Origin of the sequence: Sphaerisporangium melleum (assembly GCF_014646695.1) — a bacterium.
Lineage (GTDB): Bacteria > Actinomycetota > Actinomycetes > Streptosporangiales > Streptosporangiaceae > Sphaerisporangium > Sphaerisporangium melleum.
Genome location: NZ_BMNT01000038.1, coordinates 1 through 56,502, shown reverse-complemented (window position 1 = coordinate 56,502; position 56,502 = coordinate 1). Strand labels below are relative to the sequence as shown.

53 protein-coding genes (1 of these 53 only partly in view) are annotated in these 56,502 nt (G+C 72.9%); 21 read left to right on the top strand and 32 right to left on the bottom strand.

Annotated elements, in window-relative coordinates:
• Positions 1–411 carry the 5' portion of an ATP-dependent helicase gene (locus tag IEY93_RS28960; protein WP_189166310.1) on the bottom strand. Its footprint begins 2,769 nt before the window's first position, so 411 of the gene's 3,180 nt are visible here — the first part of the coding sequence; it begins with the start codon at positions 409–411; the stop codon falls past the left edge of the window.
• A gap of 259 nt (positions 412–670) precedes the next feature.
• Here IEY93_RS28960 and IEY93_RS28955 point away from each other — a divergent pair, with 259 nt between their 5' ends.
• Both IEY93_RS28955 and IEY93_RS28950 read left to right on the top strand, forming a co-directional pair.
• On the top strand, positions 671–1,648 hold the full coding sequence (locus IEY93_RS28955; protein ID WP_189166309.1) for a glutathione S-transferase family protein: 978 nt from the start codon (positions 671–673) through the stop codon (positions 1,646–1,648).
• A 470-nt stretch (positions 1,649–2,118) separates the two neighbouring features.
• Complete coding sequence (locus IEY93_RS28950) at positions 2,119–4,377, top strand: M4 family metallopeptidase (RefSeq protein ID WP_189166308.1); 2,259 nt, start codon at positions 2,119–2,121, stop codon at positions 4,375–4,377.
• A 179-nt stretch (positions 4,378–4,556) separates the two neighbouring features.
• Here the strand turns inward: IEY93_RS28950 and IEY93_RS28945 are convergent, their stop codons facing one another.
• The 8 genes from IEY93_RS28945 to IEY93_RS28910 form a co-directional block, all read right to left on the bottom strand.
• Entirely contained in the window at positions 4,557–7,373 is a 2,817-nt protein-coding gene (locus tag IEY93_RS28945) for an ATP-binding protein (RefSeq protein WP_189166307.1), read from the bottom strand.
• A 268-nt stretch (positions 7,374–7,641) separates the two neighbouring features.
• The gene (locus tag IEY93_RS28940) at positions 7,642–10,614 is read right to left on the bottom strand and encodes a CDP-glycerol glycerophosphotransferase family protein (RefSeq protein WP_189166306.1); all 2,973 of its coding nucleotides are present in this window, start codon (positions 10,612–10,614) and stop codon (positions 7,642–7,644) included.
• Positions 10,615–10,685: 71 nt separating this feature from the next.
• Positions 10,686–11,000 (bottom strand): MGMT family protein, encoded by a 315-nt coding sequence (locus tag IEY93_RS28935; RefSeq protein ID WP_189166305.1) that lies wholly within the window; start codon positions 10,998–11,000, stop codon positions 10,686–10,688.
• Positions 10,988–11,362: a hypothetical protein gene (locus tag IEY93_RS28930; protein WP_189166304.1), complete on the bottom strand. Its 375-nt coding sequence runs from the start codon at positions 11,360–11,362 to the stop codon at positions 10,988–10,990. The genes IEY93_RS28935 and IEY93_RS28930 overlap by 13 nt, the downstream gene beginning before the upstream one ends.
• A gap of 124 nt (positions 11,363–11,486) precedes the next feature.
• Positions 11,487–12,668 (bottom strand): S8 family serine peptidase, encoded by a 1,182-nt coding sequence (locus IEY93_RS28925; protein ID WP_189166303.1) that lies wholly within the window; start codon positions 12,666–12,668, stop codon positions 11,487–11,489.
• On the bottom strand, positions 12,662–13,351 hold the full coding sequence (locus IEY93_RS28920) for a hypothetical protein (protein ID WP_189166302.1): 690 nt from the start codon (positions 13,349–13,351) through the stop codon (positions 12,662–12,664). Before IEY93_RS28920 ends, IEY93_RS28925 begins: the two co-directional genes overlap by 7 nt.
• A 334-nt stretch (positions 13,352–13,685) precedes the next feature.
• Entirely contained in the window at positions 13,686–15,065 is a 1,380-nt protein-coding gene (locus tag IEY93_RS28915; RefSeq protein WP_229691564.1) for a S8 family serine peptidase, read from the bottom strand.
• Positions 15,059–15,778, bottom strand: coding sequence for a hypothetical protein (locus IEY93_RS28910; RefSeq protein WP_189166301.1), 720 nt, complete (start codon positions 15,776–15,778; stop codon positions 15,059–15,061). Before IEY93_RS28910 ends, IEY93_RS28915 begins: the two co-directional genes overlap by 7 nt.
• A gap of 124 nt (positions 15,779–15,902) precedes the next feature.
• On the opposite strand from IEY93_RS28910, the gene IEY93_RS28905 reads away from it, so the two are divergent.
• Positions 15,903–16,397 carry a hypothetical protein gene (locus IEY93_RS28905; RefSeq protein WP_189166300.1) on the top strand — a complete coding sequence of 165 codons (495 nt, stop codon included), beginning with the start codon at positions 15,903–15,905 and terminating at the stop codon, positions 16,395–16,397.
• A complete protein-coding gene (locus IEY93_RS28900) occupies positions 16,397–16,702 on the top strand; it encodes a winged helix-turn-helix domain-containing protein (protein WP_189166299.1) in 306 nt (101 codons plus the stop codon). Before IEY93_RS28905 ends, IEY93_RS28900 begins: the two co-directional genes overlap by 1 nt.
• Positions 16,703–16,781: 79 nt before the next feature.
• Here the strand turns inward: IEY93_RS28900 and moeZ are convergent, their stop codons facing one another.
• Both moeZ and IEY93_RS28890 read right to left on the bottom strand, forming a co-directional pair.
• On the bottom strand, positions 16,782–17,960 hold the full coding sequence (gene moeZ / locus IEY93_RS28895; RefSeq protein WP_189166298.1) for an adenylyltransferase/sulfurtransferase MoeZ: 1,179 nt from the start codon (positions 17,958–17,960) through the stop codon (positions 16,782–16,784).
• A 114-nt stretch (positions 17,961–18,074) separates the two neighbouring features.
• The gene (locus tag IEY93_RS28890; protein ID WP_189166297.1) at positions 18,075–19,037 is read right to left on the bottom strand and encodes an alpha/beta fold hydrolase; all 963 of its coding nucleotides are present in this window, start codon (positions 19,035–19,037) and stop codon (positions 18,075–18,077) included.
• 326 nt (positions 19,038–19,363) lie between these two features.
• Between IEY93_RS28890 and IEY93_RS28885 the strand changes: the two genes are divergently transcribed.
• Positions 19,364–19,897, top strand: coding sequence for a hypothetical protein (locus tag IEY93_RS28885; RefSeq protein ID WP_189166296.1), 534 nt, complete (start codon positions 19,364–19,366; stop codon positions 19,895–19,897).
• Positions 19,898–20,178: 281 nt separating this feature from the next.
• Here the strand turns inward: IEY93_RS28885 and ku are convergent, their stop codons facing one another.
• Complete coding sequence (gene ku / locus IEY93_RS28880; RefSeq protein WP_189166295.1) at positions 20,179–21,117, bottom strand: non-homologous end joining protein Ku; 939 nt, start codon at positions 21,115–21,117, stop codon at positions 20,179–20,181.
• Between the two features lie 171 nt (positions 21,118–21,288).
• On the opposite strand from ku, the gene ligD reads away from it, so the two are divergent.
• The 4 genes from ligD to IEY93_RS28860 all read left to right on the top strand — a co-directional run bounded on the left by ligD (position 21,289) and on the right by IEY93_RS28860 (position 23,622).
• Positions 21,289–22,203, top strand: a complete 915-nt coding sequence (ligD, locus tag IEY93_RS28875) for a non-homologous end-joining DNA ligase (protein ID WP_229691563.1) — start codon at positions 21,289–21,291, stop codon at positions 22,201–22,203.
• Between the two features lie 63 nt (positions 22,204–22,266).
• Entirely contained in the window at positions 22,267–22,500 is a 234-nt protein-coding gene (locus IEY93_RS28870; RefSeq protein WP_229691562.1) for an Rv3202a family protein, read from the top strand.
• 111 nt (positions 22,501–22,611) lie between these two features.
• Positions 22,612–23,232, top strand: a complete 621-nt coding sequence (locus tag IEY93_RS28865; protein ID WP_189166294.1) for a TetR/AcrR family transcriptional regulator — start codon at positions 22,612–22,614, stop codon at positions 23,230–23,232.
• Between the two features lie 159 nt (positions 23,233–23,391).
• Positions 23,392–23,622, top strand: a complete 231-nt coding sequence (locus IEY93_RS28860) for a DUF3107 domain-containing protein (RefSeq protein ID WP_189166293.1) — start codon at positions 23,392–23,394, stop codon at positions 23,620–23,622.
• Between the two features lie 549 nt (positions 23,623–24,171).
• Here the strand turns inward: IEY93_RS28860 and IEY93_RS28855 are convergent.
• A complete protein-coding gene (locus IEY93_RS28855) occupies positions 24,172–24,858 on the bottom strand; it encodes a ferritin-like fold-containing protein (protein ID WP_189166292.1) in 687 nt (228 codons plus the stop codon).
• A gap of 409 nt (positions 24,859–25,267) precedes the next feature.
• Here IEY93_RS28855 and IEY93_RS28850 point away from each other — a divergent pair, with 409 nt between their 5' ends.
• Positions 25,268–27,061 carry a DEAD/DEAH box helicase gene (locus IEY93_RS28850; protein WP_229691561.1) on the top strand — a complete coding sequence of 598 codons (1,794 nt, stop codon included), beginning with the start codon at positions 25,268–25,270 and terminating at the stop codon, positions 27,059–27,061.
• Positions 27,062–27,248: 187 nt separating this feature from the next.
• Positions 27,249–28,127 (top strand): alpha/beta fold hydrolase, encoded by an 879-nt coding sequence (locus IEY93_RS28845; RefSeq protein ID WP_189166290.1) that lies wholly within the window; start codon positions 27,249–27,251, stop codon positions 28,125–28,127.
• Between the two features lie 43 nt (positions 28,128–28,170).
• Here the strand turns inward: IEY93_RS28845 and IEY93_RS28840 are convergent, their stop codons facing one another.
• The 3 genes from IEY93_RS28840 to IEY93_RS28830 are packed head-to-tail and all read right to left on the bottom strand — an operon-like array spanning position 28,171 to position 30,615.
• Entirely contained in the window at positions 28,171–29,172 is a 1,002-nt protein-coding gene (locus IEY93_RS28840; protein WP_229691560.1) for a RecB family exonuclease, read from the bottom strand.
• A 1-nt stretch (position 29,173) separates the two neighbouring features.
• Positions 29,174–29,890, bottom strand: a complete 717-nt coding sequence (locus tag IEY93_RS28835; protein WP_189166289.1) for an MBL fold metallo-hydrolase — start codon at positions 29,888–29,890, stop codon at positions 29,174–29,176.
• 59 nt (positions 29,891–29,949) lie between these two features.
• On the bottom strand, positions 29,950–30,615 hold the full coding sequence (locus IEY93_RS28830; protein WP_189166288.1) for a DUF6758 family protein: 666 nt from the start codon (positions 30,613–30,615) through the stop codon (positions 29,950–29,952).
• A gap of 72 nt (positions 30,616–30,687) precedes the next feature.
• Between IEY93_RS28830 and IEY93_RS28825 the strand changes: the two genes are divergently transcribed.
• On the top strand, positions 30,688–31,086 hold the full coding sequence (locus tag IEY93_RS28825) for an NUDIX hydrolase (protein WP_189166287.1): 399 nt from the start codon (positions 30,688–30,690) through the stop codon (positions 31,084–31,086).
• 11 nt (positions 31,087–31,097) lie between these two features.
• Here the strand turns inward: IEY93_RS28825 and IEY93_RS28820 are convergent, their stop codons facing one another.
• Complete coding sequence (locus IEY93_RS28820) at positions 31,098–34,607, bottom strand: hypothetical protein (protein ID WP_189166286.1); 3,510 nt, start codon at positions 34,605–34,607, stop codon at positions 31,098–31,100.
• Between the two features lie 210 nt (positions 34,608–34,817).
• A complete protein-coding gene (locus IEY93_RS28815) occupies positions 34,818–35,789 on the bottom strand; it encodes a CPBP family intramembrane glutamic endopeptidase (RefSeq protein WP_189166285.1) in 972 nt (323 codons plus the stop codon).
• Between the two features lie 714 nt (positions 35,790–36,503).
• Here IEY93_RS28815 and IEY93_RS28810 point away from each other — a divergent pair.
• Both IEY93_RS28810 and IEY93_RS28805 read left to right on the top strand, forming a co-directional pair.
• Complete coding sequence (locus tag IEY93_RS28810; RefSeq protein ID WP_189166284.1) at positions 36,504–37,214, top strand: hypothetical protein; 711 nt, start codon at positions 36,504–36,506, stop codon at positions 37,212–37,214.
• A gap of 186 nt (positions 37,215–37,400) precedes the next feature.
• Complete coding sequence (locus IEY93_RS28805) at positions 37,401–37,985, top strand: DUF6529 family protein (protein ID WP_229691559.1); 585 nt, start codon at positions 37,401–37,403, stop codon at positions 37,983–37,985.
• A gap of 43 nt (positions 37,986–38,028) precedes the next feature.
• Here the strand turns inward: IEY93_RS28805 and IEY93_RS28800 are convergent, their stop codons facing one another.
• Positions 38,029–38,967 carry an HpcH/HpaI aldolase/citrate lyase family protein gene (locus tag IEY93_RS28800; protein WP_189166283.1) on the bottom strand — a complete coding sequence of 313 codons (939 nt, stop codon included), beginning with the start codon at positions 38,965–38,967 and terminating at the stop codon, positions 38,029–38,031.
• Positions 38,968–39,111: 144 nt separating this feature from the next.
• On the opposite strand from IEY93_RS28800, the gene IEY93_RS28795 reads away from it, so the two are divergent.
• Entirely contained in the window at positions 39,112–39,681 is a 570-nt protein-coding gene (locus tag IEY93_RS28795) for a biotin transporter BioY (RefSeq protein WP_189166282.1), read from the top strand.
• 356 nt (positions 39,682–40,037) lie between these two features.
• On the opposite strand, the gene IEY93_RS28790 is transcribed toward IEY93_RS28795, so the two are convergent.
• Positions 40,038–41,060 (bottom strand): EamA family transporter, encoded by a 1,023-nt coding sequence (locus tag IEY93_RS28790; protein WP_189166281.1) that lies wholly within the window; start codon positions 41,058–41,060, stop codon positions 40,038–40,040.
• Between the two features lie 140 nt (positions 41,061–41,200).
• On the opposite strand from IEY93_RS28790, the gene IEY93_RS28785 reads away from it, so the two are divergent.
• From IEY93_RS28785 to IEY93_RS28775, 3 genes are all read left to right on the top strand, one after another.
• Positions 41,201–42,466: a magnesium transporter MgtE N-terminal domain-containing protein gene (locus IEY93_RS28785; protein ID WP_229691558.1), complete on the top strand. Its 1,266-nt coding sequence runs from the start codon at positions 41,201–41,203 to the stop codon at positions 42,464–42,466.
• Positions 42,456–42,968 (top strand): DUF1003 domain-containing protein, encoded by a 513-nt coding sequence (locus IEY93_RS28780; RefSeq protein ID WP_189166279.1) that lies wholly within the window; start codon positions 42,456–42,458, stop codon positions 42,966–42,968. Before IEY93_RS28785 ends, IEY93_RS28780 begins: the two co-directional genes overlap by 11 nt.
• A gap of 180 nt (positions 42,969–43,148) precedes the next feature.
• Positions 43,149–44,288 (top strand): Mrp/NBP35 family ATP-binding protein, encoded by a 1,140-nt coding sequence (locus tag IEY93_RS28775; protein ID WP_189166278.1) that lies wholly within the window; start codon positions 43,149–43,151, stop codon positions 44,286–44,288.
• A gap of 106 nt (positions 44,289–44,394) precedes the next feature.
• Here the strand turns inward: IEY93_RS28775 and IEY93_RS28770 are convergent, their stop codons facing one another.
• The 4 genes from IEY93_RS28770 to sigE all read right to left on the bottom strand — a co-directional run bounded on the left by IEY93_RS28770 (position 44,395) and on the right by sigE (position 47,932).
• A complete protein-coding gene (locus tag IEY93_RS28770; RefSeq protein ID WP_189166277.1) occupies positions 44,395–44,781 on the bottom strand; it encodes a sec-independent translocase in 387 nt (128 codons plus the stop codon).
• A 113-nt stretch (positions 44,782–44,894) separates the two neighbouring features.
• Complete coding sequence (locus tag IEY93_RS28765) at positions 44,895–46,553, bottom strand: S1C family serine protease (protein WP_189166276.1); 1,659 nt, start codon at positions 46,551–46,553, stop codon at positions 44,895–44,897.
• 198 nt (positions 46,554–46,751) lie between these two features.
• Entirely contained in the window at positions 46,752–47,279 is a 528-nt protein-coding gene (locus IEY93_RS28760) for an anti-sigma factor family protein (protein WP_189166275.1), read from the bottom strand.
• Positions 47,276–47,932: an RNA polymerase sigma factor SigE gene (gene sigE, locus IEY93_RS28755; protein ID WP_189166274.1), complete on the bottom strand. Its 657-nt coding sequence runs from the start codon at positions 47,930–47,932 to the stop codon at positions 47,276–47,278. The genes IEY93_RS28760 and sigE overlap by 4 nt, the downstream gene beginning before the upstream one ends.
• A gap of 220 nt (positions 47,933–48,152) precedes the next feature.
• On the opposite strand from sigE, the gene IEY93_RS28750 reads away from it, so the two are divergent.
• On the top strand, positions 48,153–48,803 hold the full coding sequence (locus IEY93_RS28750; RefSeq protein ID WP_189166273.1) for an O-methyltransferase: 651 nt from the start codon (positions 48,153–48,155) through the stop codon (positions 48,801–48,803).
• A gap of 37 nt (positions 48,804–48,840) precedes the next feature.
• Here IEY93_RS28750 and IEY93_RS28745 read toward each other — a convergent pair whose 3' ends face one another.
• From IEY93_RS28745 to IEY93_RS28730, 4 genes are all read right to left on the bottom strand, one after another.
• Complete coding sequence (locus tag IEY93_RS28745) at positions 48,841–50,280, bottom strand: leucyl aminopeptidase (protein WP_189166272.1); 1,440 nt, start codon at positions 50,278–50,280, stop codon at positions 48,841–48,843.
• 105 nt (positions 50,281–50,385) lie between these two features.
• The gene (locus tag IEY93_RS28740) at positions 50,386–50,553 is read right to left on the bottom strand and encodes a DUF3117 domain-containing protein (RefSeq protein ID WP_114033903.1); all 168 of its coding nucleotides are present in this window, start codon (positions 50,551–50,553) and stop codon (positions 50,386–50,388) included.
• A 335-nt stretch (positions 50,554–50,888) separates the two neighbouring features.
• Positions 50,889–51,449 (bottom strand): DNA-3-methyladenine glycosylase I, encoded by a 561-nt coding sequence (locus tag IEY93_RS28735; protein ID WP_229691557.1) that lies wholly within the window; start codon positions 51,447–51,449, stop codon positions 50,889–50,891.
• 11 nt (positions 51,450–51,460) lie between these two features.
• Positions 51,461–52,039: a hypothetical protein gene (locus tag IEY93_RS28730; protein WP_189166271.1), complete on the bottom strand. Its 579-nt coding sequence runs from the start codon at positions 52,037–52,039 to the stop codon at positions 51,461–51,463.
• Between the two features lie 83 nt (positions 52,040–52,122).
• On the opposite strand from IEY93_RS28730, the gene IEY93_RS28725 reads away from it, so the two are divergent.
• Complete coding sequence (locus tag IEY93_RS28725) at positions 52,123–52,407, top strand: hypothetical protein (protein WP_189166270.1); 285 nt, start codon at positions 52,123–52,125, stop codon at positions 52,405–52,407.
• A 77-nt stretch (positions 52,408–52,484) separates the two neighbouring features.
• Here the strand turns inward: IEY93_RS28725 and IEY93_RS28720 are convergent, their stop codons facing one another.
• Genes IEY93_RS28720 through IEY93_RS28710 form a run of 3 tightly spaced genes read right to left on the bottom strand, consistent with a single transcriptional unit; the run spans position 52,485 to position 54,857 of the window.
• A complete protein-coding gene (locus IEY93_RS28720) occupies positions 52,485–53,072 on the bottom strand; it encodes an LOG family protein (RefSeq protein WP_189166334.1) in 588 nt (195 codons plus the stop codon).
• Between the two features lie 16 nt (positions 53,073–53,088).
• Positions 53,089–53,793, bottom strand: coding sequence for an NADPH-dependent F420 reductase (locus IEY93_RS28715; RefSeq protein ID WP_189166269.1), 705 nt, complete (start codon positions 53,791–53,793; stop codon positions 53,089–53,091).
• A 32-nt stretch (positions 53,794–53,825) separates the two neighbouring features.
• On the bottom strand, positions 53,826–54,857 hold the full coding sequence (locus IEY93_RS28710) for an LLM class flavin-dependent oxidoreductase (protein ID WP_189166268.1): 1,032 nt from the start codon (positions 54,855–54,857) through the stop codon (positions 53,826–53,828).
• A 109-nt stretch (positions 54,858–54,966) separates the two neighbouring features.
• Here IEY93_RS28710 and IEY93_RS28705 point away from each other — a divergent pair, with 109 nt between their 5' ends.
• A complete protein-coding gene (locus IEY93_RS28705) occupies positions 54,967–55,446 on the top strand; it encodes a MarR family winged helix-turn-helix transcriptional regulator (RefSeq protein WP_189166267.1) in 480 nt (159 codons plus the stop codon).
• Positions 55,447–55,512: 66 nt separating this feature from the next.
• Here the strand turns inward: IEY93_RS28705 and IEY93_RS28700 are convergent.
• A partial coding sequence (locus IEY93_RS28700) for an endo-1,4-beta-xylanase (RefSeq protein ID WP_189166266.1) occupies positions 55,513–56,502 on the bottom strand: 990 nt, incomplete at its 5' end.

Below are 56,502 nucleotides of genomic sequence, written 5' to 3'. Positions count from 1 at the left end.
TCGCATGCCGGACGGCCAGTGCGCGGCGCCGTCCTCCAGCTCGCCGTGCAGCAGCCGCCGGATCTCCAGGAGCTGCTCGGGGCCGGTCAGCAGGCGCGGCGGTGGTTCGCCGGCCAGCACGGCCTCGCGGCGCAGCAGGGCGTAGGCGTAGCTGTGGAAGGTGAGCGCGAGCGGAGTGCGCGTGGTGCGGCGCATGCGGGCGGTGATACGCTCGCGCAGCTCTTCGGCCGCCTTGCGGCTGAAGGTCAGCACGAGCACCCGCTCGGGGTCGGTGCCGCGGCGCTCGACGCGGTCGACGACGCTCTCGACGATCGTGGTGGTCTTGCCGGTGCCGGGGCCCGCGAGCACGAGCAGCGGGCCGCCCTCGTGGCGGACGACCGCCCGCTGGTGCTCGTCCAGAACAGGGGGCATCGCCTGCCCCGCGCTTCCCCGTCGCACCAGACGGTAGGCCTGACCACTCACAGCACGCTATTCCACCAGACCACAGGGATAGATCGTGCCGACTCGACCGGTACGGTGCCCCGGGACGTGCGGATCGCGGGCGACAAATCACGTTAGCGCTGCACTTGCCCGGCGGCGGAACACCACGCCGGAGCCGGAGCCACAGGTGGCGTGAGGATGGGGTAGTCCTGGCGGGACAAGGGATTTCCGGCCGGGAGGGATCACAACGTTGACCGGTACCGCCGCCGTCGCGAGCCCGGTGGACTTCGCCGTCCACGGGGACTACGGCATCAAGAACTCCAATGACACCAAGGGCGCGTTCACCCGTCCGCCGTACGGCTTCCGCGGCCGGATCACCGCGGACGGGAGCAGCGGCTACCCGGCCGAGCCGGGCCGCTACCACCTGTACGTCTCGCTGGCCTGCCCGTGGGCGCACCGTTCGGTCATCGTCCGGGCCCTGAAGGGACTGGAGGACGTCGTGTCGATGTCCGTGCTGGACCCGGTGCGCGACGGGCGCGGCTGGGCGTTCCGTGAGGGCCCGGGGCACACCGCCGACCCGGTGAACGGCTTCACGCTGCTGCGCGAGGCCTACGAGGCGAGTGAACCCGGGTACGACGGCCACGTGTCGGTGCCGGTGCTGTGGGACCGTCGCACCGGCGGCATCGTGAGCAACAACTTCCCCGACATCTCCATCGACCTCGGGACGCAGTTCGGACAGTGGGCGCGCGATGACATCGATCTCTACCCGGCCGGCCTGCGGCCCGAGATCGACGCGCTGAACGACCGGGTGTACGCCGCGGTCAACAACGGGGTGTACCGCTGCGGCTTCGCCACCGGCCAGCAGGCCTACGACGAGGCGGTGCGCGCGCTGTTCGCGATGCTGGACGAGCTGGAGGAGCGCCTCGGCGCCGGCCGCTACCTGTTCGGGGACCGGCCGACCGAAGCGGACGTACGGCTGTGGGTGACGCTGGTGCGCTTCGACGCGGTGTACGTCACGCACTTCAAGGCCAACCTGCGACGGCTGGCCGACCATCCCAACCTGTGGGCGTACGCCAGAGACCTCTACCAGCACCCGGCGTTCGGCGGGACGACCGACTTCGACCACATCAAGCGGCACTACTACACGACACACCCGCAGTTGAACCCGTCGCGCATCGTGCCGGCAGGGCCGCTGCTCGACTGGGACGCTCCGCACGGCCGCGGATGACCGGTCCCCGCTGAACCGGCCACTCTCGGGCGCCCCCGTCTCGGTATGCCGGGCGGGGGCGTTCACCTGCGGTTTCGACATCAGCCATCCCTAGATAAGCCGATTTTTCCGTACATCTACGGATGTCCTTACGGATGTTCAACTCCGCCACGCGCACCTAGCGTCTCGGCCAAGCAGGTTCGCACCCTGCCCGGGAACGCGAGAACAGGAGCGCCGCGACGTGACATCCCCCGCACTCCCGCCCTAGCCGCCCCTACCGCCGTGGGAGAAGTCTCCGGCGGATGAGGCGGCACACCCCCCGCTCGCATCACCTCATCCGCCGGGCCCGCTCCCATCACCCCCCATTTCTCTCATCACCCCCCGATCCCACCGCCGCCACGCCGCCGGGTGCCTCCCTGCCGCGTGCGTCCCGCGTACCCCGCTAACCTGCGGGCGCGGGCTGGTGGGAGGCAGAGAAAGGAACATCGCGCATGAGGCGCAGAGCTCTACTGGCCGCAACGGCCGGACTGGCCGTCGTCGCCATGATGGCGCCCTCCACCCCCGCGGGCGCCAAGCCTCCGCCCGGCGGCAAGGAACTGGTCGGTTCCGTCACCGCCTCCGAACGCGCCGCGGCCCTCTCCGACCCCGCGCAGCGCGCCGCCGGCGCCGCCGACCAGGCCATCGCCAGCGGCCTGGACGACCTGCGGGTGAGCGTCAACGAGGTGTACAAGCGGACGGCCGTGACCCCCGGCGCCGGAGGCCTGTACTCCGTCAGCTACGAGCGCAGCTACAAGGGCCTTCCGGTCGTCGGCGGCGACGCCGTCGTGATCGCCGACGGCAACGGCAAGGTGCGCGACACGGCCGCCGCCTCCGCCGCCCTGCCGTTCGGGCTGAAGACGACTCCGTCGGTCACCGCCGACACCGCCACCGCGACGGCCAAGACCGTGCTGGACCGGGTGGACGACTCCGCCGCCCCGCGCCTGGTGGTGCTGGCCTGGGGCCAGCAGCCCCGGCTGACCTGGGAGGCGCTGGTCTCCGGCATCGCCGCGGGCAAGCCCAGCAAGCAGCACGTCTTCGTCGACGCGGCGACCGGCAAGATCGCCGACGCCTACGACGAGGTGCGCGCGGGCACCGGCACCGGCTACTACTACGGCGCCGTCACCATCAACACCAGCGGCTCGGGCAGCTCGTACTCGATGACCGACTCCACCCGCAGCGGCCTGCGCTGTGGCGGGCAGAACGGCTCGGCGTACACCGGAACCGACGACGCCTGGGGCACCGGCTCGGGTACCAACCTGGAGACCGCCTGCGTGGACGCCCTCTACGGCGCGCAGAAGGAATGGGACATGCTGAGCGCCTGGCTCGGGCGCAACGGTGTCAACGGCAGCGGCGGCGGCTATCCGGTCCGGGTGGGCCTGAACGACGTCAACGCCTACTGGAACGGCAGCTACACCAACTTCGGCCACTCGCAGGACAACGCCCGCCAGGCCACCCCGATCGACGTCGTGGCGCACGAGTTCGGTCACGCGATCTTCCAGACCACGCCCGGCGGCGCCGGCTCCGGCAACGAGAACGGCGGCATCAACGAGAGCACCGGCGACATCTTCGGCGCGCTCACCGAGGCGTACGCCAACAACCCCAACGACCCGCCGGACTACCAGGTCGGCGAGGAGGTCGACCTGGTCGGCGACGGGCCGATCCGGTACATGTACCAGCCGTCGCTCGCCGGTGACCCCAACTGCTGGTCCTCCTCCATCTCGAGCACCGAGGTCCACGCCGCGGCCGGCCCGCTGAACCACTGGTTCTACCTGCTGGCCGAGGGCAGCGCACCGGGCGGCGGCAAGCCCAACAGCCCGATCTGCTCCGGCGGCCCCTCGTCGGTGACCGGCATCGGCATCCAGAAGGCCGGCAAGATCTACATGGGCGCGCTGCAGCGCAAGACCTCGTCCTGGCGGTACGCCAACATCCGGCTGGCCTCGCTGCAGGCGGCGGTCGAGCTGTACGGCGCGACCAGCCCCGAGTGCGCGACCACCAAGGCGGCGTGGAACGCGATCTCGGTCCCGGCGCAGTCCGGCGAGCCGACCTGTAGCCCCTCCTCCAGCAACGACTTCTCGATGGCGCTCAGCCCGACCTCCGGCTCGGTGGCCCCGGGCTCGGCGGCCACCACCACGCTGAGCACCGCGACCATCGCGGGCAGCGCGCAGACCGTCACCTTCAGCGCGTCCGGCCTGCCGTCGGGGGCGACCGCGAGCTTCAGCCCGGCGTCGGTCACCTCGGGTGGCTCCTCCACCCTGACCGTCTCCACCACCTCCTCGACCCCGGCCGGCACCTACAGCGTGACGATCACCGGCACCGGCAGCGGCGCCACGCACACGGTGACCTACTCGCTGACGGTCACCGGCACCGGCGGCCAGCGCACCTTCACCAACGGCACCGACGTCACCATCAACGACGGGTCCATCGTCACCAGCCCGATCACCTCGACCGCCAGCGGGAACGCCGTCTCGCCGGTCACGGTCAGCGTGACCATCTCCCACCCCTGCGCGTACGACCTGGGAATCCGGCTGCAGGGCCCGAACGGCACCTGGTACTCCCTGAAGACCGCGGGCAGCGGGAGCTGCGCCTCCTTCGGCACCCGCACCTACTCGGTCGCGGTGAGCCAGGCGGCCGCGGGCCAGTGGGTACTGGAGGTCAGGGACAACTACCTGCTCGACACCGGCTACCTCGACTCCTGGAGCATCACCGTCTAGGCGGCCACTCCGACGGCCCCCGGGATCGCACCTGGTCCCGGGGGCTTCCCCATGCCGGTCCGCGACCAGGCCAACGACGCCAACGGCCGGGGAGGACGGCGGAACCTCGCAAGGAGCGGCCCGTACAGAGGGCTGCCTCCGCCCGGGAGCGAGGGCAGGGGTCCCGTCGGGAAGCGGCGTCAGACGGGCGGGGTGACCTCGGTCCGGGAACGGACGCCGAGCTTGCGCAGCACGGTCGCCACGTGGCTCTCGACGGTCCGCCGGGACAGGAACAGCACGTCGGCGATCTCCCGGTTGGTGCGGCCCAGCGCGACCAGCCGGGCGACCTCGCGTTCGCGCTGCGACAGGGCGCTCGTGCCGTTCCTGCGCTGGCGGGGAAGCTGCACGCCCACGCCGATGTCACGCAGGACGCGCCGGCACCGGGCGGCGTCGTGCGTGGCGCCGAGCTCGGCGAACCGCTCAGCCAGCCGGGCGAAGACCTCGGCGGCGCCCGCGTCGCCCAGGGCGAGCCGGGCCCGCGCCTCTCCCTCGCCCGCGCGGGCCGCCGCGTAGGGCTGCGGCATGACGGCGTAGGCGTCCCGGGCCCGCCCGTAGTGCGCGGCCGCCTCGGCGTGCCGGCGCTCGGCGGCGGCGAGCGCGCCGCGGGCGGCGTCCAGCGCCGCGTGGGCGGTCGGCGCCACCCGGCCGGCGATGCCGTCGGCGTACTCGGCGACCAGGTCGGCCGCCGCGCCGATCCGGCCGCTCCACGCGAACGCGGTGACCGCGGAGGGCATCAGGTAGGCGCCCCACACCCACACGCCCTTGCGGCGCAGCAGGCCGGCGGCCCGTTCCGCCTCGGCCAGCGCGAGGGCCTGCTCGCCGCGCGCCAGGTGCAGCTCGATCATGCCGCCGGCGGCGGCCAGCGCGATCGGGATGTACCGGGACTCGGGCGCGTCCAGACCCGCGGCGAGGAAGTGCTTGGTGGCCTCCTCCCACTCGCCCGTCGCCAGGGCGAGCCAGCCGAGCACCAGCCACACGTCCACGACGATCAGCGGCGTCTCGGTGGCCAGCTCGCCGAGGGCCGCCGCCCGATCGCGCAGCCCCTCCCACCGGCCGGTCAGCCACTCCCGGCGGATGGTCGAGACGTCGAGCAGGTAGGCGGGGTACTGCGCGCCGGTCTCCGCCGCGAGCCTGCGCCCCTCCCGGGCGAACCGCTCGGCGGCGTCGTAGTGGCCGAGGCTGGTCGCCAGGTCGTGCAGGTTGGAGTACGCCCGGGCGACCTCGCGGCGTACCGCCGTCGACGGGTCGCCGGACGGCAGCGTCGCCGCGACCGCGAACGCGCCGGGAGAGCCGATGGCCATCTCCAGCGACGCCCGGTTGACCAGGACGGCGGCGGTCAGCTCGGGGTTGTCGGCGGTGGCGACCAGCGCCTCGGCGCGTTCCATCCACTCAAGGTGCCTGGCCAGCGGCTCGACACCCCACTCGGGCATGGCCAGGCTCGCCCAGCCGCGCGCGGCGAGCGTGGGCCGGTGGCTCAGCTCGGCGCAGGCGGCCATGATCTCCGGCCGGCCGGCGGCGGTGTCCCCGGCCTGGTTGGACAGCACGACGCCGAGGCTGAGCCGGGCCTCGGCGCGCTCGTCGCTGGACAGGAAGCCGTCGCGCAGCACGTGGCGCAGCAGGCGCACCACGCGCTGGTGGGACAGCCCGGTCGCCGCGAACCGGCCGAGCATCAGCGCGAGCGGGCCGCGCTCGGCGGCGGGCAGCCCGGGGTCGTCGAGCATGCCCTCGATGACCTCGACGGCCATCGCGGTGTCGCCGAGCGCCGCGGCCTGCTGGGCGGCGGCGGCGCCGTGCCGCAGCCACGCCTCGGTGTCGCCGGCCTGCCGCGCGTGGAAGGCGAGTTGCACCAGGGGCGGGGAGTCCATCGCCAGCAGGGCGGCCATCGCGCGTTCGTGCCCGGAGCGGCGGTCGGGGCCGGGGATCGCGTCGTACACCGCCTGCTGGGCGAGCGCGTGGCGGAAGCCGTACCGTCCGTCGGCGTGCTCGTGCAGGACGCCCGCCCGCAGCGCCTCGCCCAGCCCGGCGGCGGTGCCGCCGACCGCGGTGATGAGCTGCTCACCGGCGGGCAGCCGGAGCAGCGCCGCCGCGTGGACCGCGCCGACGGCCGCCGACGTCAGCCCGGCCATCCGCTCGGCCATGGCCTCGCGCAGCAGCAGCGGCACCCCGACACGGTCGAGCGCGTCGGGCTCCAGCGAGCCAGGCAGGGACCGGACGACCTCCTCGACGACGAACGGGATGCCCGCCGTCCGCTCGTGCAGCCGCTCGGCGAACGCGGGCGACAGGTCCGGCCGGTCGAGCAGCGCGCCGGCCAGGCTGGCGACGCCGGAGACGTCCAGCGGGGCGAGCGACACGACGACGCTGGTGGTGTCGGGGTGGTGCCGGTAGGCGCGGCCGAGCGGGAAGCGGGCCGCGCCCTGGTCCTCCCGCCGGTAGGTCGCCACCAGCGCCAGGCCGGTGGGCAGCTGGTCGGCCAGGAAGCGCAGCAGGTCACGCGTGCCGTCGTCGGCCCAGTGCAGGTCCTCGATGACCAGGACGGCCGGGGCGACGGCGGCCAGCAGGGCGCGGATGGCGCGGAACACGCGGTGCCGCTCGGCCCGCGGGTCGTCCAGCGGAGGCGGGGACGGCGGCAGCGCGGCCGACAGCTCGGGCAGGTAGTCGCGCAGGGCCCCGGTGACCGGGTTGAGCGCCTCGGGCGCGGGCAGCCGCCCGGCGATGTCGCGCAGCGCCTCGATCACCGGCCCATACGGGAACGGCTCGCGGATCTGGTGGCAGTAGCCGAGCAGGACGGCCCGGTCACCGGACGGCAGGCGGCCGAGCGCGGCGCGGACCAGGCGCGTCTTGCCGATGCCGGCCTCGCCCTCCACCAGCACCACCGCGGGCGGACGTACGATCGCCTCCGATAAGGCCCGCAGCTCAGAGGCGCGACCTATAAGTGCTGGCGCAGGCACGCCGCTCATCGACCGCTCCAAGGTACGGGTTACATGACCCCCCGCGTCAGTTATCCACGGACGGTCCGTCAAGGTCAACCCTTGGGCGTAACGGGCGTGTTGCGTATGCGGTCAAGTCCGCCGTTCGTGACGTAAGTGCATGTAGGGGACCAGACCGGGCTCCGCACAGCACCTCAAAGCCCGGCGAACCACCGTCCGGCGGCTGGAGCACGCTTCGGCTCCGGAGGCCGGGTGAACCGGCGCGCACGGACCCCGTGATGCCCGCGGAGGCGGGAACTCAGCGGCGGGCGTCGATGGCCCCGGTGAAGACGTGGTCGACGAGGCGGGGGGTGGCCTTGCCGTCGTCGCGGGGAGCGTAGGTGCGGACGAAGTCGTCGTAGCGGCCGGTGTAGTCGCCGGAGAGGGCGTCGATCAGGCGGACCGCCTCGATGACGTCGGCGCCATCGGTGAGCAGCGGGCCGGGGGCCTGGGTGCGCAGGTCGAAGTAGAGGCCGCGGGAGTTGCGGTAACGCTCCAGGTCGTAGCCGAAGAAGATCATCGGACGGCGGGTGGCGGCGAAGTCGAACATGGACGAGGAGTAGTCGGTGATCAGCACGTCGGCGATCAGCAGCAGGTCGGCCATGTCGGGATAGGCGGTCACGTCGATGGCGAAGGGGTACTCACGGGTCATCGGCCCCGGCCGCACCAGCGAGGTGGGGCCGGGGACCAGCAGGCCGGCGGCGACCGGCGGCGCCTGCATCATGTGGCCGCGCACCAGCAGCACGTGGTCGCGGCCGAGCACCCGCCTGGCCTCGGCGAGGTCGAGCCGCACCGAGGAGTTCCTGCGGTCGTGGTCGCGCCAGGTCGGCGCGTAGAGCACCACCCGCCTGCCGGCCGGGATGCCGAGGCCGCGCCGCACGGCGGCGGCGAGCTCGGCGCGGTCGGGCGAGGACAGCACGTCGTTGCGCGGCAGCCCCGACTCCAGGGTCTCCCCGCCGTACCCGAAGGCCCGGCGCAGCACCTCCGACGCCCACGGGCTCTGGGTGACCAGCAGGTCCCAGTTGGCCACCTCGGCGGCCTGGCGGTACCAGGCGGGCGGCCTGGGCTCGCGGGCCATGTGACGCTGGTCGCCGCCGACCCGCTTGACCGGGCTGCCGTGCCAGGTCTGCACGCAGATCTGGTCCTCACGGGCGTGGAACCACTGCGGGAGCAGGGTGTTGGTGATGATGTGCCGCGAGCGGGCCAGCGCGGTGTAGTGCTCGCGGCTGCCCTCGCGCACGATGGTCGGCGTGATGCCCGGGCCGAGGCCGAGCGCCGCCGAGTCGGGCGGGACGAACGAGCCGTCCTTGACCACCCAGATGTGCTCGCGGTCGTCCCCGCGGCGCAGCCGCTCCTCGTAGACGGCGCGGGCGTTGTCGGAGTAGGACCGCCCGTCGAAGGAGATGTACACGGTCGCCTCGCGCAGCTCGCGGCGCCGCTCGCCGGGGTAGTGGACCCTGCGCAGCGACCACAGCCCGCTCGCGCCCTTCTCGTCGTCCGGACGGCGCTCCGCGGCGATCAGGACGGGCGCGTCGAAGCGGGTGGCCACCAGGCGGTACTCGCGTCCGCCGATGATGTGCACTCCCTCGTCGAGGGTGTCGAGCAGGCGGTGGTCGACCCGCAGCGGCGCCGTGGTGCCCTTGCCGCCCGCGACCGACAGGCTCCAGGTGCCCGAGGCCAGCGCCACCGTGCCGGCGTACCTCGGCATGGCGTCCGGGGAGAGGCGGACGGTGAACCGCTCGCCCGAGCGGGTCAGCGGCACGCGGTAGATCGACCCGGCGCGCTGGCGCAGCACGAGGTCACGCTGCCCGGGCTCGGTGTCGTGGTAGGTGCCCGACAGGGTGAGCACGCCGTCGTCGCCCCACCCCGCGGAGGTGATGACCGGCCAGACGCGGTGCGCCGCGACCACGACGCGGTCGCGGCGGTCGCGCAGCACGGTGATCTCACGGCGGCCGACGCCGACGCGCGTCTCGGTGTCGTCGTCCATCATCACCGGGGCCGCCGGGTCGCCCTTGGGCTCGACCCAGAGCCTGCGCGCGTCCTGTTCCTTCACGAGCGCGGCGACCGACAGGCCGACGGTGAAGCGCGTGCCGCCCTCGGCCGGGGTGAACTCGGCGGCCATGCGGTGCCCGCCCAGTCGTGCCCGGCCCTTGTCGGCGTTGGTGCCGGGCAGGAAGCCGGTGAGCCGCACCTGGTCGCCGTCATGGGTGACGCCGGTGAGCTCGGCCCGGGTGGGCTGGAGCACGACCTGGAACGTCCGGTCGGAGGTCCAGGCCGGGCGCACCCACCATCGGGGGCCGACCCGCAGCCCGGCCGGCCGCTCGGTGCGCCCGATGACCGGGCCGCGCAGGGCGCCGGTGGCGCGGGCGCCGCGGCTCCAGATCACGATGTCGGCGCGCCAGGTGGTGGTGTCGGGGACCGGAGGCCGGCCGCGCAGCGTCCGCTGGGCGGCGTGCACGACGGCGCGGATGGCGGCGCGCCAGCGCAGCGACCACGGGCGGATCTCGGCGGCGAAGCCGGCCCAGTCGTAGTTGCAGCCGGGCTCGGCGGCGCCGTGGGTGGCCTCGGGCCGGTAGACGCGCCGGGTGCGGGCGGCGATGGGGGGCACCCAGCGGGGGCCGCGCAGCACGACGGTGGCGCGGTTGAAGCGCCTGCCGCGCACCGACAGCCCGACCAGGTAGGCGTGCCCGGTGACCCGCAGCCTCCCCTCGTGCCAGGAGACGTCGGCGACCTCGGTCAGCGGGACCAGGTCCGACCTGCGCAGCCGGAACAGCGATCGCGGCGCGCTGACGGGCAGGTCGGCGTACCAGGCAAGGCCTCGGCGGACACGCTTGGAGGGCTCGGCGGTGGCGGCGACCAGCCCGGCGAGCTCGTCCCCCTCGGCCAGCTCGCGCGGGTCGCGGTGCTCGATGAGGTGGCAGGCGAGGCGGCGGGCGACCGGCAGCCGGCGCTTGACCGAGGCGTCCACCCCGTCGAGGTAGTCGCGCAGCAGGTCGATGGCCTGCCGCAGGCGCGTGGCGTCGCGGCGGGCGGCGGTCTCCAGGCGCAGGCCGAGGGGGCCGTTGAGCGCCTCGTAGTGCAGCCTGCGGCGCTCGGCGCGGGTGAGGCCCTCGGCGTGGACCGCCGCGATCACGGCGTCGAGCGGATCTCCCCTGTCGTAGAGGTCCTGGGCGGCTCGCAACCGGTCGGCGACGATGTCACCGCTGGGTGCGGGCGGGGCACCGGTGGCCATCGGGGAGGCACCGCCTTTCCAGTCTCACCGCAAGGGGCGTTTCTGGAATGGTAATAGCAGTTACTGGGAAATCACTGATGATCTCCCTGCCACCGGGCGTGCCGCATATCGGCTCTTTCCCCGCGCATCGGGGTGCGCTCCTCGCGCCAGTGCGCCAGGCACGGACTCTCGTGGCCCTGCACCGGGCGGCCGTCGGCGCGCACCACCCGCCACCAGGGAACACCTCCGCCCCAGATGGCCATCACCCGGCCCACCTGCCGCGGCCCGCCCTCCCCGAGATACTCGGCGATGTCCCCGTAGGACATGACCATGCCGTGCGGTATGCGCTCGACCAGGTCGAGCACCCGCTCGGCGAAGGGCGTCGGATCACCGATCATGTGCTCCATTGTGCGGGGCCGAGGGAGAGGATCTCCTCCAGCTTGCCGAACTCGTAGGTCGTCTCTCCGCTCACCTGCTCGACGATGCCGTCCCGGATGACGTACGTCTCGCCGTCCTCGCCGGCCAGGCGCCCGCCGAGCATGGCGGCGAGCCGGGCGAGCTGGGCGACCTGCCAGTCGGAGGTCGGCTCGCCGTACAGGCGCCCCTGCCAGATGGCGATGGCGTGCTCGGACTCACCATGCCGGGCGAACACCTGCCCCGCCTCCGGCGTCCCGCGCAGTTCGAGGCCGGTGTCCACCGGCGCCGTCACGGCGCTGAGCTCGGCGTAGGCGAGCGGCGATTCGCGTTGTACCCGCAACTCGTATCCCACGAGAAGAAAACCCTAGCGAACCTTTACCGGTCACCGGTACGGAAAAGGGCGAGAACGGTCAGACCGCATCCGAAATGCCACCGAACGGCCGCCGAACAGCGCCCTGATCGCGCCCCGGACGTGATCATTGCCGTTCCGCCCGCCGGGTGAGCACGATGACCGCGGCGCCGAACGCGACGAGGCCGAACAGAACTCCCGCGCCGTAGACCCACAGCCGCAGGGGATCCGGGCCGGGCGGCGTGGGTGCGGGAGCCGTCGCGCCGTTTCCGAAATGCAGATCGCCGCGCACCGCCGTCGAGCCTTGATAAGCCACCAGTTCACCCGCGCGGGTCAGCGCGGCGGCGGCGTCGACCACCCCGAAACCCCGCTTGTCGTCATATCCGGCGGGCGAACCCCCACGGGCCGTAGAAGAGATGGCGCGGGACACCAATTCGGGCGGAAGATGGGGATATCTGGCTTTTATCAGGGCGGCCACTCCGGCCACCAGCGCCGTGGAGGCGCTGCTGCCCTCGACCTCCTGGTAACCGCCGCCCGGGACCGCGGCCGTCACCCCGACGCCGGGCGCGCCGACCAGCACCGAGAGGTTGTCGCTGCTGAACGCCGCGGGCCGGCCGTTCTTGTCCACCGCGCCGACGCCGATCACCCCGGGGTAGCCCGCGGGGAAGCTCCAGAACGAGGTGCCGCGCCGCAGCGCGGACTCCGAGTCGCCGTCGTTGCCCACGGCCGCCACCAGGACGACCCCCCGCGCCAGCGCGTACGCCACGGCCTGCCGGTCGGCGCGCTGCGTGGCGTACTCGCCGAGGGACATGCTGATCACCTGGGCCCCGTGGTCGGTGGCGTACCGCAGGGCACGGGACAGCGGGCTCTCGGCGGGCGGGCCGAGGCCGTCGTCGGGCTCGACGAAGTCGTCCTCCGGCTCGCTCTCGTCGATCACCGGGACCGACAGGATGCGGGACTCCGGCGCGACCCCGATCAGACCGCCCTCCTTGCCCGACCCGGCGATCAGCGAGGCCATCGCCGTGCCGTGCGGGCCACGCGCGAGCGGGACCTCGTCGAACAGGGTGGAACGCATGTCGGGCGCGACGGTGACCTTGCCCTTCAGCTCGCGGGTCGCCTCGTCGACGACGCTGTCGACCACCGCGACGGTCACGCCCGCGCCGCGGGAGGTCCGCCACGCCTGCTCGGCCTTGACGGCGTCCAGCACCCACTGCTGCCGGCCGCGGACGTCCTGCGCCACCGCGGGAGGCCCGGCGAGCAACCCGGTGAGCGCGAGCGCCGCGCCGAGCACGCCGGCCGCCCTCAACACACGTTCCCCTGGGTGCACCGGGGGATGTCGGGCGGCGCGGCCAGGCCACGGACGATCTGCCCGGCCACCCCCTGCGCGGCCGGCCACAGCTCGCTGTGCAGGATCTCCTGCGGGGCGACGGCGGCACGGGTGCGGCCGTCGGCGTACCCCGCCGTGGAGAACACGATGTACGGGCCGGCGGCGGTCCAGCCGGTGCGCTGGCGTTGCGCGGCGCCGAAGGAGTCGGCGACGGTGCCGGGGAAGGCCACGGGGCGGACGCCCACCCGGTCGTCCACCGGCAGGTCGGCCGCGGTGTCCACCCGGGTCTCCTCATCAGGCAGCACGGCCACCCCCACGGTCATCACGAAGGTCGAGGTCTGGTCCACGTAGGTGGCGCGCAGCACGGTGCGGCAGCCGTGCTCGCGCAGCACCGAGGCGACCGGCGCGTCCATCACCGCCGAGCAGGGCGCCTCGGGCGCGATGCCCACGCGCCTGGCGAGCTGCCGCACCCGGGCCAGGCCGGTGTACTCCACCTCGGCCGGGAAGACCTCCTCGGCCCGCCACGCCTGCCAGCGGCGGGCGATGTCCTGCTCGGCGTAGCGGGCGCGCTCAGCGACGGTCAGCGGCCGGGAACGGGTCTCCTGCAGCAGGCCGACCGTGCCGATCAGCACGTTGACCGCCGCGATGGCGAGGATCGTTCCCATGATCAGCAGAAACAGGGTGCGGAAGCGTATGCCGCGCTCGAGCTCCTCGCGCTCGTGGATCGCCCGCAGCCCGGCGGCCCGCGCCCGGGCGCCGCTCCACGGCCGCCCTCCAGCCCCCGCCGCCCCGGAACCCCTCCCCGCGCCCCCTCCCGGGGTCCACGACGGCCCGCCCTTCCCCGCGCCGACGGGCGCCCAGGGACGGCGTCCGCCGCCGCCTGTGACGGGCCAGGGCCGTGCCCCGCCGCGGTCGCGGCCGGCCGCCGGGAGCCGGGGCGCGCCACTCGTGCCTTGGGCACTCGCGGGCCAGGGCGGCGACGGCCGCGCCTGTGGCTCCTCAGGCGACATACTTCGATGCTACGTCGGCGCCTGCCGCCACCGGTCCCCTCGCCTCTCTCACGTCACGTCGTGTTCGCCTCGCGCGCCCGCCACGCCTGCCGCGCACGGGGCTCCGCACGAGCAGCACCATCGCCGCCAGGCCCGCCGCGGCCCCGGCGGCGGCCACCAGGGCGACCGTGCCGTACAGGGTGACCATGCCCGTGTCGCGGCGCACCACGCGTATCGGCGGCAGCGGCGCCGCGGTCGCGACCGCCCCGGCCGGCACGGGCAGGTCGGCGTCCTGGACGCCGGGACCGGCGGCCGTGTGCCGATGGCGGGCGAGCCGGGCCGCCTCGGCGAGCGCACGGGCGGCGTTCACCACGCCGAAGCCCACCCCAGGGTCGTACCCGCGCGGCGGTTTGCGGGCCACGCCGCCGGTGAGCGCCTGCGCGACCAGCGCGGGCGACATCGACGGGTACCTGGACTTGATCAGCGCGGCGACCCCGGAGACCAGCGCGGTCGCCTGGGAGGTGCCCCTGCCCACCCAGTACTGGTCGCCCGGCCCGGCCCCGAACACGTTCACGCCCGGCGCCGCGAGCAGCACCATGGAGTTGCGGTTGGAGAACGACGCCTTGTGCAGCCCACGGTCGGCCGCGCCCACCGAGATCACTCCGGGAATGGAGGCCGGGTAGGAGTACGGGCCGTCCCTGCGCCCGGCGCCCTCGTTTCCGGCCGCGGCGACCAGCACGACGCCCTTCGCGACGGCGTACCGGATCGCCGCGCGCTCCTTCGAGGTGGGACGGTCCTTGGAGATCGACAGGTTGATGACCTTGGCGCCCCGGTCGACGGCGTACCTGATGCCGCGCGCCACGACGTTCTCGAACCGCGCCTGTGAGTTGAACGCCTGGAAGCCCGGCTCGTCGTCCTCCAGGATGACCCGCACGGACAGCACGCGGGCGGCGGGCGCGACCCCGATCACGCCGTCCGCGCGGCCCGGCCCGTGCCCGTGGCCGGCGATCAGCGAGGCCATGTACGTGCCGTGCAGCCGCCGGGGGGCGACGCCGCGCGGGTTGGCGCCCCTGGTGAGGTCCGGCCCGGTGAGCACCGAGCCGCGCAGGTCGTGGTGGCGGGGGTCGACGCCGGAGTCCAGCACCGCGACCAGCACGCCCGCCCCGCGGGTCACCCGCCAGGCGTCGTCGACGTCCAGCGTGCGCAGCACCTGCCGCTGGCTGCCGCGCACCTGGTCGGCCGACGCGGGCGCCGGCCAGGAGGCCAGGACGAGGACGACCGCGAGGACCGCCAGGAGCGCGGCGAACCTCCCCCGCGACGGCCTGGCGGGTCCCTCCGGCGCCCGCCTCCCGCTCCCCGCCCGCCCCGGTGGCGCCACCCTGGTCAGCACTGCCAGTCCTTGCCGGCGCAGTCGGGCCGCGCCGGGGCCGTCAGCGTGGCCAGGACGCGCTCGGCGAGGTCGGAGGCGAAGGAGAAGATCGTTCCACGCTGGCGCCCGACCGCGCGGGCCGGCCTGCCGTCCACCTGGCCCGCCGTGGTGACGACCACGTACGGCCCGGCGTGGGCGATCGAGGACGCCTGGCGGGAGGCGGCGGTGAAGCGGTCGGCGACCGTCCGAGGGAAGGCCAGGGCGCGCAGCCCCGGCGACGGCACGCCTCCGGGCGGGAAGGCGGCCCGGGCCTTGAGCGCGGACGCCTGGTCGGGGAACGCGGCGACGCCGACGGTGACCACCACGCCCTGCAGTGCGTCCAGGTAGGTGGCCCGGAGCACGGCCCGGCAGCCGGCATCGCGCATCGCGATCCGCAGCGCGGCGTCCACGGCGGCCGAGCAGTCGGTGCGGGAGGAGATGCCGACCCGGCGGGCGTACTCGCCGCCGCCCTGCTCGGAGACGTAGGGCAGCGTCGCGGGGAAGATCTTGCCGGCCGGCCATGCCTGCCAGCGGCGGGCGGTCTCCTCCGCTGAGGCCCGCCGGATCTCCGCGGCGCTCGGGCCGCGGGTCAACTCCGCTCCGGCGGCTCCGGCGGACACGCCGGCGACGACCGCGCAGACCAAGGTGAGCGCTGAGGCGACCACCAGGGGCGGCCAGGCACGCAGGACACTCACGAGCCCGACCCTAACGCCCCAGACGAGGAGACATCTTCCGTTCCATCCCTATTGCCCGACTGGAAGGTACTTGACGGTACGGAAAGTAGAAAGTACTTTCCTTAATGGAAAGTGAGGAGATGTCATGGACGCCACCCCGCAGGACGCCGCGTACATCAGCCCCGACGAGGCCGCGCACACCCTGCGCGAGATCCGGACGACCCAGGCCCGGGTCGTCCGGGCCCGCCCCTGGTTCCCCGCCTGGTACACCACGGGCGTCGCCCTGTACGTCACCGGTGTCCAGTTCGCCACCGAACCCGGCACACCGATGACGGTGACGGTGACGTGGATCATCGCGCTGACCGCCGCGCTCGTGGGCCTGGTGCTGGCGCTGGTGTTCCTGGAGCGGCAGCGCCCCTATCGCAGCCTGGTCACCCCGGGGGTACTGGGTGTGTTCCTGGCGTGGGTGGCGTCGGCCGTCGCCGTGGGGGCCGCCTTCGCCTTCCCCCTGGACGGAGCCGGGGTGCCCTACGCCCGCACCTGGGCCACGCTGGTCATGACCGCGTACATGACGGTCTCCGGCCCGACCGTCGCCCGGTGGATCACCAGGCGCATGGCCTCCGAGATCGAGGCGGGCTGATGCCCGACCTCGATCCACTGATCCACGCTCCGGCCCGCCTGCGCGTCATGTCGCTGCTCGCGGCGGTCGAGGAGGCCGAGTTCGCCTTCGTCCGCGACGAGGTCGGAGTGAGCGACTCGGTGCTGTCCAAGCACAGCGCCGCGCTGGAGGCCGCAGGGTACGTGCTGATCCGCAAGGGCCACGTCGGCAAGCGGCCGCGCACCTGGCTCAAGCTCTCCCCCGTGGGACGACGCGCCTTCGAGGCCCACATCACCGCCCTGCGCGACATCGTGGCCCGGTCAGGCCTCTCCCTCACCCCGAACTGACCAAGGCCGCCACCACCCGCACAACCGACACAGCCCGTCCTCCAGAGCGGAGAACGGGCTGTGAGCGGTTCGTGGGGCGTCAGTAGGTGGGCAGCGACGGGTCGACCGTCTTGACCCAGCTCAGCACCCCGCCGCCGACGTGGACGGCGTCGGAGAAGCCGGCGTTCTTCACCACGGCGAGCGCCTCGGCGGAGCGGGCGCCGGACTTGCAGTGCAGGACGATCTTCTTGTCCTGCGGCAGCCGCTCGAGGGCCACGCCGCGCAGGAAGTCACCCTTGGGGATCAGCACGGCGCCGGGGATGTTGACGATCTCGTACTCGTTCTGCTCGCGGACGTCGACGAGGAAGATGTCCTCGTCGCGGTCGATCATGTCCTTGAGCTCCTGAGCGGTGATCGTCGAGCCGGTCGCGGCCTGCTGCGCCTCGTCGGAGATCGTGCCGCAGAACGCCTCGTAGTCGATCAGCTCGGTGATCGTGGGGTTCTTGCCGCACAGCGGGCACTCAGGGTCCTTGCGGACCTTGACGTCGCGGTACTTCATCTCCAGCGCGTCGTAGATCATCAGACGCCCGACCAGCGGCTCGCCGATGCCGGTGAGCAGCTTGATGGCCTCGTTGACCTGGACGGAGCCGATGGAGGCGCACAGCACGCCGAGCACGCCGCCCTCGGCGCACGAGGGGACCATGCCGGGCGGGGGCGGCTCGGGGTACAGGCAGCGGTAGCACGGCCCGTGCTCGGCCCAGAACACGCTCGCCTGACCGTCGAAACGGTAGATGGAGCCCCAGATGTACGGCTTGCCGAGCAGCACCGCCGCGTCGTTCACCATGTACCGCGTGGCGAAGTTGTCGGTGCCGTCCACGATGAGGTCATAGGCGGCGAAGATGTCCATCACGTTGTCGGTCGTGAGGGCGACGTTGTGGATGACGACGTTGACGAGGGGGTTGATCTCGCGCACGCTCGCCGCGGCGCTCTCGGCCTTCAGCCGGCCGACGTCGGACTGGCCGTGAATGATCTGCCGCTGAAGGTTTGACTCGTCAACGACGTCGAAGTCGACCACGCCGAGCGTGCCGACACCGGCCGCGGCGAGGTACATCAGGGCCGGGGAACCGAGGCCGCCGGCGCCGACGCACAGCACCTTGGCGTTCTTCAGCCGCTTCTGCCCGGCCATCCCGACGTCAGGGATGATCAGATGGCGCGAGTAGCGGCGCACCTCGTCAACGGTCAGCTCGTCGGCCGGCTCTACCAGCGGTGGCAACGACACAGTTCTACGCTCCCGTTTCAGGGGATTCATCCAGTTGGCGGCTCGCCCATCGTGGCTGCGCGCCGCGCCGTCCTTACACAACCCAACCCGGTCGCCCCCGCATTCCCGGAAATCCTACCCGACGGTGGCGTAACCCTCCGGGTTCTGCACATCGCCCTGATCGCCCCCGGCCACGGCGGAGGCCGTCGCCCGCGCGCCGTCCCGCATGAGGAGGCGCACGTGGCGGGCCACGAGCGCGGGGTATTCCATCTGGGCGACGTGCGCCGCGTGCGGCAGCAGCACCAGGCGCACGTCGGAGAACGCGCGGCCGGCCCGTGCGGCCATCCGCGGGTGCACGAGGCGGTCGTGCCGTCCATGGACGACCAGTGTGGGGGCGGTGACCCGCTCGGCCAGCCGCCAGAGGTTCTCCTCGCCCCAGCGGAAGTACTCGTTCACCAGGGCGCGGGCCGAGCCCACCAGCGCCGGCCCGGCGTAGGGAAGCTCGTCACGGCGGCACACCTCGGCCACGGCGTCCTGCAGCCGGCCGGGATGGACCCGGCCGGTGTCGGCGTAGCACATCGCCATGGTGGCGCGGACGCGCCGCTCCGGGGGCAGGGCACGCAACCGGGCGACCGCCCACTCGCCGAGGCGCGGCGCGGCCGACATCATGACGCGGGCCGGGCCGTAGCGGGGCAGCAGGTCGGGCATGGCGGGTGAGACCAGGGTGAGAGTGCGCACCAGGTCGGGACGGGTCGCCGCGACCCGCACCGAGACGGCGCCTCCCATCGAGTTGCCGAGCAGGTGGACCGGCCCGCCGACCCGCTCGATCAACGCCGTCACCGCCCCGGCGTAGGCGGTGATGGAGTAGTCGCCGCCCGGCGGTTCGGGCGAGTAGCCGGCTCCCGGCAGGTCCAGGGCGTACCCCTGCGCCTCGTCCCGCAACTCGTCCATCAGGTCGGTCCAGTTGGTCGCCGACCCGGCCAGGCCGTGCACGTAGACGGCCTTCTCCACCGGCCCCTCGGGCGTGGTGCGCACGTGGACGACCTGGTCACCGAGGTCGAGCAGCTTCCCGGGCCAGTGTGGTATCGGCTCGTCCACCGTCTCCTCCTCTCCTGTTCACCCTCCGTTCGACGATAACCCGGCTCCGAACCCGCCAGGGTCTCCCCCGCCCGGACTGGGGGACGCTGAGGGGTGGGGATACGGGTCCATGATCATTGAAAAATCGGACAAATCGGGAAATATTGATCTGAAAGATATAAGGGCAGGTTAAGTAGCCGCCAAAAGGCAGCGATCACCGTTTGTCATGAGGGTGGCCCGGAAAACAAGACATCTGGGAGGACTCATAACGAGTCGCCCGGCATTTACTCCCAAATTCCGTAAATGCCATCCGCTGGGCAACCCGATGCGTCAAGGGGGAAAACAGAATGCCCGACGTCAAGAAATATGCCGCTGCGCTGACCGTCACGGCGGCACTCACCGGTGGTCTCGTCGGCCTCAGCACGGCCACCGCCACGAGCGCGAGCGCGTCCGCCGCGGTCGTCAACTTCGATGGCCTCGACGGCGGCTTCGGCGGCGGCCTCGGTGGCTTCGGCGGCGGCCTCGGTGGCTTCGGTGGCGGCGGCGGCTACGGCGGCCGCTGCTACGGCGGCGGCGGCTACGGCGGCGGCTACGGCGGTCACCACGGTGGCCGCGGCTACTACGGCGACGACGATGACGACGACTGGGGCGGCGGCTACGGCCACAAGGGCTACGGCAAGAAGCGCAAGCACTACCGCAGCCACGGCGGCGGCCACCGCAACTGCTTCTTCAAGGTCGTCGAGGCGCGCTTCTTCCGCGCCATCATCGGCAACCACAACCAGGGCGGCGGGCACAACGACTACTGGCGCAACGACCGCCGCTGGTTCCCGCAGCACCACCACCACTACAACAAGCACCACGGCGGCAAGCACGACGGCTGATCACTGACCGGACCATCCGAACCCAGGCGGCCTTCCGGGCGGCGACCCCGCCCGGAGGCACCACCGGCCGCCTGGCCGACCGAGCAGAAGGCCCCGGAGCGCTCCGCTCCGGGGCCTTCCCGCGTCCACGTCCATAACCTGTGCACCGCGCCGGCCGTGGCTCCTGTCGCCGATTCGCGGGACGCCTATTCGAAAATCCCGGACCGGCTCCGCGAATTCCACCCGTGAAATTCCGGCGCCGTATTTTCTTTCACCCCGCGGCGGAGTACCGCGGCCGGCCGTCAGGCCGACTTGCGTGCCCGGCGTTTGGGGGCCGCCTTCTTGGCCTCCTTCTCCGGCTTCTCCTCTTCGGCCCGGCCGGACGCGGCCGCCCTGGCCGGTTTGGCCGCGGCCTTGCGCTTGTCCGCGCCGGCCCCGGCCTTCTCCTTGCTCTCCTTGGCGCCCTCGCGCTCGCGCTTGGCCGCGTCGACACTGGCGCGCAGCGCGGCCATCAGGTCCACCGCCGGCCCCGCCGCCTCGGCCGCCTCGGGCTTGACGAGCTCCTTGCCCGCGACCTTGGCCTCGATGACCTGCTGGAGCGCCTCGCGGTAGGCGTCGTGGTACTCGGAGGGGTCGAACTCCCCGGCCATCGTCTCGATCAGCGACTCGGCCATCTGGAGCTCCTGCGGCCGGACCTCGACGTCCTCCTCGACGAAGGCGAAGCCCGGCTCGCGCACCTCGTCCGGCCACAACATCGTCTCCAGCACGAACACCCCCTCGCGGATGCGCAGGGCCGCGAGGGACTCGCGCTGACGCAGCGCGACCTTCACGATCGCGACCTGGCCGGTGCGCTCCAGCGCGTCGCGCAGCAGGACGTACGGCTTCACGCCCGCCGCCTCGGGCTCCAGGTAGTACGACTTGTTGAACAGGATCGGGTCGAGTTGCTCGGCGGGGGTGAACTGCAGCACGTCGATGCGGCGCGAGGTGCTCAGCGGCAGGTCGGCGAAGTCCTCGTCGGTCAGCACCACCATCTCGCCGCCGGGCAGTTCGTACCCCTTGGCGATCTCGGAGTACGCCACCTCCTCGCCGTCCACCGAGCACACCCGCTTGTACCTGATGCGCCCGGCGTCCTCACGGTGCACCTGGTGGAACGACACATCCTTCTGCTCGGTCGCCGAATACAGCTTCACGGGGATCGTGACGAGACCGAACGAGATGGCACCCTTCCAGATGCTACGCATGACCTCTCCTCACCTCGACTCCGCCGCCGAACACATGTTCGACGGCGGCAAGGGCGCAAAGCAGTATCCAAATGGGCAGATACCCAGTGTGGATTGCCGTATCCGGTCAAGCCACGATCTGCTGGGAAGGCGACGGACGAGAGCACGGGAAAAGAAACCTCAGGGGAAGTGGTGAGCGTGGCGCAGAAGGTCCGGGTCAGGGTCGATCACCGGGAACTGACGCTGACGAACCTGGACAAGGTGCTGTATCCGGCGACGGGCTTCACCAAGGCGGAGGTGATCGAGTACTACACCTGCGTCGCGCCCGCGATGCTCGCCCACCTGAACGGCCGCCCGCTCACCGTCAAGCGTTACCCCGGCGGAGTGGAGGGTCAGTTCTTCTTCGAGAAGAACCGCCCGGCGCACACCCCCGCCTGGGTGCGGACGGCCCGGCTGCCCGCCCCGGGCAGCACCAAGGACCGCGACACCATCGAGTACGCGATCGTCGACGACCTGCCCACGCTGGTCTACTTCGCCGGGCTCGCCGCCCTGGAGTTCCACACCCCCATGTGGCGGGTGGACGAGGAAGGCCGGGCACTGCCGCCCGACACGATGGTCTTCGACCTCGACCCGGGAGCGCCCGCGACGATCGTGGACTGCGGCCGGGTGGCGCTGCGGCTGCGGGAGGCACTGCGCGAGGACGGCCTGGACGGGCTGCCCAAGACCAGCGGGAACAAGGGCATGCAGGTGTACGTGCCGTGGGCCGGCCGCGAGGAGAGCCCCTCGGACTACGCCAAGGCGCTCGCCCAGCGGCTGGAGAAGGAACGGCCGGACGAGGTCGTCAGCCAGATGGCCAAGAAACTGCGCCCGGGCAAGGTGTTCATCGACTGGAGCCAGAACAACCCGGCCAAGACCACGGTCACCCCCTACTCCCTGCGCGCCAACGCCGCGCCGACCGCCTCCACCCCGATCACCTGGGAGGAGGTGGCCGAGTGCGCCGACCCCGGTGACCTGGTGTTCACGGCGCAGGATGTCCTCGACCGGGTCGCGCGACTCGGCGACCTCATGGCCCCGCCGGAGCGAAGCCGGACGGGGAAGGGGCCTTAGGCTGGACGCATCGGGGTATTGGAGCGCGCGAATGCCCGCTCGCCCCCTACGGAGGGACGGAAGATGTCGGAGATGGACGTGAGCGGCCGGGAGGTCCCGCTGGACGCGCTGGAGCCCCTCGACGACGTCGCCGAGGAGTTGCAGACCGAGGTCCCGGAGGCCGATGCCATCGAGCAGCACCTCATCGTTCGCGGCGAACGGCGCGAATGGCCGCTGGAGATCCCCTACGACGCCGACCCGGCCGACGCCGCCGACCAGGGGCGCGTCGTGGACCTGGACGACGACGACTATCGCTGAGCCCGGTTACCCGCGCGTAGGATGTCAACCTCGTACCGGATGCACGACCAGCACCGACCGGCGCCCGCCGAGCCGTCGCGCGGTGGGTGAACCGCACCCAAGGAGTGACCCGTGACCGCTACCCCGGATGCCAAGCCCCGGGGCACCCGGCTGCCCCGCATGGCCCGTCGCCGCCAGTTGCTCAACGCGGCGCAGGAGGTCTTCGTGGAGAACGGCTACCACGCGGCCGCGATGGACGAGATCGCCGAACGTGCCGGGGTCAGCAAGCCGGTGCTCTACCAGCACTTCCCCGGCAAGCTCGAGCTCTATCTGGCTCTGCTCGACCTGCACGTCGACGACATGGCCAACCGGTGCCGCGAGGCGCTGGCCTCCACCACCGACAACAAGCAGCGCGTCCAGGCGGCCATCGGCGCGTTCTTCGACTTCGTCTCCAGCCAGGGCGAGGCGTTCCGCCTGGTCTTCGAGTCCGACCTGCGCAACGTCGCGCCCGTGCGCCAGCGCATGGAGCGCTCGCTGCGCGAGAGCGCCGAGATGATCAGTCAGGTCATCCAGGAGGACACCGGCTGCTCCAGCGACGAGGCCCATCTGCTCGGCGTCGGCCTGGTGGGCATGGCCGAGGTGAGCGCGCGCTACTGGCTGGCCAGCCACGGCTCCATCCCCAAGGACCACGCGACCCAGCTCATGGCCCGCCTCGCCTGGCGCGGCATCGGCGGCTTCCCCCGCACCACCTGACCCACCGCTCACTCACCGGCCCCGGCGCGCGGCCGGCCGTTCGCCCACGGCGATCGCCTCGGGCCGGCCGTTCGCTTGACGCGATCATCGCCGTCGCCGCGCCGGCGCGGAGTGACGATAAGACCAGCACGTTTTCCGTCGCCGTCGAAAGGAAGCCCCATGGAGATCAAGATCGGCGTACGTTCGGTGCACCGGGAGATCATCGTCGAGACCGAGCTGTCCGCCGACGAGGTGGAGCAGGAGCTGCGCAACTCCCTGGCGGCCGATCGCGGGGTCTTCTCCGTCACCGACGTCAAGGGCCGACGGGTGATCGTGCCGGTCTCCGCGCTCGGTTTCGTCGAGATCGGCGGTGACGAGTCGCGTCCCGTCGGGTTCGGCGGCACGCTCTAGCACCGGCCGTTCCACGCCGCCTCGGGCGGGCCCTGTCCGGCCCGCCCGACGGCGGGGCGAGGCCCCGCCCTGGCACGTGAACCCGGGGGGACATCCTCAAGAAGGCCTGAGCCGTTCTCCGACAGGCCACCGCGGGCTACAGCAGGCCCGCGCACTCTTCCCGGGAGTCGAGCGAGCACCCGCAGGGGCGGCGGGCCGGCCGCACGTCCTCCCGCTTGTGGCTGACCGCCGGGCAGCCGGCGCTCCCCCTTCGCAACACCGGCCGGGACGTCCAGCGGTTCGGTCCACATCTCATCAGGAAACTGCCGTAGCGGCGCGAGGCCCTCATGTTCGCACGCTACAACCGACCGGGCCGTTCGCGCCCCTCGATCAAGGCACCTTTCCGCCAGAACTCCGAAACCTGCGCCGAGCGGACGTCCCGGCCGGCCGGCGCGGCGGTGCCGGCGGTACGTCCTGGCGCCCGGGAGAGACCTCGCTCAAGGCCCCGCGCCGGGCACGAGCGGCCGGAGCCCCGCACCGGGGCTCCGGATGCCGCGGAGCCGATGGAGATCAGGGGCCCGGGACGAGGCCGAGCGCCGACATGCGCCGGCCGTGCTCCTCGGTGAGGCGGGCGAACAGCCGCCCGATCTCCACCAGGTCGGTGTCCGCGCTCGCCAGGACCCCCGCGTCCTCGGCGGCGGAGACCAGCAGCAGGGCAAGGGCCGGCCGCGCCGCCGCGACCCGGTGCCCCTGGCTCAGCGCCTCGCCGACCAGACGCCGCGCCCACAGCGCCAGCCGGCCGGAGAGCTTGGGGTTGCCGGCCAGCGCCGCCCGCACCCGCTCGACCACGAACCGTGAGCGGACCTCCTCCGCCAGCGCCTCGTTGACGATCGCGCGGGTCTCCTCGTCCACCCGGCGGACGGCCTCGCGGTAGAAGTCGGCGGCGATGCCGGTGCCCACGTACGCCTTGACCAGGGCCTCCAGCCAGTCCCCTGGCCGTGTCTGGGCGTGCCAGTCGTCCAGGGCGGCGACGAACGGCGCCATGGCCTCCTCGGGGTCCACCCCCAGGGCCGCCAGCCGGTCGCGCAGGAGCCGGAAGTTGCCGTACTCGGCCGCGGCGAGGTCGCTGAGCTCGGCCCGGTCGGTCAGGGTGGGGGCGAGAGTGGCGGCGTCCTCGGCGAGCCTGAGGAACGCGGTCAGCTCGGCGTAGGCCAGGACGCCGAGCATATCGACCACACCGGCAGGGGAATCACTCATGGATGCAGCGTACGAGGGTCTCCACGGCCTGCGGACCATGCCCGCGCGAGGCACCGGGCGAAAGCCCGGCGGCCCCGGTTTCTCCGGGGACACGACTTCGAACACCGGGAAATCGGCTCGCTCTTGTGGTATCGAGTACACTGCCCTGTAAGAGTGCGACCGCAGTATGTCTTCAGGGAGATCATCGCCTGATAGCCCCCACGCGCGTTATGCCGCGGGCGGTCGCCGAGACGAGATGAGGGTTGGCTTTTCCGCGCGGACCCGGCGCAAGCCGGCGGTCCCGGAAGCCCGCCTTCGCAGGAGACCTAGGCAGGCCGAGCTGACCACGTTCCGAGACCTTGGAGTCATACCGGAGATCGCCGATGCCCTCGAAACAGAGGGCATCGTCTCCCCCTTTCCCATCCAGGAGATGGCCCTCCCGCTGGCGATCAGCGGGCAGGATGTCATCGGCCAGGCGCGCACCGGCACCGGCAAGACCTACGCCTTCGGTGTCGCGATGCTTCAGCGCGTCGGCAAGCCGCGCAAGAACCGCAAGAAGCCCCGGGGGCTGGTCGTCGTCCCCACCCGCGAGCTGGCCCTGCAGGTCACTGAGGACCTTCTGGTCGCCGGTGGCAAGCTCGGCTCACGCATCCTCACGGTGTACGGCGGGCGGGCCTACGAGCCGCAGATCGAGGCGCTCAAGCAGGGCGTCGACGTCGTCGTCGGCACGCCAGGCCGCCTCCTGGACCTGGTGAAGCAGAAGCACCTCGACCTCGGTCAGGTGTCCATGCTGGTCCTGGACGAGGCCGACCGCATGCTCGACCTGGGCTTCCTGCCCGACATCGAGCGCATCATCAAGCTCGTCCCCGCCGAGCGGCAGACCATGCTGTTCTCGGCGACCATGCCGGGCGAGATCGTGCAGCTGTCGCGCCGCTACCTGACGCGCCCGACGCACGTGCGCGCCGAGAACCCCGACGCCGACAGCGAGGACGTCTCCAAGACCGTCCAGTTCGTCTGGCGCACCCACCGCATGGACAAGATCGAAATCGTGGCCCGCATGCTGCAGTGCGAGGGCCGGGGTCTGACGATGGTGTTCTGCGAGACCAAACGGGCCTGCGACATGGTGTCCGAGCAGCTCAAGGAGCGCGGCTTCGCCGCCGCGGCCGTGCACGGCGACCTCGGGCAGGGCCAGCGCGAGCAGGCACTGCGCGCGTTCCGCAACGGCAAGGTCGACGTCCTGGTGGCCACCGACGTCGCGGCACGCGGCATCGACATCGACGACGTCACCCACGTGGTCAACTACGACTGCCCGCAGGACGAGAAGACCTACGTCCACCGCATCGGCCGCACCGGCCGGGCGGGCCGCACCGGCGTGGCGGTGACCTTCGTGGAGTGGGAGGAGCTCACCCGCTGGAAGGTCATCAACAACGCGCTCGGCCTCGACTTCGCCGAGCCGGTCGAGACCTACTCCACCTCCAAGCACATCTACGCCGAGCTGCACATCCCGGAGGGCACCAAGGGCGTGCTGCCGCGCGCTCAGCGGTCCCGTGCCGGGCTGGAGGCCGAGCAGATCGAGGACCTCGGTGAGACTGGGCGGCACCGCTCGCGCCGTGAGCGTGACGAGCGGCGTGACCGCGACGAACGCCGCGACCGCGAGGAGCGCCGGGAGCGCCCGGCCCGCAACCGGCAGCGCCGCCGCACCCGTGGCGGCCAGACGCTGGACGGGCAGCCGGTCGAGGCGGGAGCGCCCGTCCAGGGCGACATCCTCGCCCCCGAGCCCGAAGTGAGCGCCGGCCCCGCCGTCCTGGACGCGCCGGTGGCCCGCCCAGCGGCCGAGACACCCGCGCCGGTGGCCGCCGAGACACCCGCGCCGGTGGCGGCCGAGGCCCCCGCGCCGCGGCGTGCCCGCCGGGGCGCCAACAAGACGGCCCTGGCCGGGGCCCTCGCCGACGCTCCCCCTGCCGTCGCGGACGACGTCGTCGAAGCGCCCGTCGTCCACGAGGCGCCGATCGTCGCCGAGGAGCCGCAAGCGGCGCCGGTCGCCGCGCCGGTCACCGCACCGGTCGCGCCACCCGAGCCGGAGCGGATCATCCCGCCCTCTCCGTTCTCGATCATTTTCCGCTCGCCCGACCTGGCGACGGAGGACGATGATGTGGCGCCCTCCGCGGCCTCCGAACGCGTCCAGCGCCGCCGGACTCCGCAGCATCGTCCCCGGAGGGGCTGAGCAGACGGCGCATGAGCACATCGGGCCCTCAGCGGCCGGAACGGTGGGACGCCCTGGCGTCCCACCGTTCCCTCAGGCGCACCAAGGCCGTCATCCGATCGGGTGAGAGAGTGGAAAGTCGACCAGGAGACCGGCGTGACACCTTCGGCGGTGTCGCCGGGATCGATTATCAGTATCGTGGTGCCGCGTGAGCACGCCGCGCTTTCTGACCTTGCCTCCCGGTGTCCGTGAGCAGCGCATCGAGACGCCCGTCGGCACGTTCGCGGCTCTCGAGGCGCTGCCGGTCAGCGGCGTCCCCGAACGCTGCCCCGCACTGCTGGTGCCGGGCTACACCGGCAGCAAAGAGGACTTCATCGCGATCTTCCAGACGCTGGCCCAGGCCGGGCGCCGCGTCGTCGCGATCGACATGCGCGGGCAGTTCGAGACCGAGGGTCCCGACGACCCGGCGGCCTACACCTGCGCCGCCCTCGGCGAGGACATCGACCAGATCGCGGCGGTCGTGGGCGACGGCGAGCCGGTCCACCTGGTCGGTCACTCCTTCGGCGGCCTGGTGACCCGCGAGGCGGTGATCGGCGGCGCCACCAAGCTGGCGTCCTACACGCTGATGAGCTCGGGGCCGGCCGGCATCACCGGGCCACGGGAGAAGGCCTGCCGTCTCATGCTCCGCGAGCTGCCCGAGGTGGGCCTCGCTCACCTGTGGACGCACCGTCTCGAACCCGAGGCCATCGTCGCCGGTGTGCCCGACGAGATCGTGGACTTCCTGCGCAGGCGGCTGTTCGCCAACTCGCCGACCGGGCTGGTGAGCATGGCGGAAGAGGTGCTCAACGCCCCCGACCGGCTCGCGGACCTGCGTGAGGTCGGGGTGCCCATCCTGGTGCTGTACGGCGAGCACGACGACGGCTGGTCTCCCTTGACGCAGGCGGAGATGGCCGAGAGCCTCGACGCCGACATCGTCGTCGTGCCGGGAGCCCTGCACTCCCCCGCGGTCGAGGCGCCCGAGACCACCGCCCACGCCCTCACCCGCTTCTGGAATCACGCCGAGCAACACCCCGCACACCCCGCCTGACCGGCCGGGCGCCGCCCGTCCCTGGCCGGCGGCACGGGGGTGGTCAGGAGGTGTCGGCGAGGCCGTCCCAGGGCTCGCGCGGGGAGGCCGCCGCCTGGCCCTCGGGGCAGTGGCGGCGGTAGTCGCACCAGGAGCAGACCGGGCCGGGCCGCGGCGGGAAGCTCGCGTCGATCTCCGGCGGCACGGCGGCCGGCCCGCCCGGCGTACCGGGCCCACCGTCGGCGCCTGAGGCACTGGCCGCACCCTGCCCGCCCGCTGTGCCGGGCGGGCGCGTGGGAGAGGACCGAGCCTGGCCGGCGGGCCTGCGGGGGCCGCGCGCCGAGGCGGGGGCGCGGGTGGCCGCCCACTCGCGGTAGCGTTCGTCGGCCTCGGCGGCCTCCAGGGCGATCTCCTCGGCCCGGCCCAGGTGGCGGCCGAGGGACTCGTCGGTGTGCTCCCACGCGACGATCTCACCAGTGGGGACGTGGTGCAGCTCGACGGTGCGGCAGCGGCGGTGCAGCACTCGCGAGGACGCCGCCGCGTAGATCGCGAGCGCGAGCGAGGCCCGCGCGTCGTCCTCGGTCAGCGGGCGGCGCCCGGTCTTGTAGTCGACGATGACCAGCTCGTCGCCGCGCCGGTCGATGCGGTCGACCCGTCCGGACACCGCGATCACCGCCGTGCGCGTGGCGACGGTGCGCTCGACGCCGACCGGCTCCTCCGACGGGTCGAGCGTGGTGACGTAACCGGACACCATGGCGCGTGCCCGGTCACGCCACAGCGTGGACTGCTCCTGGTCCCGGAAACCCTCGGTGATCCAGCCCTTGGTGAGGAGAATCCCCGCCATGGCGGAGGTCCTGCGCTCGTACGGCTCGCGCCACCACCCGGCCAGCGCGTTGTGCACCGACGCGCCGAGGCTGTTGTGCGCCCATGGCAGGCCCTTCTGCGGGGCCGGGCGGTCGAGGTAGGTGAACCGGTAGCGCCGGGGGCAGTCGAGCCAGGCGTTCAGCCTCGACGGCGTGCAGGAGTACAGCCGCCGGGGCATGCCTTCCAGGCCGAGTTGCTGCACGTCACTCGTCGAAGCTCAGCTTGATCCCCGAAGCGCGCGTGCCGTCGGCGAGCGGCGGCTCGGCCGGATCGGCGGCCGCCTCGCCCTTGGTGAGCGACCCCGACAGCCAGTCGTCGAAGTGCGGCTCCTGCTCGCCGACGGTGGTCTCCTCGCCGTGCGCGGGCAGCACCCGGGTGTCCGGCGGCAGCGTGAACAGCCGCTCGCCGATCGCGGTGAGCTGGTCGGCCAGAGCGGGGTACTCACCGGCGAGCTTGCCGGGGCCGTCGGCCAGCAGGGTCTTGCCGGTGAAGACCACGCCCAGCGCCTCGACGTACAGCGAGACGCCGCCCTGCGTCACCCCAGGAGTGGCCATGACCTCCAGCTCGACATCGGCGACGCCGAAGATGCCCTCGTCCTCCATGTCGATGTCGGGGTAGGTCTCCTGCCAGGTCTCGCGCCACAGCGGGCGATCTTTGCGGTTGAGCGCGACGACCGCCTCGTCACGCGCCGCCACCTCGATCGCCCCGCCGACGTGGTCGGGCAGGCCGTGCGTGCAGATGACGGCGAGCACCTCGCGCTCGCCGACGGTCTCGAGGATCGTCTCCGCGTCGCGCGCGGCGTCGATGACGATGACCTCCTCATCGTCACCGATGATCCAGGTGTTGTTCTCGACCTTGTATTCGGCGTCGTCGATCGTCACGACGCCCTCGGTCACCACTCGCTCGATACGCGCTGTCACGGCCACGACCTTACCGAACCGGCGTGCCCGTCTCGATACTTACCGGTGTCACGTTGGCGTCAACGAAGGCGCGGAAGCGTCCGCAGGCCCTGGATTTCGGCGCCGAGCCGCGGAGTGACGGCGCCGAAGGGGAGGTCGAGCTCCTGGTCGTGCTCCCTGAGGTCGCGCAGTGAGAGCTGGGTGAGCGCCACCAGGCAACCGGCCTCTGCCGGCCAGCCGATGATCCACAGCCAGTCGCCCATCGCCTCGCCGACGTACACCGCGCGGTCGGGCCTGCCCTCCACCCACCACAGGGCCGTCGGGTGGCCGCGCGCGTCGACCTTGGCACCGGGCGGGCCCGCGTCGAAGCCGGGCCCGGGGTCGGGGCCGGGCAGGCCGGCGTACGCGGCGCCGAGCCCCAGGCCCGGCTCCTCCGCCACGATCAGCAGGTCGGCCGGGCCTTGGGTCACCGAGGGACCCGAGCAGGCCACCACTCCCGCGCGGGCGCCCGAACGCTCGTCCCCGGCGTCGCCGAACCCGGTGACCAGCCACCCCGGCGGCAACGGCCAGGGCAGCCAGAACGGGACCCGCGCGTCCTTGCGCACCAGGTCGAGCGCCTCGGCCGAAGGCCGCCGGGTGTGGAAGGGCACGACGGCCCCGTGCACCCCGCAACGCCAGGCGCTTGACCATACGCTGGGTGGGCGTAGCGTGCCGAAACACCGTGGGCAGGTGGGCGCGGCTCTCACAGTTATCCACGGTGCTTCCGTCGGCGCGGTCACGTCAAGAGGAAGTCCGTTATCGCGGCGTAATCTTGGCACATGCGGGTCAGGTGCGTGGGCGCGATAGTGATCGACGGCGCGGGCCGGCTGCTGCTGGTCCGGCGTGGACGCCCGCCGGGAGAGGGGCTGTGGTCCCTGCCGGGCGGGCGGGTGGAGCCCGGCGAGCCGGACACCGTCGCGCTGCGGCGCGAGCTGCTGGAGGAGACCGGCCTCGTGATCACGGCGGGCCCCCTCGCGGGCACCGTGGAGCGCCCCGGCCCGGGCGGGGTGGTGTACGAGATCCACGACTACTTCGCGACCGCCGCAGGCGGCACGCCGGTGGCCGGGGACGACGCGGCCGACGTGGGGTGGTTCGCCCTCGACGAGCTGGCCGGCCTCCCCCTCACCTCCGGACTGGCGGACGCCCTGACCACCTGGCGCGTGCTCCCCGCCCCCTGAAGTGGGTGAGGTCAGCGGCTGAAGGAGGTGCGCCAGAGGGTGAGGTGGTCGGAGGTGTAGGTCGTCGAGCGGCCCACCGCCACCACCCGGTCGCCGTTGACGGCGATCGCGCCGAGCCACTGGGCGCCCTCGCCGGTCATGCCGTCCCCGGTCAGCGTGTGCCGCTGCCAGTCGTCGCCGTCCTTCGAGGTCCACACCGCGCTGTCCTCCCCGGCGGGCGAGCCGTAGGAGCCCACGGCGACCAGGCCGTCCTCCGAGGCGGCGAGGTCCAGCACGGTCGCCGGCGCGTCGGCGGGCAGCCAGGAGTAGGTCCAGCTCACGCCGTCGTCGGTGGAGACGGCGGCGTACGGCTGCTCCACGCCCTTGTCGCCGGTCGCGCCACCGACCGCGATGATCCGCTGATCGTGGACGACCACCCTGCGCAGGGACGCCGCACGGGCCCCCTCGGGGATCACCCGCTTGCGGGCCGTCCAGTTGAGCCCGTCCTTGGAGACCCAGACGACCCCGGACGTGCGTCCGGTCGCACCGGACGATCCGACCGCGAGGTAGCCGCCGGAGGTGGCGGTGACGTCCTCGATTCGCACGTCGGCGCCGCCCGCCGGGAGGCTGCGCGGCGCGGCGCGCGAGTAGCGCTTGAGGTCGGGGGTGAACCACAGTGCGGCGACCACGCCGTCCGGGCCGCTGTCGTCCCCGGCGATCACGTACCCCTTCGGCCCGGCGGCCACCACGCGCGGCACGACGGCGTACCGGCCCGAGGCGCCGAGCGCGGGCGAGTCGGGCGCCGGGCGCCAGGACCTGGCGTCGGCCGAGGAGGCCAGCAGCGGCCGGACGAACGCGGAGTCGGCCGTGGTGCTGCCCACGGCGAGCCAGCCGTGCGGGCCGTGGGCGACGTCGTTGAACGCCTGCCGTCCCGGCCCGCCGAGCGCGGGCGCGCTGACCGGCTTCCAGCTCTGGCCGGTCGCGCTGGTCCAGATGCCGGCGTCCCCCTTGACCCCGCCGACCGCGACGAAGGACTCACCCGCGGCGACCAGCGCGGTGGTCTCGCGCGCCGACCGGCTGAGCCCGCTGATCTGCCCGAGGGGCACCGGCGCGGCGGGCTTGCCCTTGCCGGCCGTCATCAGCACCGGCAGGTTGTCCAGCCCGCCGGACCGCTGGTCGCCCGCGGCCACCAGCGTGCCGCCGTCGGTGATGGCGAGACCGCGCAGCGTGCCGGGGATCTGGCCGAGGTCGGTGCTCTCGGTCCAGTCTTTGCCGTCGGTGCTGGTGAAGACGGCGTACCGCTCCCAGCCCGACTCGGCGACGGCCGCGACCCCCGCGGAGGAGGAGGCGAGGCCGCGCACGCCGGTCGCCTCGCGCCCCAGCCCGTCGATCATGCCGCACTGGCGCCACTCGTCCCCGAGCTCCGAACAGTAGACCCGCACGTCGCCCGAGCCGGACTTCTGCAGGGTCGGGACCAGCAGGAAGCCCTTGGCGGCCACCGCGAGCGCGCCCGGCTCCGGCCGGACGCCGGGCAGGGCGGCGGCGGTGCGCAGCCAGGTGCGTCCGCCGTCGGGTGAGCGCAGGATGACCGAGGTCGTGTCGCCCCTGCCCGGGTCGGCGAGCGCCACGACGGCGTTCCCCTTGGCCACGACGGCGCGGATGGCCCGCACCTTGTCGGTGGAGCCGATCTCGCCGGTGTCGACGCGGCTCCAGTTCGTCCCGTCCGGCGACACCCAGGCCACCGGGCCGTACCCGCCGTCCTGCAGGGTCGTGGAGCCGACGGCGACGAAGCCGGTCGCGGTGCGCGCCAGGTCGGTGATGCGGTCGCCGCTCCAGAAGGCCGCCAGCCGCGAGGGGTCGACGGCCGTCCAGGATCGCCCGTCGGTGCTGGTCCACATGCCGCGCGCGGCGGCGCCCGCCGCGCCCGGGGCTTCGGTGCCGGCGGCGAGCCACCGGCCGTTCCCGCCGGTGACCAGCCCGGCCGCCCCGGCCGGCTGGTAGCCCTCGGCGCCGGCCACCCGGCCGAGCTGCCAGTTCTTGCCGCCGTCCGCGGAGACCAGGAAAAGCGGCCGGGGCACCGGGCTGGTGGTGTCGCTGCCGACCGCGACCACGGTCGAGCCGACGGAGGTGACCGCGTTGAGGACCTGGCTGGAGCCGTTGCCGCTGGTGCCGGGCGGGGCCGCGAACGCCTGGTCGCCCGATCCGCCGTCGCCGGCGGCGAGCCGCAGCCCGGAGCTGGTGGGGGAGTTCACCCAGTTCACGATCACCAGGCCGAGACCGGCGGCGGCGAGCAGGACGACGACCACGAAGAGCGGCGTGAGCAGCCCGCGACCGGAGCCGCGGGAGCCGAGCCTGCGGCCCTGGCGCGGCGGTCGTCCCGCCCCCTGGTCGCGGTGGTGGCGTCCGCGGCCACCGCCGCGCGGGCGGGGCGGGCCGGAGGCGACCAGGATGTCCGGCCGGACCGGCCGGCCGCCGGGGGGACGGCCGATGCGCTCGTCGCCGGTCATGTGCTCCGGCTCGGCCTGGATGCGCGGCTCGACCCTGATCTCGGGTTCCTCCGCGGACACGCCGGTGGCGGGGGGCGAGGTGGGAGCGGAGGGCGGCGTGCGCGGCGGGCCGGAGGCGACGAGCTTGTCCGGCCGGTCGACCAGACGCCGCGGCGGCCGGCCCGGCTCGCCCTCGGGCGTTTCGTCGGCCCAGGACCCGGCCTCCGCCGGCCGGCCCTCCCAGGGACCGGCCTCGTCGTACCCCGTCTCCCAGGCTCCGTACTCTCCAGGACCGCTCTCCCAGGACCCCGGGTCCACAGCGCCACCACCCCATGATCCGGGCACGCCGGCGCCGGTCTCCCAGGCTCCGTGCTCCTCAGGGCCGCTCTCCCAGCCTCCAGGCTCTCCCTGACCGCTCTCCCAGGGCGCGGGTGCCTCCGGTGGGCCCTCACCCCATGATCCGGGCACTCCCGGGCCTCCCCAGGCTCCGTGCTCGGCGGATCCGGTTCGCGGGATTTCGTGCTCTTCTGGGCCGCCACCCCTTGATCCGGACTCCCAGGGCTCGGCCTGCGCGGGGTCGGCCTCGCGGGGTTCGGCGGCGGGCCAGGCGGAGCCGGCCTGCTGCGACGGCTCCGACGCGGCCCGGCCCGCGCTGTGGCGCGGCTCGGCGGCCCCCTCTCCGTACGGCGAGCCGGCAGGCCTGGCGTAGGGATGACGTCCCGCCGACGGGAGCCGGGGCTGCGGCGCGGTGGGATCTTCCTCCTCCCCCGCAGGGCGCTCGTCCGGCGTCGGCGCGCCGAAGGGCGGGAGCGCCCAGGGAGACTCCAGGGGCAGATCACGCGAGCGCGGGTCAGCGGGACCCGGCGGCGCGTGGTGCAGCACGCGAGGGGACGTCCGGGCCTGGCGTGGCCCGTTGGTGTGCGACACGTCGCCGCGATCGGCGTCGTCGGCCGACCGCCAAGACGAGCGCGGGTCGTGGGGGCCCGAGACCACGCTCAGCACCTCCTCGTCGGCAGGCTGCCCCGGTGTGGGGGCCGCGACTTGGGACCGTTCCACCGATCTTCAACGCGTCCGTCGGACCAGCGGCGGATCACGTGCGATCGTACCGATACCCGAACCTTGCCCGCCGATCACCTGACCGGCCGGAATCATGGCCGCCAATCGCCCTCGCCGGCACCGCGCACCTCCCTGGGACCGACCGCCGGCCCCGCATATCTACAGGGCAACATGCCGAGGGCCGTTCTGGCGAGACCTCTCTAGTCAGATTTATTGAGAGACTGTCTGAATTGCTCGCTTTTGGGCGATTATTACGATAACTATCGCGAAGAAGCCCAACTGGACCACCGTCCCGGAGAGCGCCTGCCACGGCACCGCGCCCTGCCGGAGCGCGCCTTCCAGCTCACCGGCGGCGGCGGCCGGCAGGAAGCTCAGCACGTTGTTGACGACGTGCAGCGCGATGGGCGCCTCCAGCCCGCCGGTGCGTACGGCGAGCCAGCCCATCAGGGCCCCGAAGCTGAAGACGTCGACGACGCCGTAGTCGGTGTAGGCGTGCAGCGAGGTGAACAGGGCCGCGCCCAGCAGGATGCCCGGCCACGGAGTGCGCAGGTACGACCCGAACGCCTGGATCAGCCAGCCGCGGAACACGTATTCCTCGGCCGCGGCCTGGAAGGGCACCAGCAGCACGATGACCAGCAGCCCCGGCAGGAAGCGGTCCCACCCCACCCAGCCGAACAGGCTCCCGGTGTCCTCTCCGGTCACCGCGTAGGTCACGATCATGGCGACCTGGCCGAGGACCAGCGCCACCAGGGCCACGCCGGTGCAGATGAGCAGCCATCCCCAGCGCAGCCGCCCGGCCACGGACGAGAGCGTGCCCGGCGAGCGCCGCTGGGTCAGCCACGCCACGGCGAAGACCACCGGCAGGACCACGGCGATCGACAGCAGCAGCACCGCCAGCTCGTACGCCGGCTGCCCGAAGAGCCGGTCCCCCGACATCACCACGGGGATGCCCACGAGCTCGGCGACCAGTGCGCCGCCGAAGATCACGATCAGTCCCGCGCCCACGAACGCGATGGCGATGGCCGCCGTCCCCACCAGCGGGCGCCACCAGCGGTTCCACGGACCGCGCGCCAGATGGTCGTACCGCGTTCCGGCCGGCGCCGGCGCGGCCCACGGCTGCGGCCGGGGCGGCGCCCGCCACGCCGCCGGACCCGGGTAGTACGGGGAGGACGGCCGATCCACCGGCCCCGGACCCCTTTCATACGGGGAGGGCGGCCGATCCGCCGACCCCGGACCCCCTTCGTACGGGGAGGGCGGCCGATCCGCCGGCGATCCCCCCGGCCCGGCGGGTCCCGGCGTAGCGCCCTGAGGGTACGGCGTCGGTGCCCCACCCTGCGGCACGCCCTCGCCCCCCGCGAGCCCTTCCGTCCCCGCAGGCTCCGCCGGCTCCGCGGCCGTCGCAGGTACCACCGGCTCGGCGGACTCCGTCGAATCCACCGCAGGCTTCCCCGGCCGCATGGGCGCCACAGGCTCCACCGGGTGCGGCGGCTCGACCGGCTCTATCGGCTCCACGGGCTCCACGGGCTCCACCGCAGGCTCCCGGGGCTGCGCGGGCTCCACCGGTTCCGCAGGATGCAGCGGCTCGACCGGCCTCACCGGCTCCGGGGGCTCAACGGCGGGCTCCTGGGGCTGCGCGGGCCCCATCGGTTCCGCAGGATGCAGCGGCTCCACGGGCTTCAGGGGCTCGGGAGGTCTCTGGGACGGACCCTGCTGGTACTCCTGCGACGGATCGTGCATATATCCCATTCTCCTCACCGCTTTCTCTGCGCGCCCTTCGCCCGGCCCTCAGGCGTAGGTGTCCGGCATCACCCCTTGCTCTGCGCATTTCTTCACAGACATCCCGGTCAGCAGCGCCGATGCTGCATGGGACAACAGACGAGAACGCAGGAGCAGATCATGAAACGGCCATGGCCCTTGTACACGCTCGGCGCGGGGGTGGTGCTCGCCCTCGGGCTCGGCGTGGCGAGCGCGCAGACCGCGCCGCGCACCGACGCCGTGTCCGCCGCCGGCAAGGCGCCCGCCGCCTCCTCGACGGCCAAGAGCACGCCCTCGGCCACCCCCGACCCGGCCGTGCAGGTCCAGGCGGACGGGTCCGCCTCTCCCGCGCCCACCATCGAGGCCGAGGAGGCCGACCCGGCGCCGAAGCGCGCCGACTACGCGGGCGTCGCACAGGGCAACGGCGGCCTGGTGGCGCTGTCGATCAGGAACGGCAAGGCCGTCGCCTACTTCTGCGACGGGCGCGTCGAGTCCTGGCTGAAGGGCACCGCGGACGGCAGCACCCTCACCCTCACCGGGAAGGACGCGCTGATCACCGTCGCGCTCGGCGACGGCAAGGCCCAGGGCCGGCTGCAGGTCGGCAAGGGCAAGTGGCGCTTCACCGCCCCGCTCGTGCACAAGCCGTCCGGCCTGTACCGCGCGAGCGCGGTCGTCCGCGGCGCCAGGGTGGTCGGCGGCTGGATCGTCCTGCCGAACGGCCGGCAGGTCGGGCTGCTGGACGTGGGCGGCTCCTCCGCTCCGGCGCCGCGGCTCACCCCGGGCTCCCCGATGACCTTCGAGGGCACCGAGCTGCGCCCGCAGGAGCCCGACGCCTTCCTCCCCGGCCTCTGACCGGCCCGGCCGGTCGCCACCCGCTCCCCCTGCACGGCACGACGTTCCCGGCCTTCCCCGCTCCGAACTCCCGATCCGCCGGCTCGCCGGCCTCGGCCGGCGCCGTCCCGGCCTGCCGCCCTCGCGGTCCTTCCCGGGCCGCGGGATCTCCCGGCCTCACGACCCTCACGACAAGGAAGCACCGCCATGTCCCTCTCCCAGACCTCTCCCCTCCAGCGGCCGGACCCGGGCCCGCAGGCGCCGGGCTCGGCGCCCTATCTGGTGCCGCTGCTCGTCGGCGGCCTGGTGGCCGTCGCCCTCGGCGTCTACGGGCGCGAGCACACGCCCACCGGGTACGCCGTGGGCCTGGCCGGCTTCTCCGGCGCGCAGGCCATGAAGTCATGGCTCGCGACCGCGTCCTTCGTCCTCGCGATCGTCCAGCTGGTCTCGGCGCTCACGATGTACGGCAGGATCCCCGGGCTCCAGGCCCCGTCCTGGACGGGCGCCCTGCACCGCTGGTCCGGCCGGCTGGCGTTCGTGCTGTCCGTGCCGGTGGCCTTCCACTGCCTGTACGCCCTCGGCGCGCAGTTCGACGTGCCCCGGGTGCTGGTCCACTCCCTGCTCGGTTCGTTCTTCTACGGCGTGTTCGTGGCCAAGATGCTCTCGCTGCCGAAGCGGAACCTGCCCGGGTGGACGCTGCCCGTGCTCGGCGGTCTCGCGTTCGCCGCGCTCACCGGCCTGTGGCTGACCTCGTCCTTCTGGTTCTTCACGACCTTCGGCGTCACGTTCTGATCGGCTTGATCGACCCGGCTGCGCCGGACGGGCCGCGCGCCGGTCAGGCGGGCGGCTGGAAGGACGTGGTGCGGGTCAGCCCGGCGGCGCGGCCCTTGGCGGCGACGACCAGGGCCATCTTGCGGGAGGCCTCGTCGATCATCTCCTCGCCGAGCATGACCGCGCCGCGCAGGTCCACCTCGGTGGCGTGCCGGTAGGCGTCCAGGATCAGCTCGGCGTGGTCGTAGTCGTCCTGCGACGGCGCGAAGATCTCGTTGGCCGCCTCGATCTGCGTGGGGTGGAGCACCCACTTGCCGTCGAAGCCGAGCGCCGCCGAGCGGTGCGCCGTCAGGGCGAAGCCGTCGAGGTCCTTGATCTGCAGGTACGGCCCGTCGATGGCCTGCAGGCCGAAGGCGCGGGCGGCCATGAGGATGCGCATCAGCACGTAGTGGTAGGCGTCCCCCTCGGTGTACCCCGGGGGCTGGCGCCCGACGACCAGGGTCCGCATGTTGATCGAGGCCATGAAGTCGGCGGGCCCGAACACCAGCGTCTCCAGCCGGGGCGAGGCCGCCGCGATCGCCTCGATGGCGACCAGGCCGCGGGCGCTCTCGATCTGCGCCTCGATGCCGATGCCGCCGACCGGCAGGCCGTTGGCCTTCTCCACCTGGGTGAGCAGCAGGTCCAGCCAGGCGACCTGCACGGCGTCCTCGACCTTGGGCAGCATGAGGCAGTCGAGCGCGTCGCCGGCCCCCTCGACCACCTCTATGACGTCGCGGTAGGTCCACTTGGTGGACAGGTCGTTGACCCGTACCACGCGCGTTCTGCCGGTCCAGTCGCCCTCGCGCAGCGCGGCGACGACGTTGGCGCGTGCCTGTTCCTTGGCCTGCGGCGCGACGGAGTCCTCCAGGTCGAGGAACACCTCGTCGGCGGGCAGTCCTTGCGCCTTCTCCAGGAAGCGGGTGTTGCTGCCGGGGACGGCGAGGCAGGAACGGCGAGAGCGCATGCGCACACGCTAGCCGCCGCCCGGGTCCGGCCGTCGCTGTGGGGGCGTCACAAAGCCGGGCGCCGGTTCTTGGCGCGGATCTCGTACCACTTTCTCCCGCTATATCCGGAAAATGAATGCATAGTCGTTGTAAGGGAGAGAGTGATGGCTACTGACGCCTCCGCGGTACTGCGGCCGGCTGTATTGTCCGACCTCATCCCGGGCCGCCTGGTCCGCGATGTCGCGCTGGTCGTGGCGGCGGCGGGCCTGACGGGGGTGGCCGCGCAGGTCAGCATCCCGCTGCCCGGCACGCCCGTCCCGCTGACCCTGCAGACCTTCGCGGTCCTGCTGGCGGGCGCGGCGCTCGGCCTGCCCCGCGCGCTGCTCGGCATGTCGCTGTACCTGCTGATCGGCCAGCTCGGCGTGCCGTGGTTCGCGCCGTCGGGCGGCAACGCGACCCTGGGATACGTGGTCGGCTTCATCCTGGCCGCCTCCGTGGTGGGCGCGCTCGCCGGCCGGGGCGGCGACCGCACTCCGGCCCGCACCGTGGTCACGATGACGCTGGGCACGCTGCTGATCTACGCGGTCGGGGTGCCGTGGCTCATGGTCGCCACCGGCATGGACCTGCCCTCAGCGCTGGCCGCGGGCGTGGTGCCGTTCCTGATCGGTGACGCGATCAAGGTAGCGGCCGCCGCCGGGCTGCTCCCCGCCGCCTGGAAGCTCGCCCGCCGCTGATCCAGCGGGCCGCGAGCCCTGCCCTGCCACCGCCGCGCCCGCGGCCGCCCTCGCGCGGCCGCGGGCGCGGTCGTACCAGGTCACCCACGGCTCGGCGCGGGCCGTAGATTGCTGAACATGAGTCTGCCGCTGATCGAAGAGGGCGCGAAGAAGTCGAACGTCCTGTGGATCTCGCTGGCCGGCCGCGACCGGCTCGCCTGGCACGTCTGGCACGACGGCGCGATCTACCTGGTCACCGGGGGCGGGGAGCAGGAGCTTCCCGGCCTGACCGAGGCCGGGAGCGTCCGGGTGACCCTGCGCAGCAAGGACAACGGCGCCCGGCTGACCTCGTTCGAGGCGCGGGTGCGGACGGTCGATCAGTCGGCGCCGTCGGAGGCCGACGCCGGGGCGGTGGCGGCCCTGGTCAAGGAACGGCTCAACGCCCCGGACGCCGCGGGGCTCGCCGGCCGCTGGGCCGCATCGGGCGCCTCGATCGTGCGGCTGACGCCCGACGTGGCGGTCTGAGCCAGCAGCGCCCCGGCCAGCACGACGACCCCGCCGACGATCTGGGGGACGCCGAGCTGCTCGGCGAGCAGCGCCCAGGCGATCAGCGCGCCGGCCACGACCTCGAGTGAGGCCACGGTGGCCCCCACGGCGGCCGACAGGCGCCGCACGGCGATGACCCCGGTGCCGTACGCCAGGACGGTGGCGACCACGACGAGGCAGACCGCGGCAACCGCCACCGGGACCGTGTGCCCGTTGACGGTCACGGCCGTCCCGAAGGCCGCCCAGGGGATGTCCCACGGGCGCGCGATCGGCGCGAGCACGACGGCGGCGCCGGCCATGCCCCAGGCGACCAGGCCGAGCGGGTCCACCTCGGCCCCATAGCCATCACTCATCAGGAAATATCCGGCGCAGCATGCCGAGGCGACCAGGCCGAGCAGCAGCCCCAGCCCGTCCAGGCTCAGCCCCTGCCACACCTCCACGACGACCCCGAGGCCCGCCAGCACGACCAGCGCCCCCGCGTACGCGGCGCGGGGCAGCCGCACCCGCCGGACCAGCCGCACCCAGGCGACGACCAGGACCGGCGAGGCGTACTCCAGCAGCAGCACCACGCCCACCGGCAGCCGGGTGATGGCGACGAAGAACAGCGCCTGGACCCCGGCGACGGCGATCAGGGCGTACGCGGCGAAGAACCGGCGCCTGCCGGGCGCGACGCGCAGCGCACCGGGGCGGAAGGCGGCGAGCAGGGCGAACAGCAGCAGCGCGGCGCCCGCCATCCGGACCCACACGGCCTGCAGGGGCGTCAGCCCGCCGAGACCCACGATCTTGGCCATCGGCCCGGAGAAGCCGAAACAGCAGGCCGACCCGACCGCGATCGCGAGCGCTCCCCTCTTCACATGCCCCTCCCGTAATGACCGTAAGACAGCTTTGATGCTGTCACATGGCATTCGCCGGGATCAACCGGCGACCAGGGGTTGAGACGGCTTTTACGGGGCCGGGCGCGGCGGATACGCGGCCACCTCGTACCCTGCGTAAGGTGAGGATCTTCGTCGCCCGGCTGGCCGGCACTCCGGTGTTCGACCCGGCGGGCGACCAGATCGGCCGGGTGCGGGACGTCGTCGTCGCCCTGCGCCCGAACGACCCTCCCCGCGTCCACGGCCTGGTCGTCGAGGTGCAGCCCCGCCGCCGGGTGTTCCTGCCGATCACCCGCGTGGTCAACATCGAGGCCGACGCCGTCATCTTCACCGGCGCCATCAACCTGCGGCGCTTCGAGAAGCACACCACCGAGTCGCTGGCCATCGGCGAGCTGCTCGACCTCACCGTCGACCTCGGCGGCCGGCAGGTCACCGTGCTCGACCTCGCCATGGAGCAGAACCGCGCCGGCGACTGGCTGATCACCAAGGTCGCCGTGCTGCGCGGCACCCCCGCGCGCGGGCTGCGCCGCCGGCGCGGCGAGACGGTGGTCGTCGACTGGCCGGAGGTCTCGGGCTTCGGGCAGGTGCAGGCCGACCAGGGCGCGGCCAACCTGCTGGCCGCCTTCGAGGAGACCCGCCCGGCCGACCTGGCCAACGCGCTGCGCCACCTGCCCGACAAGCGCCGCGCCGAGGTCGCCGCCGCGCTGGAGGACGAACGGCTCGCCGACGTGCTGGAGGAGCTCCCCGAGCGCGACCAGATCGGCATCCTGAGCCGGCTGGACGCCGAGCGGGCGGCGGACGTGCTGGCCGCCATGGACCCCGACGACGCCGCCGACCTGCTGCAGGACCTGCCGCCGGCGCAGGCCGAGGCGCTGCTGGCGCGCATGGAGCCCCGCGAGGCCGCGCCGGTGCGGCGCCTGCTGACCTACGCCGAGAACACCGCCGGCGGCATGATGACCAGTACGCCGATCGTGCTGCCCCCGCACGCCACGATCGCCGAGGCGCTCGCCGAGATCCGCCGCCAGGACATCACCCCGGCCGTCGCCGCCCAGGTCTACGTGGCCCGGCCGCCGACCGAGACCCCCACCGGCCGGTACCTCGGCGTGGCGCACTTCCAGCGGCTGCTGCGCGAGCCGCCGTCCTCGCTGGTCGGCGGCGCGATCGACGGCAGCATCGACCCCATCAGGCCGCACCTGCCGCTGCCCGCGGTCACCTCCTACCTGGCCACCTACAACCTGGTCGCCGCGCCGGTGGTGGACGAGCTGGGGCGGCTGGTCGGCGCGGTCACCGTGGACGACGTACTCGACCACCTGCTTCCGCCCGACTGGCGCGAGCACGACGAGCGCGAGCCGGACGGACCCGCGGGGGAGGTGGACGGTGGCGGTTAACCGGCTGGACCAACCCCGCGAGATCCGCCGCGCCATCCGCCCGCACTACGACCCCGAGGCGTTCGGCCGCCTGTCGGAGCGCATCGCCCGCTTCCTCGGCACGGCGCGCTTCCTGGTCTACCTGACCATCTTCATCAGCGTCTGGGTGGCCTGGAACGTGCTGGCGCCGCCCCGCATGACCTTCGACCCCTACCCGTTCATCTTCCTGACGCTCATCCTGTCGATCCAGGCGTCGTACGCCGCGCCGCTCATCCTGCTCGCGCAGAACCGCCAGGCCGACCGCGACCGGGTGCAGAGCGAGCAGGACCGGATGGCGGGCGAGCGCAACCAGGCCGAGGTGGAGTACCTCACCAGGGAGATCGCCGGGCTGCGCCTGGCACTCGGCGACCTCGCGACCCGCGACTACATCAGGGGCGAGCTGGAGCGCCTGGTGGAGGAACTGCGCGAGCCCTCCGGCCACCCGGACCGTCCCCGCCCGGACGGCGGCGGGCCGGCGCACTGAGCCGCCGGCGGGCCGGTCCGGCGCGCCCGCGACCGGCGGCACGGCCCGAGCGGCGCGGAAGCGGACCGGACACCCCAAAGGGGTACGGATCGCGGCGGCGGGGCGCCCTACGGGTTCGCCACGGAAACGGGCGGAGAGCCGGAGTTCGTCGGATCGTCACCGGCTTCGTAGCATGGTTGCATGGCACCAACCCCTGAATCGGTGACGGCCGCTCTGGCAACGGTCAACGATCCTGAGATCCGCAGGCCGATCACCGACCTTGACATGGTCAAGAGCGTCGATGTCTCCCCAGACGGGGTGGTGCGAGTCGGCGTCTATCTGACCGTCGCGGGCTGCCCCATGCGCGACACGATCACCCGCGACGTCACCACCGCCGTCTCGAAGGTCGAGGGCGTCACCGCCGTCCACGTCGACCTCGACGTGATGAGCGCCGAGCAGCGCAAGAACCTCCAGACCAGGCTGCGCGGCAACCGCGGGCCCGAGAAGGAGATCCCCTTCGCCAAGCCCGGCTCGCTCACCCGCGTCTTCGCGGTGGCGAGCGGCAAGGGCGGGGTCGGCAAGTCGTCGGTCACCGTCAACCTCGCCGCGGCCATGGCCTCCTCCGGGCTGAAGGTCGGGGTGGTGGACGCCGACATCTACGGCCACTCCGTGCCGCGCATGCTCGGGGTGAGCGAGCGGCCGACCAAGGTCGAAGACATGATCATGCCGCCGGTGGCCCACGACATCAAGGTCATCTCGGTCGGCATGTTCAAGCCCCCGGGCAACGACCCGGTGGTCTGGCGCGGGCCGATGCTCGACCGCGCGCTGCACCAGTTCCTCGCCGACGTCTACTGGGGCGACCTCGACGTCCTGCTCATGGACCTGCCGCCCGGCACCGGCGACATCGCGATCTCGGTGGCGCAGCGCATGCCGGGCGCCGAGATCCTGGTCGTGACCACCCCGCAGCAGGCCGCCGCCGAGGTCGCCGAGCGCGCCGGGTCGATCGCCACCCAGACCCACCAGCAGATCGCCGGCGTCATCGAGAACATGGCCTGGCTGCCCTGCCCGCACTGCGACGAGCGCATCGCGGTCTTCGGCGAGGGTGGCGGCCAGGCGGTCGCCGACGGCCTGACCCGTGTCCTCGGCACGCGCGTCCCGCTGCTCGGTCAGGTGCCGATCGACCTGCGTCTGCGCGAGGGCGGCGACGAGGGAAAGCCTCTCGTGCTCACCGACCCCGACTCGCCGGCCGCCGCCGAGCTGCGGCGCATCGCCGACGGGCTGAGCAAGCGGTCCGGCAGCATCAAGGGGCTCCAGCTCGGCCTGTCGCCGTCCGGTCGCTGACCTGCCCGCCGGCACCGGCCGCGCACAGCACGTCAGAAGGGGCCGCCCCGTGCGGGGCGGCCCCTTCTGACGTGATCGGCGGAACCGGAGGACGGCGCGGGCGCGGTCAGGTGGCCTCGGCGTCGTACGGCGGGATCTCGCCGTATCCGAGCTCGCCGCCCGCCGGGCTCGCATAGGAGTCGGCGTACCGGTCGGGGTATTCCGACGTCGTGGCGGTGGTGTCGGTGGCCGCCGGCCGGTTCCAGTCGTCCTCGATGTCCTGCAGCAGGTGCTTGCGGACGAAGTTCTTCGGGTGCAGGTCCGTCGGGTCGAAGTTCGCGAACTCGGGGCCGAGGTTGTCCTGCAGATCGCTCTTGGCGTTGTTGGCCATCTGGCGGAGCTGGCGCAGCGTGCGGCCCGCCTGGGCGGCCGCCTGCGGCAGCTTCTCGGGTCCGAAGACCAGAAGCGCGATGACCACGAGTGCCAAGACCTCAGGCCAGCCGAGTCCGAACACGGTGATCTCCTACACTTTCCTGAGCCACGCCTGGGCGACATGGCTTTCCCCAGACTAACGCGCGGTCCGGCCCTGGGCGTAAAGCGCCGTCCACTGCTCCGTGAACACCCTGGTCACGACGGCTGCGGCGTCGGGACGGGCACGGCGTCGATGGTCACCGTCGTGGAGCGCTCGCCGCCGTCGCGGCGGTACTTCACGGTCACCTTGTCGCCGGGCGCCTTGCTGCGAACCGTGACGATCAGCTCGGACGGCTGGGTCACCGGGTTGCCGTCGATCTCCAGGATGATGTCACCGGGCTTCAGCCCCGCCTTGTCCGCCGGGCCGCCGGCGACGATCGGCTGCAGGCCGCCGGTGGAGTCGGTGGCGATGCGGACGCCGTCCCCCTGGTAGGACTCGTCGATCGAGACGCCGATGCGGGACTTCTTGGCCGTGCCGGTGGTGATGAGCTCTTCCGCGATGCGCCGGACGTGGTTCACCGGGATGGAGAACCCGAGGCCGATGCTGCCGCTCTGCCCGCCGAGGGAGGAGGCGCCGAGCGTCGCGATGGCCGAGTTGACGCCGATCACCTCGCCGGCGCCGTTGACCAGCGGGCCGCCGGAGTTGCCGGGGTTGATCGCCGCGTCGGTCTGGATCGCGTTGATGTACGACGACTCCGACCCGCTCTCGCCACCGGCGGTGACCGGGCGGTTGAGCGAGCTGACGATGCCCGTGGTGACCGTGCCGGTCAGGCCGAGCGGCGAGCCGATCGCGATGACCGGGTCGCCGACCACCACGCGGTCGGAGTTGCCGAGGGTCACCTCGGGGGCGCCGAAGGTGTCCACCGGCTTGACCACCGCGATGTCCGAGCTCGGGTCGCGCCCGACGATCGTGGCCGTGGTGGACTTCTTGCTGTTGAAGATGACCTTGATGTTGCCGGTCTGCGCCGCGGCGGCCACCACGTGGTTGTTGGTGAGGATGTACCCGCCCTTGATCAGGAAGCCGGAGCCGGTGCCCGCCTCGCTGTTGCCCCGCACGTCGAGCGAGACGACGCTCGGCAGGACCTTGCCCGCCACCCCGGCCACCGAGTCGGGGGGACGGTTGACCACCGCGCCGGCCGGCGTGCCCAGCGTGTAGGACGGATCGACACCCGAGCCGCCGCGGGTGAGCAGGTAGGTGCCCACGCTGCCCAGCGTCGAGGCCACGACCGCGATCACGACGGCCAGCACGGCGAGCATGCCGGTGCGCGGCGCCCGCGCCGCCGGGGCGCCGGCGCTCATGGGCGGCCCACCGGGAGGGGGCGCCCAGCCCGGGCCCATGCCAAAGGCGCTGCGCGGAGGCGGAGGCGGCCCGTACGGACCGCCGGGCGAGGGCGGGAGCGGCCCCCCGGACGGGTTGCCCCACCCCGCGGCCCCCTCGCCACCCGGGCCGCCACCGGGCCGCGGCGGCTCGCCGCCGTACGACCCCGCGGAGCCCTCGCTCGCGAACGGGATGATGCCGGTGTTCTGGTCGCGCTCGGCGGGGAACGCGGCGGTGCCGGAGGAGTCGGGGGCGAAGGGATCGCGCCCGCCCTCGCCGGCGAACGGATCGCGTCCGGGACCGGCCTGCGGCCCCGATGGTGCCCTGTCATCCGCGAACGGGTCGCGCGCCTGGTCGCCGCCCGGCCAGGAGTCCTGGGCGGGCAGGAACTCGGGCCGGACGCGCATGCCGCCCGCTGGACCCGACACCGAGCCATCCCCGGACCGCTGGGGAGTGGCCACGTCCCCGCTGTCGAAGGTACGTGTCTCGTCGGTCATCGAAGGCTCACTCCCGGGGCCGGTCGACTGGGCTACGCCGATTGTCACCTGGACCGCATACGAGCGTTGTAAACGCCCTGATGGGTCCCTCCGATCGTATGCCCGCGACCGCCGTGCCCGACCCCGCCTTCCTTTCACGACCGCCGGGGCCGGGTGCGGTGGAACCCGCCCCGGCCGTGGCCTGCGCGTCTGCCCGGGTCAGGGGCTCGGGGTGGGCGAGCTCGCCCGTCCCGGCGCGAGGTAACCGCCGGGCGTGGTCGCCCGGTGCTGGTTGGCGAACATCTCGACCGGCGGCGCCGCGGGCCGCCCGGTGGTGCCGCTCACCATGAACATCGTGCCCAGTGCGACGGCAGCCGAGGCGACGCCCACCGCCACGTAGCCGACGCGGCGGCCGCCCCTGGAGCGTCCCGGCCCGGTGAAGCCGCCGTGCCGCCGCGGGCGGTTGTCGGCGGGCGAGCCGCTCAGCGAGTAGGACGGAGCGGGAAAGGGGCGGACCCGCGGCGGGAGCGGCCCTCCCGGCTCGGCCATGCGCAGCAGCGACATGGTGAGGTCGGCGGGCACGGCGGGCGCCTCCAGCGCCCGCAGGCGGCTCTTGAGCGCCCGCATGGCCTCCAGCTCGGCGCGGCAGTCCGCGCAGAACGTCAGGTGCGCCAGCGCGCGCTCTCGCTCGGCGTGGCCCAGCTCGCCGTCGATGAGCGCCGAAGCGCGCTCTCCGAGATGGCTCATGCTCCCTCCCTGGTCACGGTCGGGGGGAGGTCACGGCGGGGCGCACGGTGCTCCAGTGCCTCCCGCAACTGCTGGCGGCCGCGATGGATGCGGCTGCGGACGGTGCCCAGCTTCACGCCGAGCGTCGCCGCGATCTCTTCGTAGGACAGGCCCTCGATGTCGCACAGCACCACCGCGGCACGGAACTCCGGCTGCAGCGCGTCGAGCGCCGCCTGGATGTCCGGCTCGAGCTGGGCGTCGTCGAACACCTGGGCCGGGGACGGCTCGCGCCCGCGCAGACGCTCCCCCGCGTCCTCGCCGAGCCCCTCGAACCTGATGCGCTGCCTGCGCCGCGCCATGTCCAGGAAGAGGTTCGTCGTGATGCGGTGCAGCCACCCCTCGAACGTGCCCGGCGTGTAGCTGGACAGCGAACGGAAGACGCGGACGAAGACCTCTTGAGTGAGGTCTTCGGCATCGTGGACGTTGCCGGTCAGCCGATAGGCGAGGCGGTAGACGCGCGCCGAGTGCTCGCGGACGACCTCCTCCCACGTCGGGGGTGTCCACCCTTCGCCGGGCAGCCGGGAGTCGCCCCCCGTCAACGCATTGTCGGGAGCATCGGCCTGGTGGTCGTTCTCCACCAGCACTCCTCTCTCCGGGACCACCGCTACAGCCATAGTGCCTGCTTTCGTCCCTTCCTGCGTACCCACGAGCCAAGGTGGCCGGACCGTGTCTCCACGACGTCCCCCAACATTCCTCGACGTCTTCCCCGACGGCCTTCGCTAAAGGTCGTTCAAAGCGTGCAACGTACCTGTTGTGGGGTGAGTTCCCGTTCGGCCCCGACTCCCCTAGGCTGCGACCAATACGTGCCACGGCGAAGGCGGGGAGGAGAGGCCGATGGCCCCGACGCCGACCAGTCCGGTGGAGGCCACGCTGGCCTACGCGGAGGAGTTCCATTCCGAAGACGAGGTGCTGCGCGCCGCGCGACAGCGGGGCCAGGAGGTGGGCGCCGACCCCATCCTGCCCGGCGGGGGCGCGGCTCTGTGCTTCCTCGCCACCGCGATCAGCGCGCGTGCCGTGGTCGAGGTCGGCACCGGCTGCGGGGTCTCCGGCCTCTGGCTGCTGCGCGGCATGCGCCCGGACGGCACTCTGACCAGCGTCGATGTCGAGCCCGAGCACCAGCGGCTCGCGCGGCAGGCGTTCGCGGAGGCGGGGTTCTCCGGCAGCAAGGTGCGGCTGATCGGGGGGCGGGCCCTCGACGTGCTCCCCCGGCTCGCCGACGGCGGCTACGACCTGGTGTTCTGTGACGCCGCCAAGCAGGAGTACGGCGACTACCTGCTCGAGGCGGTACGCCTGCTGCGGCTCGGCGGCATCGTGGCGTTCGACAACGCCCTGTGGCACAACCGGGTCGCCGACCCGGCGCAGCGCGACCCCGAGACCGTCGCCATCCGTGAGCTCGGCAAGCTGGTCAGGTCGGACGACCGGCTGCGCCCCCTGATGATGCCGCTCGGCGACGGCCTGCTGGCCGCCGTCAAGATCGCGCACTGAGCCGTCCGCACGCGGGGGGGGCGGATCCGAGCGGCGGTCAGGCCGGGCGCGTGGCGAGCCAGTCGAGCAGCAGGCGGGTGCCGTAACCGGTGGCGCCCTTGCTGAAGATGCCCTCGTCGGACGTCGTACGGGCCACGCCGGCGATGTCCAGGTGGGCCCAGCGCCGCCCGCCGGTGAACTCGCGCAGGAACAGCGCCGCCGTGATCGACCCGCCGCCGTAGGTGTTGGCGGCCTCGACGTTGGTCAGGTCGGCGACCGCCGAGTCCAGCGCGCCGCGGTACTCCTCGATGAGCGGCATGCGCCACAGGGCCTCGCCGGACCGGCCGCCGGCCTCCAGCAGCTCGGCGGCCAGGTCGTCGCCGCTGGCGTACACCGCGCCGATGTCGCGGCCCAGGGCGACGCTGATGGCCCCGGTCAGCGTGGCGATGTCCAGGACGGTGTCCGGTTCGAGCACCTCGTCGGCGTAGGCCAGGGCGTCGGCGAGCACCAGCCTGCCCTCGGCGTCGGTGTTGAGCACCTCCACGGTGCGCCCGCCGTAGTGGGTGATCACGTCGCCGGGACGCTGGGCGCTGCCCGAGGGCATGTTCTCCGCGGCGGCGACCAGGCCGGTGACCCGGGTGGTCACGCCCATCGCGCGCAGCGCGCCGAGCACGGCGATCACGACGGCGCCACCCGCCATGTCGGTCTTCATGAACTTCATGCCCTCGGTGGGCTTGAGGGACAGGCCACCGCTGTCGAAGGTGATGCCCTTGCCCACCAGCACCACGTGACCGCCGTCGGGCCGCTCGGGCTCGTAGGAGAGCCGGATCAGCCGCGGGCCGCTCGCCGACCCCTGGCCGACGGCCAGGATGCCGCCGAACCCTTCTGCGGCGAGGTCGTCCGGCTCCCACACCTTGACGGCGAGCCCCGAGCGCTCGGCCACCTCGGCGGCGCGGGCCGCCAGCCAGGCGGGGTTCTTCACAGAGGACGGGGTGTTGGCGAGGTCGCGGGTGAGGGCGGTGGCGCGGGCGATCACCTCGGCCCGCTCGATGACCGGCCGGGCCGCCTCGGGGCCGTGCAGGCGGATCTCCTCGACCGGGGTGACCCGGTTGGCGCCGATGCGCATGGTGTAGCAGGCCAGGAGCGCGCCCTCGGCCAGGGCCGCCCACCCGGCCTCTCCTGCTTCCTCCGGCAGGGTGACGTCGATCGCGTGGCGTCCCCTGGCCCGCCGGGCCAGCGTCGCGCCCGCCTTGCGCAGGGCTCTCGGCCCGCGGTCACCGGTGCCGTACAACAGGATCCGCCGCACGGAGTCGCCGTGGGCGACCGGGACCTCCACCACCTCGCCCGGCTCGCCCTTGGCCTCGTGGTGGGCGAGGAGGGCGGCGACCGGAACGGGAAGCTCCACCTGCGCGGTCAGGTCGCCCGCGAACGGCACCGCCAGCAGGTCGGCGTCCTGCGCGGGTGAGTCGAGGAGTCGCAGCGCGGTCTCGATGGGCATGGGTGGGCCTCCCCGGCCGGAAAGTGCGACAGCCCCGGCGTGGGGCTCTGCCCGGCCGCCGGGGCCGTCAAGTCGCCTGTGTCAGTGGGTCGTGTCAGGGGTATGTCAGCCGACGACGTTCTTCAGAGCGTCGCCAAGGGCTCTGGCCTCGTCGGGTGAGAGTTCGACGACGAGCCGGCCGCCACCCTCCAGAGGGACCCGCATGACAATGCCCCGTCCTTCCTTGGTGACCTCCAGCGGACCATCACCAGTCCGCGGCTTCATCGCCGCCATGCGTGTATCCCTTCCTGCCTCGGCCGCGCCCTGCCGTGGCGCTCCTGTTCGCGCCCGGCCGCCCGCCGCTTTCACGTCTTCTGTGACGTCCCATTATCCCGCCTCGCGAGCGCGCATGGGTAACGATCTCCTCCCAGAATGCGTTGTCCGGGGCCCTCAGCGTGATCAAACAGGCCTATGTGAACGCCCGCGCCGCGCTTTTCGACCTGCGCGGAGACCACGTGTGCACGCGGTGGGAACGGGCGTCCACGACCGCTCCGGCGCCCTCGCCCGCCGCTTCCGATATCACCCCACCGGCGGTTGACACGGCCATTTCGCGGGCGGGCCGGTAAAGGTCAGGCCGTCATGTGTTCGCGCACCCAGCAGCCCGCCAGATGGTCGTTCACCAGGCCGATGGCCTGCATGAGCGCGTACGCCGTCGTGGGGCCGACGAATCGCAGGCCATGGCGCTTGAGCTCCTTTGCCAGGGCTTTGGAGCCCGGCGTGATCGCGGGCACGTCGGCACCGGTCTTCGGCGCGGGCGCGGACGGGTCGGCGAAGCGCCAGACCAGCCCCGACACCCCGCCGGGGATGCCCGCCGCGGCCCGGGCGTTGGCGATGGCCGCCTCGATCTTGGCGCGGTTGCGGATGATGCCCGCGTCCGCCAGCAGCCGCTCGACATCGGCCTCGCCGAACGCCGCGACCGCCTCGATGGAGAACCCGGCGAACGCGTCGCGGAAGTTCTCCCGTTTGCGCAGGATGGTCAGCCACGACAGGCCCGATTGGAACGCCTCCAGCGTGAGCCGTTCGTACACCAGGTCATCACCGTGGACCGGCCTGCCCCACTCTTCGTCGTGGTAGCGGATGTAGTCGGGCGCGCTGGTCGACCAGCCGCATCTGACGAGCTCAGGTTGCACGAACGTCGAGATTACCGGCTGCGCGGCGCGCCCTCGGGGCCGGTGACACCGTGCTCGGCGGCCTCGGCCGTCTCAGCGCTCGCATCGGCCTGCGGCGGCTCGCCGGCCGGCGGCGGGGTGAAGGCGTCCGGGAGGGGCGGGCCGGCCGGGCCGTCCAGCGTCTCCGGCTCGCCGTACGAGACGGGTGCGGGCCCCGGCTCGGGCTCGGCCAGAGGGTAGGGGGCGGCGACCAGCCGCGTGGTCCTGGCCGGCGCGAAGGACGGCCGGGTGTGCGCCTCCTGGCGGGCCTGGACGCGGCCGGCCAGCAGCTCGGCCAGGCGCTGCTCCAGCACCGCGATGTGGGTGTCCCGTTCGCTGATGGCCGTCGCGGCGCGCCGCAGCGTCTCGTCCACCGTCTGGGTGTGGTAGCCGACCAGGCTCACCGGCAGGTGCAGCGTCATGAAGTCGACGGCCGTGAGCTGGCGCGGCTCGGGCAGCTCCAGCGGCGGCACGTCGGGAGCGAACTCGGTCAGCTCTCCGCCGCGCCCCTGGGCGACCATCACCACGCAGTACAGCACGGCGACCGCGGCGACAGCGAGAAGGACCAGCACATACGAATCCTGCCACATCGGAGCCTTTGACCGCCCCTAGTTGGAATCGCCTCCCGCGGCCGAGGTGTGACAGCATCGGGAGCATGGCGCCCGTACTGGTGACCGGCCTCGGCGAACCGTCCGACGGCTCGTGGGTCGCGGCCCGCTCGGCGGCCGAGGTGGAGCGGCACGCCCTGGCGGGGCGCACGGTCGTGGTCACCCTGACCGGGGACGAGGACGCCCAGCTCGCCGCGGCGGCGGTGCTGGCCTACCTCGGCGCGCGGGTCTTCCGCACGGCCTTCCCCGAGCAGGTGCGGCGCGCCGTGGACATGGCCGAGTCCCTCGCCGGCCGCCGTCCTCCCGCCCTGACCCGCCGCGGTCTCGCCTGATCGCGGTGCCGGGCAGACCCGTCCTCGCCTGATCGCGGTGCCGGGCAGACCCGTCCTCGCCGGATGGCGGGCCGGGGCTAGCTCGGGGCGGCTTCGCCGATCTCGTCGGCGTGCGGGGTGAGAGGGCGCGCCGGGCGTTCCAGGTGCTCGACCGCCTCGGGGACGGTCGTGGTCCAGGCGATGGCGTCGAAGACGCCCGGCCGGGTGAACCCCTGCTCGTACATGCCGTCCACCAGCAGGCGCAGCGGCGCGTACAGGCCCCACGGGTCCAGGATGACCAGTGGCTTGTCGTGCAGCCCGAGCACGCGGCCGGTCCAGATCTCGAAGAGCTCCTCCAGCGTGCCGATGCCGCCGGGCAGGACGAGGAACGCGTCGGAGCGCGCGTCCATGACGCCCTTGCGTTCCCGCATGTCGGCCGTGATGATCAGCTCGTCGGAGTCGGTGTCGGCGATCTCCAGGTCCACCAGCGCCTGCGGCATGACGCCGACCGTGCGCCCGCCGGCCCGCCGGGCGGCCCGGGTGACCGCGCCCATGCACGACACCACGGCCCCGCCGCTGACCAGCGTGTGGCCACGCCGGGCCAGCTCGGTGCCCACCTCGTCGGCCAGGTCGAGGTACTTCTCGTCGATCTGCTGACTGGACGCGCAGAACACGCATATCGCCATCGCCACGGCGGTAACCCTATACACCTCCCCGGCGCGCGGCGGCGACGATCCGCCCGCGCTCGGACTCCGGGAAGCGGTCGAGTGCGGCGCGTACCTCCTCGGCGTCGACGTCGGCGCCGAAGAGCTCGGTGCCCGGTTCGAGGCGCACGCCCTCGGCGAGCGGGCCGGCGACGACCGGATCGAAGCCGAGCGCGTCGACCAGGGACGCGACGGTGGCCAGGCCGGCGGGGTCGTCGCCCGCGATCGCGATGGCGATGCGCCCGTCCTCGCCCGCGGGCCGGGCCTTGTCCTGCAGCTCGTGGTACCCGACGTGGTTGAACGCCTTGACGACCCGGGAACCGGGAAGGAACGCCTGGACGATCTCGCTCGACGAGGTGCGCGGGTCGGTGAGGTCGTCGCGGATCCCGTCGATCTCCCACCAGTAGTTCATCGCGTCGATCACGAGCTTGCCGCGCAGCGCGTCCGCGGGGATGTTCCGGTGCTTGCCAAGGGGGAGGGCGAGGATGACGATGTCCGCGCGCGCCACCGCCTCCGTGGCGGTCGCGGCGACCGCTCCCGGGGTCAGGACCTCCACGGTGAGAGCGATCTTCGCGGGGTCGCCGGAGCCGGCGACGACCACCTTGTGACCGGCGGCGAGGGCCAGCCGGGCCAGCACGGTGCCCACCTTGCCGGCGCCGAGAATGCCGATGGTCCAGGGGCCCGCCGGGGCGATGTCGTACACGTCTTCCTCCAGGTCGTGCGCAGGGCCGCGTGTCAGCCGGCGAGGATGTCGCGGACCATCGGGATGACCTTCGTGCCGTAGAGCTCGACGGCGCGCGTGCGGGCGCTCGCCGGCAGCGATCCGTTGCTGTAGATCAGGTCGAACCGGCCCACACCGAGGCGCGTCACCGCACCGGCGATCTTGCGGGCGACCGTCTCGGGGGAGCCGATGTAGAGCGAACCGTGCTCGACCTCGGCGTCGAACTCCTGCCGGCGGATCGGCGGCCAGCCCCGCAGCGCGCCGATGCGGTCGCGGATGACCCGGAAGCGCGGCCAGAACACTTCTTTGGCCTCCTCGTCGGTGTCGGCGATGAAGCCCGGTGAGTGCATCCCGACGGGGTGCGCGGTCGTGCCGAACTGCTCGGCGGCCCGGCGGTACAGGTCGATGTACTGGGCGAAGCGATCGGGCCGGCCACCGATGATGGCGAGCATGAGCGGAAGACCGTAGTGCGCGGTGCGGATGACCGACTGCGGCGACCCGCCGACGCCCACCCAGGTGGTGAGGCGCCCCGACTCGGTCTTGGGGAAGACGTCCGCGTCCTGCAGCGGAGCCCGCATGGTGCCGCTCCAGGTGACCGGTTTCTCGTCGAGCAGCTTCACGAACAGCTCGATCTTCTCCTCGAACAGCACGTCGTAGTCGCGCAGGTCGTAGCCGAACAGCGGGAACGACTCGGTGAACGAGCCGCGGCCGAGGATGACCTCGGCGCGCCCGTGTGACATCGCGTCCACCGTGGCGAAGCGCTGGAACACCCGGACGGGGTCGTCGGAGCTCAGCACGGTGACCCCGGAGGCGAGCCGGATGCGGGTGGTGCGGGTGGCGATCCCGGCGAGCACGGTCTCCGGGGTCGACACCGAGTACTCCGGCCGATGGTGCTCGCCCACGGCGATGACGTCGACGCCGAGCTCGTCGGCCAGCACCGCCTCGTCGACGACCTGCCGGATCGCTGCGGCGTGCGAGACGAGCGCTCCCGAATCGTCCTCCGGCACATCGCCGAAGGTGTCGAGGCCGAACTGGAGATCAGACATGGGCGTGCTCCTGCTCCGGCCCCGGGCGGCGCTTTCCGGCCACCCAGGACCAAATGATTGACATGTCAATTATGTACCATGTGATTGACATGTCAATCAGGAGGCCTGGATGACGGGAAGCACCCCGCCGCAGCGGAGGAAACGCCAGTTGCCGACCACCGAGGAGCTGCGGATCTGGCGCGACTACATCGAGACCGCGGAAGCGCTCGGATCGAGCCTCGCCGCGCGGCTGCAGAGCGAGTCCTCGCTCTCGCGGGGCGACTACGCGGTGCTGCTCGCCCTCAGCGAGGCACCGGAGCGGCGCATGCGCTCCTCCGAGCTCGCCGCCCTCATCGGCTGGCAGCGCAGCCGCCTGTCCCACCACCTCGGCCGCATGGAGCGGCGCGGGCTCATCCGCCGCGAGGAGTGCGTGACCGACAGCCGGGGAGCCGAGGTGGTGCTCGCTCCCGCCGGCGCCGACGCGTTCCGGGAGGCGACGATTCCGCACCTGCGCGCCGTTCGCGAGCTCTTCGTCGACGCCCTCACTCCCGGGGAGCTCGCCGCGGCGGGCGAGGTGGCCGCGGCGCTGCGCCGGTTTCTCGCCCGGTGACGGCGGGAAAGCGGCCGGGCCCGGCAGGCGTCGTACGCCTGCCGGGCCCGGACGGTCGTCAGGGGATCAGGGGCTGGTGCAGGTGACGGCCGGGGTGGCCGCGCTGCCGTTGGCGGTGAAGCCGAAGGTCGTGGAGCCGCCCGCCGCGATCGAGCCGTTGTAGGCCTCGTTGCGCACGGTGATGCTGGAGCCGGACGAGCTCTGCCGGCCGTTCCACAGGCTGCTGATGCTCTGGCCGCCGGGCCAGGTCCACTGCACGGTCCATCCGTTGACCGCGGCGCTGCCCGCGCTGACCGTGACCGACGACTGGAATCCGCCCGGCCAGCTGTTGACCGTCGTGAGCGTCGCCGAGCATCCACCGGGAACCGGGGTCGGCGTGGGCGTCGGCGTCGGGGTGGGCGTCGGGTCGGGGGTCGGGGTCACCGTCGGCGTCGGCGTCGGGGTGGGGTTGGGAGTGGCGTTGTTCAGCGCGTTGAGCACCGAGGTGTAGGCGGCCTTCTTGTTGCCGCTGGTGTCGAACAGCAGAGGGCTGGTGTTGGCGCCGAGCCAGGAATCGCTGTCGCGGACGCCCCAGACGGTGATGCCGGCGCAGCGGGGCACGGCCAGGCAGTCGTTGACGACGTTCTGGTAGGTCTGCGCGGAGCCACCCTGGATGTCCAGCTCGGTGATCTGCACATCCACGCCGAGGGCGGCGAAGCTGGAGATCGTGGTGCGGTAGTTGCTGTTGTAGGCGCTCTGGGCGTTGAAGTGCGACTGCAGGCCCACACAGTCGATCGGTACGCCGCGGGACTTGAAGTCGCGGACCATGTTGTACACGCCCTGGGTCTTGGCCCAGGACCAGTTGTCGATGTTGTAGTCGTTGTAGCAGAGCTTGGCGTTGGGGTCGGCCGCCCGCGCGGTGCGGAAGGCGACCTCGATCCAGTCGTTGCCGGTCCGCTGCAGGTTGGAGTCGCGGCGCCCGCCGTTGCCGTCGTCGAACGCCTCGTTGACCACGTCCCAGGCGTAGATCTTGCCCTTGTAGTGGCCGACCACGCCGTTGATGTGGTCGATCATCGC

What these genes read in the sequence shown, in the direction of transcription:
- IEY93_RS28720 (WP_189166334.1), bottom strand. Translation starts at nt 53,072, where the DNA reads ATGGCGATATGCGTGTTCTGCGCGTCCAGTCAGCAGATCGACGAGAAG.
- ku (WP_189166295.1), bottom strand. Translation starts at nt 21,117, where the DNA reads ATGCGTAGCATCTGGAAGGGTGCCATCTCGTTCGGTCTCGTCACGATC.
- IEY93_RS28725 (WP_189166270.1), top strand. Translation starts at nt 52,123, where the DNA reads ATGGCGCCCGTACTGGTGACCGGCCTCGGCGAACCGTCCGACGGCTCG.
- IEY93_RS28825 (WP_189166287.1), top strand. Translation starts at nt 30,688, where the DNA reads ATGCGGGTCAGGTGCGTGGGCGCGATAGTGATCGACGGCGCGGGCCGG.
- IEY93_RS28870 (WP_229691562.1), top strand. Translation starts at nt 22,267, where the DNA reads ATGTCGGAGATGGACGTGAGCGGCCGGGAGGTCCCGCTGGACGCGCTG.
- IEY93_RS28800 (WP_189166283.1), bottom strand. Translation starts at nt 38,967, where the DNA reads ATGCGCTCTCGCCGTTCCTGCCTCGCCGTCCCCGGCAGCAACACCCGC.
- IEY93_RS28885 (WP_189166296.1), top strand. Translation starts at nt 19,364, where the DNA reads ATGCCCGACGTCAAGAAATATGCCGCTGCGCTGACCGTCACGGCGGCA.
- IEY93_RS28745 (WP_189166272.1), bottom strand. Translation starts at nt 50,280, where the DNA reads ATGCCCATCGAGACCGCGCTGCGACTCCTCGACTCACCCGCGCAGGAC.
- IEY93_RS28900 (WP_189166299.1), top strand. Translation starts at nt 16,397, where the DNA reads ATGCCCGACCTCGATCCACTGATCCACGCTCCGGCCCGCCTGCGCGTC.
- IEY93_RS28760 (WP_189166275.1), bottom strand. Translation starts at nt 47,279, where the DNA reads ATGAGCCATCTCGGAGAGCGCGCTTCGGCGCTCATCGACGGCGAGCTG.
- IEY93_RS28795 (WP_189166282.1), top strand. Translation starts at nt 39,112, where the DNA reads ATGGCTACTGACGCCTCCGCGGTACTGCGGCCGGCTGTATTGTCCGAC.
- IEY93_RS28850 (WP_229691561.1), top strand. Translation starts at nt 25,268, where the DNA reads ATGGCCCTCCCGCTGGCGATCAGCGGGCAGGATGTCATCGGCCAGGCG.
- IEY93_RS28805 (WP_229691559.1), top strand. Translation starts at nt 37,401, where the DNA reads ATGTCCCTCTCCCAGACCTCTCCCCTCCAGCGGCCGGACCCGGGCCCG.
- IEY93_RS28945 (WP_189166307.1), bottom strand. Translation starts at nt 7,373, where the DNA reads ATGAGCGGCGTGCCTGCGCCAGCACTTATAGGTCGCGCCTCTGAGCTG.
- IEY93_RS28935 (WP_189166305.1), bottom strand. Translation starts at nt 11,000, where the DNA reads ATGGAGCACATGATCGGTGATCCGACGCCCTTCGCCGAGCGGGTGCTC.
- sigE (WP_189166274.1), bottom strand. Translation starts at nt 47,932, where the DNA reads ATGGCTGTAGCGGTGGTCCCGGAGAGAGGAGTGCTGGTGGAGAACGAC.
- IEY93_RS28860 (WP_189166293.1), top strand. Translation starts at nt 23,392, where the DNA reads ATGGAGATCAAGATCGGCGTACGTTCGGTGCACCGGGAGATCATCGTC.
- IEY93_RS28855 (WP_189166292.1), bottom strand. Translation starts at nt 24,858, where the DNA reads ATGAGTGATTCCCCTGCCGGTGTGGTCGATATGCTCGGCGTCCTGGCC.
- IEY93_RS28810 (WP_189166284.1), top strand. Translation starts at nt 36,504, where the DNA reads ATGAAACGGCCATGGCCCTTGTACACGCTCGGCGCGGGGGTGGTGCTC.
- IEY93_RS28940 (WP_189166306.1), bottom strand. Translation starts at nt 10,614, where the DNA reads ATGGCCACCGGTGCCCCGCCCGCACCCAGCGGTGACATCGTCGCCGAC.
- IEY93_RS28740 (WP_114033903.1), bottom strand. Translation starts at nt 50,553, where the DNA reads ATGGCGGCGATGAAGCCGCGGACTGGTGATGGTCCGCTGGAGGTCACC.
- IEY93_RS28950 (WP_189166308.1), top strand. Translation starts at nt 2,119, where the DNA reads ATGAGGCGCAGAGCTCTACTGGCCGCAACGGCCGGACTGGCCGTCGTC.
- IEY93_RS28705 (WP_189166267.1), top strand. Translation starts at nt 54,967, where the DNA reads ATGACGGGAAGCACCCCGCCGCAGCGGAGGAAACGCCAGTTGCCGACC.
- IEY93_RS28920 (WP_189166302.1), bottom strand. Translation starts at nt 13,351, where the DNA reads ATGGGAACGATCCTCGCCATCGCGGCGGTCAACGTGCTGATCGGCACG.
- IEY93_RS28765 (WP_189166276.1), bottom strand. Translation starts at nt 46,553, where the DNA reads ATGACCGACGAGACACGTACCTTCGACAGCGGGGACGTGGCCACTCCC.
- IEY93_RS28750 (WP_189166273.1), top strand. Translation starts at nt 48,153, where the DNA reads ATGGCCCCGACGCCGACCAGTCCGGTGGAGGCCACGCTGGCCTACGCG.
- IEY93_RS28905 (WP_189166300.1), top strand. Translation starts at nt 15,903, where the DNA reads ATGGACGCCACCCCGCAGGACGCCGCGTACATCAGCCCCGACGAGGCC.
- IEY93_RS28775 (WP_189166278.1), top strand. Translation starts at nt 43,149, where the DNA reads ATGGCACCAACCCCTGAATCGGTGACGGCCGCTCTGGCAACGGTCAAC.
- IEY93_RS28710 (WP_189166268.1), bottom strand. Translation starts at nt 54,857, where the DNA reads ATGTCTGATCTCCAGTTCGGCCTCGACACCTTCGGCGATGTGCCGGAG.